Raw genomic sequence first — 50,487 nt, 5'->3', positions numbered from 1 at the left:
CGGCACGCCTGTCCTCAACGCCTCAGAGTTTGCCCGCGCCGGAGCCCGCCGTGACGGTCGACTTGACGGTGCCGACGTTCTCGGCGCTGTAGCCGTACGGGATGGCGGCCACGGTGCCGTTGGTCTCACACGGTCCGGAGCCGGTGAGCGAGTTGTTACGTGCCACCAGCCGTCCCGGGTCTGAGTCCGCGTACCCGCTCGCCGACCAGCACGCCTGCTGGACGTTCTCGAAGACGTTGCCCTCCACGAGCAGCCCCGCGTCCATCACGGAGGCGATGGCGTAGGAGCTGGAGTTGTTGTCGACGTTCGAGTAGTAGTTGTTGAACACGTGGACCGTCTCACCGAAGCGCACTCGTGGGCTGCGCTCGAAGGTGCGGTCGAACCAGTTGTGGTGGTAGGTGACCCGCAGGTGACCGCGATCCTCGCCCTCGTTGTCGTCGGAGTGGCCGACCAGTGAGGTCTTCCAGTGGTTGCGGATGACGTTCCACGACACCGTGATGTAGTCGGCGGCGTGGGTGATGTCCAGCATGCCGTCGTAGTAGTCGACATCGTCCTCGATGGTGCTCGACATCGTGTTGTGGTCGATCCAGATGTGCGTGGCGTTCTCGATCTGGATCGCGTCGTTGCCTGGCACCCCTCGGATGTTCATGTTCTGGATGATCACGTTGGCGGGGGCCATGTCCTCGATGTTGAGGGTGGTACCGGAGATGCCCGACCCGGACCCGGCACCGAGGATCGTCTTGTTGGCACTGATCTCGACGGTCCCCGAGCCACTCAGCATGCCGTTGACCATGATGGTCCTGGTGCCGGAGGCCTGCGCCTGCGTCCGGAAGTCGCTGAAGCTGCTCACGGTGACCGTTGCGCCGCCCGCGCCGCCGGTGGTGCCACCGGCCTGCGTGGCCCAGCCGACGAGCCCGCCGGTTGGTGGTGGGTCGGTGTCGCCGCTCTCCAGTTCGAGGTAGTCGATGTTGGGCAGGCCAGAGGAAGTGGTCGGGCTCAGCCGGATCGTGTTGCTGCCCGCGTTCACCGACACGGTCAACGTCGTGGTCGTCCAACTCGTCCAGGCTCCCGTGCCCGCGAACGACGGCGTCTGCACCGTGGTGCCGTTCACGACCACGTTGCCCGGCCGGGCCGTGGTGGTGCCGTTGGCGAACCGAACGCCGACCGTGGCCGTGCCCTCGGCCGACGCGGTCACCGTGAACTGGGCGTAGCCGCTCGTGGAGTTTGTGCCGTTGCAGAACCCGGAACCGGCGAATCCCGAGTGGTTGCTGTCGATCGTGCCCGCACACACCGCGGGCGAGTTCTCCGCCTCGTACCGGGTGGGCGCGGCCTGCGCGGCGGACGATGCCGCGACAACGAGTGCACCGGCCAGCAGGCTGATGCAAGAGAGCATGGTTCTCATACGCATGGTAGGTCTCCGTGGGATCAGCTCGTCGTGAGGCGAGGCAGAATCGGTGCCTGACGCAATGTGCCGAGACAGCGCCGACTGACCGGTTCACGTACGCGACGCGCACTGCCGGTTGCCGGAAAGCGCTTTCCTCCGCATGTTAGGAGCTTCGCGGCGCGGGGTCAACGATTTCATGGGAGCGCGCCCATGAACCTCGGTCAACCATTGACACGAGCGCCCGCGAGTACTTAACGTGCTGGGTAAGCGCTTTCCTATGCGTACTCACCACCATAGGAGAAGAACAATGAGGTTCCTTCCGCCCATCGCCTGCGCCGCCATGACGGTGGCTCTGCTGGCTCCCGCTTCGGCAGCCGCCGCGACCACGCGTCTCGAGGCCGAGACGTCACCATCGGTCTGCACCGGCACGATCGACAGCGACTGGGCCGGGTACTCCGGCTCCGGCTTCTGCAACGGCACCAACTCCACGAGCGGCTATGTCCAGTTCACCGTGAACGCGGCGGCGGGCACCGGGACGGTCGACGTCCGGTTCGCCAACGGCACCACCGGCAGCCGTGCCGCCAACCTGGTCGTCAACGGCACCACGGTCCAGTCGGTCTCGTTCGAGGGCACGGGTGCGTGGAACACCTGGGCCACCAAGACCCTGACGGTCAGCCTGACCGAGGGCAACAACACGATTCGGCTCAACCCCGTCACGAGCGGCGGACTGCCGAACCTCGACTACGTCGACGTCACCTCGGAGGGCACGCCGCCCGCGCCTGCCGACACGCTGTACGTGGCGCCGACCGGCAGCGACGGCGCGTCCGGTTCGCTGTCGGACCCGACGACCCTCACCTCCGCGCTCACCCGCGTCAGCCCGGGCGGGACGATCTACCTGCGCGGCGGCACCTACCGCTACTCGCAGACGATCACCATCCCGCAGGGCAACAACGGCACCGCCGGCGCGCGCACGAAGATGTTCGCCTACCAGGGCGAGACCCCGGTGCTGAACTTCTCGGCCCAGAGCGAGGACTCGGCGAACCGAGGGCTCGCCATCGGCGGGTCGTACTGGCACCTCAACGGCATCGTCGTCGAGCGCGCCGGGGACAACGGCATTCTCCTCGCGGGCAACAACAACATCATCGAGCGCACCGTGACGCGCTTCAACCGCGACTCGGGACTGCAGCTGTCCCGGCTGATCGCCAACGCGCCCCAGTCCCAGTGGCCGTCCAACAACCTCGTCGTGAGCTCGGTGTCGCACGACAACGCCGACTCCGACGGTGAGGACGCCGACGGATTCGCCCCGAAGCTCACCGTCGGGTCCGGCAACGTCTTCCGCTACACCGTGTCCCACAACAACATCGACGACGGCTACGACCTGTACACCAAGTCCGACACCGGCCCGATCGGCGCGGTGACCATTGAGGACTCACTCGCCTACGGGAACGGCACGCTGTCCGACGGCTCCCAGGCGGGCAACGGCGACCGCAACGGCTACAAGCTCGGCGGCGAGGACATCGGGGTCAACCACGTCATCCGGCGCAACATCGCCTACGACAACGGAAAACACGGCTTCACCTTCAACCGCAACACCGGCACGATGACGATCACGGACAACGTCGGCATCGGCAACACGGAACGCAACTTCAACTTCGACGGCGGTTCCTCGGTGTTCCGGGGCAACACCTCCTGCGACAGCGGATCGAACGACCGCATCATCGGCAACTCGGACAGCTCGAACCAGTTCTGGTCCGGCTCCAACGGATCCCGGTGCTCCGCCTACTCGGGCACCCTGCACTGGTCCTTCGCCTCGGACGGCCACCTGGTGGTGACCTTCGGCTAATTACGGCCTGTCCGATGGATCTTTGTGCGAGGGCTGGGCTTGACCAACAGTGACCTCAGGGGAACGTGACGGCACCCAGCCACCAACCGCCTGCGATCCGCGGCTGTCGCTGGGTCGGGACCAACACTTTCAAATTCCGGGGAGGCGGACGGGCTAGGACTGCTTGTTGCAACGGCCTTCGTCGGATCGCACTCTGACGAAGGCCGAGGCGACGAGGGCGACGGCGGGGTCGTGGTCGTTCGCAAGTCGGCGCAGGGTCTCCTTGGCGGTGGCCATCGGCAGTTCGACCAGAGCCTGGGTGAGGCGGATCCGGATCGCGGAGTCCGCGGTGGGCGCGGCGAGTTCGTCGACCAGTGCGGTCATGATCCGCTCCCCGCACCCCGGGTCATGGGACAGGGTGCCAAGCACCTCCGCCGCCTCGACGTCGTTGACGCCATCGACCACCATGCCGACGAGCGTCGGCACGGCCGAGGTGACGCCGCGTCTGCCCACCGCCAGGGCGGCCTGCCTGCGCACCGTGGTGTCGGGGTCCCCGAGTGCGTCCGTGAGCATCGCGGTCGTGCCAGGGGCGCCGGGCATCGCGGCGATCGCCAGCACCGCGCGCCGCCGGATGCCGGCGTCCGCCGAGCGCAGGCCGGTGGCCAGCGTCGCGACACCGTCGTCGCCCGTGCGGGTGAGCGCCCAGCGCAGGGCACCCGCGACGTTGGGGTCCGATTCGGTCAGGACCGCCCTGGCCAGCAGTTCGGCGGGCACCGGCGCGTTCTCCGGCCGGGCGAGGACGGTCTGCTGCCTGCGTGCGGCGCTGGTCGAGTTGAGGTCCTGCATGAGCTCGACGATGCGCAGGACGTCCTGCCAGCCGGTGGGCGCCGACGCGTCGATCGCGTTGAGCCGCTCCAGCAGTTCCCGTTCCCGCGCCATGCGGTCTTCCGTCCACCGGATGAGGTCGCTGACCAGGGCGGATGGCGTGAAGGCCTGGTCGTGAAGCGCGCGCCCGATCTGCTTGAGCGAGAGCCCGAGGGACCGCAGGCTCTCCACGTGGAAGATCCTGCGGATGTCCTCGGGGGAGTACTCGCGGTAGCCGCCGGTGGTGCGACCGGTGGGCCGCACCAGCCCGAGGGCGTCGTAGTGCCGGAGCATCCGGCTGCTCACCCCCGAGCGGCGGGCCACCTCACCGATCAGCAAGCCGCTGCCTCCGTGGTCCCGGGAGTCTCGGCGGCTCCCGACGCGGCCGCGGCAAGGGCGGCGGCCCGTTCCGGGCCGAGTGTGACGACTCGCCGCGCCTCGGCGATGGCCGCGTCGAAGCCGGTCTCCGGGTCCCGCAGGAGCAGCACGGTGGCACGGGCGTGTGCGGCCACCGCCGGGTCGGGGTTCACCGCGGCCTTCTCCATGGCTGGCTCGATCACGTCGCCCAGGCCGACGAGTGCCCGGCTCAGGCTCAGCCGCACGGTGCGGTCGCCGCGGCCGAGCCGCGTGGCCAGTTCGTCGGCCAGAGCCTTCTTCTCGTCCTCGGGGACAAGAGCGGCCGCGACGCGCCACGCGGTCCGCGCGACCTCCTCGTCGGCGTCGCGCAGCAGGTCGCGGGTGATCCAGGCCCACGCGCTCCGGTCGCCGATCTTGGAGAGCGTGTGCAAAGCCTGGCTGCGGGCCTGGGTGCGCTCCGCGTCGAGTTCCCGGCGAACCCGGGGCAGGGTGATCTCCGGCGCGAGCCGGGTCAGCGCCCAGGACAGCATGTCCCGCACGAAGAAGTCCGGCTCGACCGCGCACCGCTCGACGAGTGCGTCCAGGAGGGCGGGGTCGGGGTTCGAGCCCGCCGCCAGAGCCGCCCGCAGCCGGACCGACGAGTCCTCGGCGCGCAGGGCGTTGGCCACGGCACTGATCTGTGGGGTTCCGTTTGTGGTGTTGATCGGGACCACCTCCTGAACCCAGGAGACACGTTAACACCGTGTCAAGGTCAAGCCGCTCAGTCGTCGCGTAACGCCATGGTGACCCTGCGCGGGGCCGGCCCGAGGTGGTCTTCCAGTACCGACATGAGGCGTCGCAGAAGCCCGTCGAGTGCGTCAAGGTCCTCGGTTGCCAGCTCGGCGAAGATGGCCTTCTCCTCCTTGGCCTGCTCGGCGACGATGGTGCGGAACAGCTCGCGGCCCTCGTCGGTCAGTTCGGCCGTGAGCGCACGGCGGTCGCTGGGATCGGGCACCCGGCGCAGGAGGCCTCGTTTCTCCAGCCGGTCCAGCCGGCTGGTGATGGTGGTGGGCGGTGCCATGGTCCCCCTCGCCAGCTGTGTTGGCCGCAGCCGGTGTGGTGGGCCCACCCAGAACAGCCGCGCGAGGATCTCGTAGTCGGTCAGCTGGAGGCGGTGCGGCTCGGACAGGCGGGCGGCGAGCTGTTCCAGGTATTTCGCGTTGATCAGCAGCCGGTCGATCACGCGCTCGACCCGGGGGTCGATCTCCGGCACCGCCTCGGCCCACTCGAGCACCAGTTCGTCGGTGTCGTCCGGCTTCGGGTTCTCCACGTGCCTCCCCGCTCTCACGGCCCTCCTGCCATCGTAGAACCATACTGTTGCGACATGGGATAGTGCGATATCGTAGTAAATATCTTTCGGAACCCTGCACCGGAGGACCTTTGTCGTGACACGACCCGTTCGCGTCAGCATCCCGGTGACTCCGTCTCCCTGCCACGCGAAAGGAATCTCTGCCATGACCGGAAACGCGGCCGCACGGCCGGTCCCAGCCTGGGTGCCCGGCTTCTGGCTGATCGCGCTGGTGCTCACGTTCATCGTGGTGCCCGCCTCGCCCGCGCACGCGTCCGATATCAACCCCGATCCCCGCAGGCACGTCAACAACATGCACTTCGCCAGCGCCGGGTACGGGGAGGAGGACGAGCAGTTCTGTGTCGAGTCGCACGACACCGGCAAGCTGAGCAACAGCTCCGCCAAGGCGTTCCTGAACGAGACGCTCGTCGAGCTGGAGGACTACAAGATCTGGGACGGCACGGGGGACTGGCGCATCGACCTGCGTGCCGCGCAGTACAACTGCACCGCCTACGACCCCGACACCCGGAACAGCATCGAGATCGAGGTGCACTACGCCTGGGACTGGAGCTCGAAGTGCGGAGGCAGCACCGGCTACTACAACTGCGTGGTGTTCGACCAGCCGGTGTGGAACCCGGCCTTCGGGCACACCGACAGCAACTGGTCCTACGTCTACCTCGTGTTCAGCTCCGGCGGCGAGCTGAGCAGCAAGGGCCGTGCCTTCATCAACCACGAGTTCGGGCACGTGTTCGGCCTGCAGGACGCGGGTGACTGCAGCCCGCCAAGCCTCATGCACAGCGCACTGGTCGGCTACGCCTGCACGAACTGGATGAACCCCTACCCCAGCAGCGCGGACTTCGGCTCCGTCGTCACGGTGATGAACGGTGTCTAGCCGCAGGACGGCGTCGTGACCGGCAGGACGGCGTCGTGACCGGCAGGACGGTGCTCAGTGCCGTCACCCTGGTGGTGGCGGCACTGGTGGTCGGCCTCGTGCTCGTGTCGGTGACCGACTCGGACGCAGGCGGGCGCGACGTGCCCTCGCTGGACCTGGACAGCGGACTGCTCGTGTCGACCCGCACCGACTTCCGGGTGTGCGTCGAGGCCGGTCCTGGGACCGATCGGGACCTGGCGGACCGGTCGCTCCTCGCGGCACTGGACACGGTCCGGGGGCACCCGCACTGGGCGCAGGCGTTCCGGCGCGCGCACTACGACCCGGCGTCGGTGATCACCTGGGGCTGCCCATCGCCCCGGCTGCCGTCGCGGTACGACCGGCAGGCCGTCGCGGGGCCAGGGGTGACCGCCGACCCGAGCCCGTACCGGGTGTGGATCTACCTCGTCGACGAGCGGACCGCGGCGCGGCTGCTCGACCCTGCCGGCTCGCCGGTGGTGCTCACCGCGGAGGCGATGCGGGACGGCGCGAACACCGTCTTCCCGGTGAGCACGGCGTTGCTGATCGGCGCGGATCGCGTCTCGGACCTGCCGGCCGTGGCGGACAAGCTCCGCGAAGCGGCCGGTCTGGCAGCTGTGTGAACGGAGGTGTCGCCGTGAGCAGGACGGCGCGGTGGGTGGCGGTGTCGGTGATGATGTCGGCGGTCATGTCGGCGGTCACCGTGGCGGGTTTCTGGCCGGTGCCACCGGCCGCGGCGGAACCGGTCGATCTCGTCGGGCAGGTGACCGCCGCGGCGCGGGACCGGGTGGCGGGCGAGGCGGCGAGCCGCTGGCCGGACGCCGAGGTGCGCGTGCTCCGCTCGGACGACCGCCGGGCGTTCGGCACGGTGGTACTGGTCGCACCCGAGGACTCCGTGCCGAGGGACTGGCTGTTCGTCGCCGAACGCGACAACTCCGTGGCCGGCTGGCGGGTCGGTCTCGACGGGCAGCCCGCGTTCGCCGACCTCGCCGGGCGTTCCGGGCTGCTCACGGCGAAGGAACGCACCGCGTTCAGCGCCCACGACGGCCGGGCGACCCCGAGGGTGGACGGTGACTACCGGACCGGCATGCGCCTGCCGTGGGCGGTCGGCCAGTCGTGGACCGTGCTCGGTGGCCCGCACGCCCACGACGCGGGCGGCGGACCGTGGAGTTCTCTCGACCTGGCGGGCGGTGACCAGCGGGTGCTGGCCGTGCGTGACGGCCTGGCGTACACCCCGTGCGTCGGCATGATCAGGGTGCTTCATCCGGACGGCTATGCCAGCCGCTACTACCACCTGAGCAACCACCTGTGGGCCGACGGACTGGCGGTCTCGGCGGGCACCCACCTGGGCGACACCGGGACCGAGACCGGCTGCGGTGGCTCCGCCAAGGCGCGCCACGTGCACTTCTCCTTGATGTACAACGGGAACTTCATCGGCATCGCCAACCACATCATCGGCAAGTGGTTGTTCCGCAACGGCCCGGCCCAGTACGACGGCTCCGCCCTGCACGGCAGCCGGTCGGTCCCGGTCGGCGGCCAGTTGTACAACTACGGCACGCTTGGCGCCACCCAGGGCATCGTCGACGCCGACGGCGACACCTCGGTGAACCGCAGAACCGGCCCGGGCACCGGCTACGCACTCGCCGGAACGGCCGCCGACGGCGATACCGTGTCCGTCGCCTGCTCGGCCACCGGCACCACGCACACCGGGCGGTGGGGCACCACGGACCTGTGGAACCGCCTCATCGACGGCACGTGGGTCAGCGACGCCTATACCTACACGGGCGTCGCGGGCGCCGTGAACGGCAGGTGCTGAATCCCGTGCCGGCGAATCCGCGGTAAAACCCTGGGCGGGGGATTGTCCGGCACGATCGAGTGACATTGAATGCCGGAACGGTCACATTTCACGACCTTTTATCGATATCCAGGACATGAGTATCTGGGTGGCATTAGTTGTACTCGTGGTCGTGGTCCTCGTGGTGGTGCTGGTGGTGCGAGGCGGGAAGGAAGGCAGGGCGCTACGCAAGGAGCTGCGTGCGTTGCGGAAGGCCGAGAATCGCGGCCCTGACACGCACACGGCAGCGGAGCGCAGGCGGGACATGTACATGGATCCCATGCCGGGAAAGGACACCACTCCCTACGGTCCGTGAGGTGACGCGCCATGGCCACCGCATGCCTGGCGGCCAGGGCGCGGGCCCTCGGGTAGCCGACGCGGCACCGAACGGCGGACGGTGCCGTCGCCCGATGGAGGTTTGTATTCGAACGTCAGTTCGGTAGAATCGAGGTGGGCGGTACGCGTCGGCGTGGCCGGAAGGGTGGACCATGAAGGGTGACCGAGTCGAGATCGTGGTGGACACCGGTGACGCGACCCGCGCCTACGAGGTCGTGGCGACGCGGGCAGGCCGCCGGGTGGAGGTCAGCATCGGCCGCGGCGTGGTCGAGGTCGTGGAAGTCACGCGCACCGGCACCCCGGTACGCACGGCGCGTTTCATGGCGAGCAAGGTCCTCGCGCTCGTCGAACACCCGGCGGCTGATCGTTCCCTCGACGACGAACGAGTGGACGACGGCGCCTGAGCGTCGCACGGTGGGTACCGGCGGGGTTCAGTACTCGTCGCGGCCGGTGAACCGGTGTTCGAGCTGCTCCGCCGCGGAGGCGACGAGGTGCAGTGGGTCGGTGAACTCGTTGATGTCGAGGTTGATCAGCGGCAGGGAGTGGCGCAGCACGAGGTAGTCACCCATCGCCGCGACCCCGCCGACGACGATCGTGTTGCCGACCTCGGCGAGCACCTCGCGCAGATCGACCTGCTCGACCCGCGCGAACGGGGTGGCGATCTGGACCCAGTCCTCTTTCTGGTCGAGGATCTCGTGGGCGACCACCATGATCTGCCGTCGCCCGAGGATGTCGTCCTCTTCCTTGGCGAACGACACGCGGATGCGAACTTCGTCCGGTTCGTACCGGATCACGTCATAGCTGTGCCTGATGTATGCGACGAGATCGCCCCAGTCCGCCAACCGAGTCTCCGTTCCATCCACTCCGTGTCTCGGCGGGGAGTCTAGACCGGAACCGCCTCCCGTCGGCATTGTTTGATCACGTCATGCGATCTCGAGGTAGTCGAGCTCCGCCCACCGGCTCCGGAACTGGAGCCGGATGGTGTTGTTCCCGGCCGCCAGGTTCACCTCGGCGGACACCTGCGTCCAGTTGTCCCAGCCGCGGTTCGGGTAGGTGACCACCTGCGCGGCGCCGCCGTTCACCGTGAGCGTGTGCTGCGCGTCGCCGTAGCCCGCCGCGTATCCGATGTGGACGGTGTAGTTGCCGGCCACCGGTGCGAACACCGACGTGTCGGCCCAGCTGTCGGCGAAGTCGATCCCGGCGGCCACCGCACCCTGCGACGCGCCTGCCGCGCCGGTGCGGACGTAGGCGTGGTTCAGCGTGCCACGCTCGACCTCGTAGCGGACCCGGCTGCCGCGCACCACCGGGTAGTCGCCCGGCCAGCCGACCGGCGCGGTGTACATGCCGCGGCCGCCGCCGGACAGGTGACCGTGGAAGAAGATCCGGTCGCCGACGATGTCCGCTCCTCCCGGCCCGTTGACGGCCCCGTCCAGCGTCGCCGTGGTGAGCAGGGGCCGGTACGCGCGGGTGTACTGGCCGGTCAGCGAACCGGCGACCGCGTAGCTCGTGTGGTAGTTGCCGGTGGTGTACACGCCCGCGGAGTAGAACAGCACGTACTGCGACGGCCGGTGTACCAGCACCGGTGCCTCGATCACGCCCTCGTCCTCGGGGCGGTTGTTGCGCAGCAGCTCCACCCGGTTGCCGGTGAACGTCACGCCATCGGCCGCGGTGGGCTGGAGCCAGATGATCGTGGGCTGGCCGATCGCGTTCCCGTCGTTCTTGTACAGCAGGTACCGGGCGCCGTTTCCTTCGACGAAGCTCGACGGGTCGATGTCGCCGCCTTCCCCCGCGTTGCACACGAGCGGCTGACCGGACGTCGGCACGAACGGCCCTGCGGGGCCGTCCGCGAGCGCGGCGCCGATACACATCCGCCCCGTCGCGACGCTCGGGCCGGTGAAGTACATGAGGAACCGGCCGTCCGCGCGCCGCGACACGTCCGGCGCCCAGAACCCGCCGTTGCCCGCCCAGGCCGGCTTCTGCGGCAGCACATCGCCGCGGATGGTCCAGGGCCCGGTCGGCGCGGGCGCGGTCGCGTACGGCACGCGGCCGGGGGAGGAGCTCGTCGAGTAGCCGTAGTAGGTCCCGCCGACCAGGAGCACCTCCGGGTCGGGGAAGTCCCGGCTGATCACCGCCGAGGGCGGCACCGTCCTGACGTCGGCGGTGGCCGGCGCGGCGAGCCCGCACGCCACCGCGATCACCACTGGCAGGGAAACCATCCGTGACAGATTCACTTCTTCTCCTGCCAGTTGGCCAATTCCTCTCCTAACGAGACGTACCGGACCGTGCGAGAGAACACCAGTGATGTCCCGCGAACGGACCAGCGGCGCCGCGGCGGGCTGAGGTCGACCTCTTCGTGCCCGTGTCACGCACGCAGCGGGTCCAATACCCGAATGCGTACTTCCTTCACAGCGACCCCTGCGGAGAGGAACGTAATTAGCCGGGGCAGGCCCGCGACGACCAGGTGGTGGGTGCTCCAAACGGAGTTCAGGTTGCAATATCCACATCCCGAATTAATGGCCCTGGCTGCTTGCGTGAAAATCCTTCGTCCTATAGGCTGCCGATATTATTCTTCCGGCCGCCGGGACCACGCGGTCGTCGTGGCGTTTGGGGGAACGCCGATGGACATCATTCGTTGCAACGCTCGACGGGTTATTACCCCTCGTAGCGCTACCCTGTCGCGGTCTCAGGCGAGCCTGAGCAGGCTGACGTGGGGCGACGTTCGCGTTGCGGTCACACACAAGCCGATGCGCTCGATCATGAATCGACGCATGGGCAATTCAACAACGGCGGACTGGCCGCTGGTCGATGGTGTCGTAGCCGCACCCTGATCGCAAACCGGCGAGAACGGTAGCGGCTATTCGCTGTCGTGCTTTCTCCGCGCCGACGGAACCTTTTGATCTGGTGACGATTGAGCAGCGGTGAATGCCGGCCCGTACGTCGAGGAGGTAGAAATGCGAAGACGCAAGCTCGTCCTGGTGGTCGTAGCCGTCACCGTGTCGGCGATTGCCGTAGCGCCGACCGCGGGGGCGGCACCGAACGCGGTACCGGGAACGATGGTGCTACGCGGGCTGCCGGGTACCGAATGGACGTGGGCGGTTGACATCAACAACTCCTACGTGGTGATCGGGACCAATGACTTCATTCCGGTGCGGTGGGACTCGGTGGGCAGGGTCACCGAGTTGCCCGTCCCACCCGATCTCGTCGACACTGTCATGCGCGAGGTCACCGACAGCGGATTCATCATCGGTGACGCCCGTCGCTACGATCAGGGCGGCACCCTCACTACCGCGTTGCTGTGGGATCCACAGGGAAACCGTATCGACCTGCAATACCCGCCAGGAAGTTCGCAGACGCACGCCACGGACGTCAACAATGCCGGCGTCGTGGTCGGTACCGCGACCACCGCCGACGGTCAGGTGCACGCCGTCCGCTGGGACCCGCAGGGCCAGGTCACCGAGCTGCAGAAGCGTCCCGGCGGTGACTTCAGCCACGCCGCCGCCATCAACGATCGCGGCACCGTGGCCGGCTACTCCGACGTCGTCGTCGCTGGCACGCACTTCACCCATGCGGTGAAGTGGAGCAACGCGGGGCAGATCTCGGTCCTTGGTGGCTCGACCAGCGCCATGAACAGCCAAGCTCTCGCGATCAACAACTCGGAGACGGTCGCCGGCGTCCAGGGCGCCATGACGATCAGGTGGGACCAATTGGGGCGTGCCACCGTGCTTCAACCGCCTGCGCTGCCCACCGCGATGAACGAGGATGGCGTGGTCGTCGGTCAGGTTGGCGAGTGGGAGAACATGCAGCCGATCCGCTGGGACCAGCAGGGGCGAGGCATCCTACTCAGCCGCCTCGGCTACCCGACCCGGGCGAACTCGATCAACCGTGCGGGCACCATCGTCGGCACCTCGTCAGATCGCTCGTCACATCCCGGCTCCTGGGCGTTCTCCCGTGCCGCGCATTGGGACCCGGCCGGGAAGGTCACCGATCTCGGTGACCCCGTAGGCGTCCTGAACGCGGCGACCGGCATCAACGACAAAGGCGCGATCTGCGGCTCGTCAGGTGACCTCAACGGCCCGACCAACGCGGTCGTCTGGCACCGGTGGAGCCACACCAGCAACCCGAGATGATGCACCGAAGTCGCGTGTATCCCGGATTTACCAAGGGCGTATCGATGAACAGTCAGAGATTTGTTGTCATGGCGGCCGTCGCGGCCGCCCTGCTGGCCTGCGCGACCACCGCGGGGGCCGAGCCGAACCGCTCGAACGAGCAGCTCGTCACGGAGGAGCGCCAATCGGCGCAGCGTCTGACCGCGGCCGCGGAGGCGTCGAGGTTCGTCCCGGTGGCGCCGAGGCGGGTGCTGGACACGCGGAGCTCCGGAGTTCCCGTTGGCCACGGTGCCACGGTCACGGTCGACCTGTCGGGGCAGACACCCGCCACCGCGACCTCGGTGGTGCTGAACGTGACCGGGACCCAACCGACCGCCGCCACGTACGTGGCGGTCTATTCCTCGGACGAGTCCCTGCCCGAGTCGTCCAACCTGAACCTGCTGCGCGGCCAGACCCGAGCGAACGCGGCGACCGTCGCGTTGAGCCAGAACCGGACCGTGACCCTCTTCAACCGTGCGGGCAGCACGCACCTGGTCGTGGACCTCGCCGGGTTCTACGCGACCGACCAGGGCGCCGGATTCACCGCCCAGGCTCCTGCCAGGGCGCTGGACACCCGATCCCGCGCGCCGGTCGGCCCCCGAGGAGTGGTGAACGTCAACCTGAACCTGCCGTCGCCGGACCGTCCCTCGGCGGTGGTCCTCAACGTGACCGCGGTGCAGGCGACGACGAACACCTTCGTAACGGCCTACACGGCGGGCCAGCCGGTGCCGCTGGCGTCGAGCCTCAACCTCGGGCCCGGCGAAGCCGTGCCGAACCAGGTCACGGTGCCGCTCGACACCGGCCGGACGGTGACCCTGTTCAACGGGAACGGGACCGTGCACCTCATCGTGGACGTGGTCGGCTACTACCGCGACGGATCCGGCAGCGACTACGTCTCCGCCCTCCCGCTCAGGGTGATGGACACCCGCCCCGACCACTCTGGGCTGCACCCGGACAGCGCCGGAATCTCCCTCACCGGCTGGGGCGAGGACATTGACGCGGTGGCGGCCAACCTCACCGGCACCAACGCCACCGCTGCCCAGTACGTGGTGGCGTGGCCGGGCGGCAGTGCCCGACCGAACGCGTCGAACCTGAACCTCGTTCGGGGCCAGACCGTGGCCAACGCGGTCACCGTCGGGATCGGCTACGAAACCATGCACGATGACTACGCGGTGAACTTCGTCAACAACGCCGGTTACGTCGACCTGATCTTCGACGTCGCCGGATTCTTCATCACGACCACCTGACGACACGGAAGCGTGATGCCGGTTCGGTGTGCTCCGCCGGACCGGCCCGTCAGTCGGTCGAGGCGGTCGAGGCGGTCGAGGCGGTCGAGGCGGTCGACTGGACGGCGCCGAGCGTGGTCAGTGTGTTGACCAGGTCGGAGGTGGTGACGCCGCACAGTTCGGCGAGGCGTTCCACCGCGGGTGCCGCGAGGTGCACACCGGTGTCGCCGCCCATGGTGGTGGCGAGTCGTTGCTCGGCCCAGCGCCGGAAGGCGCGGAGCTTGCGGCTGTCGTCATCGATGACGGCACGCAGGTCGATGTGCAGTCCTCCGGCATGCGTGGCACTGTCCAGCCTCCGCATCGCGCGGGCGAGTAGTTCCGGTGCGGCGGTCTCCAGTGCCTCGCAGATCTCGACGAACCGGTTGACCGAGCACTGGCGGGTGCCGAGTTCGTAGCTGGCCAGGGCGGGGAGCGACACGTGGTGTTTGAGTCGTCCGCGAAGTTCCCTCCGGCTCCAGCGGCGGTGTCTGCGTGCCTGCCGGAGTTCGGCGCCGAGGATGTGCGTGAAGTCGGTGGCTTCGGCCTCTGAGGTCAGGTGAACGGTGGTCGAAGCACTCATCGTGCGTTCCTTGGGCTAGTGGCGGACGGCAGCGCCGGTGGTGGCGGCCGCGACTGTCTTGCGAGGCGGGGAAGGCAGGCAGCGCCGCGTGGAGCACGCGCCGTTGGGGGCATTGATCGGCGGACTCGTACACGCACCGCTGCCTGCCAGGTCGGTTCGCCAGCGCCCCAGACGTGATCAATTCCTCGTATCCGGACTTGCGCGATGTCTTTGCGAGACAGCCGAACCGATGGAATCGGCGGAATCGGGACGCAGGCGGGGTCTTGGCGCTGTGTCGACGGACTGGTCCCCGACCGTATTGCCAAACAGTGACCCGGGGCAATTGGAGCAATGAAGTGCACCCATAAGGGTTAGATTAGGACAGTCGAATGTGGACCCAGCGTGTCTTCGGGCCGCGGTCAGCTGTTGAGGAATCAACCTCGCTGGACGGTGATTGTTGCCGCTGGGTCTGGCCCGGTGTCCCGGTGTTGGTCAGCCGCCGGGCAGGACCGGCACCCGAGGCTGCGTGGTGCGCTCGACGAGCCATTCCCGCGTCTGCTCCGCGTCCGGGCTGGCGGCGTCGCTGATCGCGTGCGGCACGACCCTGCTGAAGTAGTCGGTGACCGGTCCGTCCGACTCGCGCACCAGCATGCCTGCGGCCTCGCCGTCGACGATCCAGGAGCCGAGCACCACGTGGTTGCCGTCGAGCACCGGCAGCGGGGTGTACGCCTGGTAGACCCAGCCCTCGGCGCCGTAGTCGCCGGGCATCTCGATCTCCCGCTGGTCGGACCGGTGGATGCGGATGTTGTCGCCTTCCCTGCCGTGCAACGGTTTCGCGACCCACTCGGTCAACTCGCCTGGCCCGTCGAAGTACGCGGGGAGCAGCAGCGGGTGCCCGGGGTTGCGTTCCCACAGCACCGGCAGGATCGCCTTGGTGGACAGCAGCGCCTTCCACGCGGGCTCGAACCAGTTCACCGGGCGGACCTCCGCACGGTCGAGCAGCATCCGCCCGAACCGCTCGCCGAGCATGGTCTCCCACGGGTACAGCTTGAAGGCGTTGCGGATCTCGTTGCCCGCGCGGTCCACGAACGCCGAGCGGTCCCGGTCCCAGCCGACGTCGTCGATGGGCTGCGCGACCGGCCGGAGCCCGGCCTGCAGAGCGCAGTCCAGCATGTAGTGGACGGTCATCTCCATCTCGCCGGCGTCGTCGGCGAGATCGGGGTGCAGGTACAGGAAGTGCACCCGGTCGCCGTCGAGCGCGCCGGACGTGGCGAGGTCGCGCCACCGCCGCACGAGCCGGTCGTGCACGCTGTTCCACTGGTCGGTGCCTGGCATGACCTCCTCGACCCAGCGCCACTGCGCGACCCCGGTCTCCACCAGGCCGGTCGGGGTGTCGCCGTTGATCTCCAGCATCCGCACGGGGCTGCCGGTCGCGAGATCCGTCCCGGTGGGAGCGAGGTCGAACCGCGCGTAGACGGCCTGGTCACCGCGCCGGATGGACTCCCGGATCAGGTCCAGAGACCCGGCGGGCAGGCCCAGCCTCTTGTCGGTCGCGGTGGCGGCCAGGTACCCGGCCGCGTCGAGGCACATCGCCCACAGTTCCTCGGTCGCCGCCTCGAGGACGAACACCTCGGTCATCGAGAACTCGTACCACGCCAACTCGTTCCAGTACGGAACCGTCGTGCCGTCGGGCATCGGCGTGACCGGGAAGATCAGGCCCTGCTCGGTGACGATCCGCTCCCACCCCGGGCGCGGGTCGGCGAGGTGGCGGCGCATCAGGCGATGCTCGCGCAGACGATCGCGGCCACTGAGAGCGAGGCGGCGGCGGCGAGCATGGCCAGCGGGCGCACCGGGCCGGGGACGCACACGATCTCACGCAGGCTGCCGGGGGTCAGCGCCTCGACGGCGAAGAACATCAGGATGTTCAGCACGATGCCGAGGGCGCCGAAGGCCAAGGTCCACACCAGCGCGGTGCCGAGGTCGGTCTGGCCGTTCGTCCAGATCGCGGTGAACAGCACCAGAGCGTTGGAGACCATCCAGGCGGCGGCGACGAGCCCGGCGGACTGGGACGGCGCCGCGCCATCACCGTCCTCGCCGGACCCACCGCGAAGCTGCCTGCCGAGGTGGCCGGGCGTGATCAGGTCCAGGACGTAGTACGCGGCGACGAGCAGCACCCCGGCAGTGGCCGCGTAGACGACGGCGTGCATCAGGGCGACAGGCAGGTTGTTCATTCGGATGCTTTCTCAGGATGCGGGGATGGATGGGGAGGGTGGGACGGCTCAGCTGGAGACGCCGCCGCTGCTGCCGCCGAAGCCGCCGTAGTCGGTCGACGAGCTGCCGGACTTGGATGACGAGCCGCCGGAGTCGGAGGACGAACTTCCGCTGCGCCCTGACGAACCGCTGGGCGCGGTGGTGCTCCCGCCGGAGACGCGGCTGCCAACGGACGGGACCCGCCTGCTGCTGCCGAGGTAGTACCAGATGTAGCCGCCGCCGCTGCCGTAGTTGTCGTCGTCGTCGCACTCGTAGTCGTCGACCCGCTCGTAGGTGTCCTCGTCGACGCACACGGTGTTGTAGTCCTCGGTCGCCGAGCACCCGCTCAGCGCCGCCGCGACGGCCGCGGTCACGCCGATGGCGACGCTCGCGGAGCGCATCCGGCGGCGTGGGAGGTCAGCCATGACGGTTCCCTTCTGTCGATGGTTGAGGCGAAACTGTAGGTGGCGCGGCACCCGCGTGTGGTCCGAATGCGAAAGTTCTTGTCCGTGGATGCACGGATGCCCCGTCACCTTCCGGTGGCGGGGCATCCCGTGCGCGTCTCCGATCAGTGACCGGCGGTCGGTCGACGATGTCGGCGCCGCGTCACGACGAAGGAGGTCACGCCCGCGACGATCAGCAGGATGCCTGCCGACACGGGTTCCAAGAGGCGGCTCGCGCCGGTCCCGGCCAGCGCGTCGACGTCCGTGGACGCGTCCCCGTCGGATGGCGGCTCCGCACCGCCCGGGTTCTCACCGCCCGGCTCCCCACCGCCTGGGCTCTCACCAGGCGGGTCAGTCGGCGGCGTACCGACGACGGCCCACTGCGCGTAGAGGGTGAGGTCGCTGGACAGCGCCGTGTCCTGGCCGATGTCGACCGCCTCGCCGGTGCCGTCGGGGCTGGTGTTCCATTCGAGGAAGGTGTGCCGGGCGCGGGTCGGTTCGGGGGGCAGGGGCCGTGCGCCGGCGGCGAACGAGGTCGCGAACACCCGTACCTCCGTGCTCGCGGCGCGGGCGACCGTGGCGATGTCGCCACCGTTGGCGTCGAAGGTGACCAGGAAGTTGTTCGGGAGCACGCCCAGTGTTGCCCAGTCCACGTTGGCCGTCGGCAGCTGGATCGCCCCGTTGTTGCCGACGATGCCCGGGGTGTCACCGCCTCGCAGGTAGCCGTCACCGGTGACGGTCCCCGCCGGAGGCACGCGGAGCGCGGCCGGGGCCGGGATCACCAGGACGCCGGGTGCGTCGACGGCGAGCGTGCCGAACGAGGTGCCCAGCGCGCCTGGTCCGACCGAGGAGGTCGACGACTGCGCCCCGTTGATCGCGGTGACGACGCCGCCGTCGATGGTGAGCGAGCCACCCGAACCGCGTAGGCCGCCGCCGATGCCCGCCCCGTAGTAGGCACCGGTCGCGGTCACCTTCGCGGTTCCCCCGACGGTGACGGTGCCGCCGTTGCCGCCGACCGAGGGCGTGTTCGTGGTGTTGGCCTGGCCGCCGCCGATGCCCGCGCCCCGGCCGGTGCTCGTGGCCGTCACTGTGGCGTTGCCGTCGATGGTGACGGTGCCGCCGCTGCCGCCGTAGTAGCCACCACCGATACCCGCACCGGAATCGCTGGTCGCGGTGACATTGGCATTGCCGGTGATGCGGGTGGTGCCGCCATCGGAATAGTCGCCGCCACCGATGCCCGCGCCGTCGTCGGCGTTCGCGGTCACGATGGCGTTGCCGCCGATGGTGATGTCACCACCGGTTCCGCTGTCGCCACCACCGATCGCCGAGCTGAACTGGCCCCCCAAGGCGAACACGGTCGCGTCGCCGCGAATCACGACCGTGCCGCCGGCCGTCCGCAGACCGCCGATCCCGGCCGCGGCCGGTCCCGTGGTTCTGGCGTCGACCTGCGCTTGGCCCTCGATGATCAGCGTCGCGCCGGTGGTGTTGATACCCGCGACGGTCGTGGCCGCCACGGTCAGCCGACCGGGCGTGCCGGTGCTGTCGGTGACGGTGAGCGCCGAACCGGCGGCCAGGACGATGCCACCCGTCGTCAGGTCGTTGCCGTTGAGATCGACGGCGAGCGTGCCACCGGCGGTCAGCGTGAGACCGGTCGCCACACCCTGGGAGATGTCGGCGGTGAGGGTCGCCAGGCCGGAAACGCTCGACGGGTTGGTGAACGCCGCCTGCAACGCCCCGTAGTTCGCGACCGGCGCGGCCGAGGCCGGCGTCGCCAGCACCAGCAGCGCCGTGGCCACCAACCCGGCCCCGCCGAGCGCCCTGCGCGCTTGAAGACCTTTCACCATGTCTCGCCAACCTCCAGGCCGTATCATTGTTTTCCGCGCCGCAATTCAACATCACAACTCTTCGTAAATGGCACCCGCATCGAACGGGTGAATGGTTATCGTTAATAGTGTGATGCGCCTTTTGGGATAAACGAATTGGCGCCACGGTTTCGCCATCCGGCACGCCCGCGCACGGCCGTCCGCGATGAGGCTGGGGACAGACGATCGAGAGGCATGCGATGACGGTGACGGCAGGTCCGACGGGGTGCGAGCCTTACTGGCCTCGCCGCCACGCTGCCAGAGGTGGCCGAGGTGGATCTCAACCTCGTGGTCGTGCGACATGACGGCTGCCTGGTGCTCGCCGCGCGGGTACGGCTCGCGGCCAGAGAACCGGCGAACCCGTATCCGCGCAGGCTCCGTGTCTGACCCGGGCGAACCCTTGGAGTGACGCCATGGCAACCATCCACGCCACCGTGCCCCCGGTGATCGAGGCCGCGTTGCGCGCGGCGACCAGGGCGCCGTCGGTGCACAACACCCAACCGTGGCGGTTCGTGGCCGGGCCGAACCACGTGGAGGTCCACCTCGACCGGACACGGGTCCTTGCAGTGGCCGACCACGACTCGCGCGAAGCACGGCTTTCCTGCGGCGCCGCCCTGTTCAACCTGTGGCTGGCGCTGCGCGACGGCGGGCGGGGCGCCGTGGTCGATCTGGTGCCGGACGCCGGTCGCCCCGACTTCCTCGCCAGTGTCCGGATCTCCGGTGAACGGGTGGCGGCCCCCGAGTTGCACGCGCTGGCCGCGGTGATCGACCGCAGGGTCACCAACCGGCGGCCGTTCGCGCAACGAGCCGTGACCGCACAGGACCGGTCGGAGCTGGTCCGGTCCGCCCGGTCCGAGGGCTGCCGGCTGGTCCTGCTCGACGATCCGCGCAGGCTGGGCGCGCTCGCCGTGCTGCTGCGTCGCGCCGACCATCTGCAGGAGGACGACCCGGCCTACCAGGTGGAGCTTCGCAAGTGGACGGACGATCGGGGGGACCGCGACGACGGCGTGCCTCCCTGGGCGGGCGGTCCACGGCCGCTCGGCGGCAACCTGCTGGCGCTCCGTCGCTATCACAGCGACGAGACCACGGTGGAGCGTTCGTTCGAGCAGGATCCGCTGGTGGCCGTCCTGGCGAGCGCCGATGACACCGTCCGTGACCAGGTGCGTGCCGGTCAGGCGCTGCAGCACGTGCTGCTCACCGCCACCGCCGCCGGTCTGAGCGCGTCGTTCCTGTCCCAGCCCATGGAGGTGCCCTACACCCGAAGTGCGCTGCGACAACTGATCGGCGGCCGGGACCACCCGCAGACCGTGTTGCGGCTGGGCTACGGGCAGCCGGTGGCCCAGACCCGGCGCCGGCCGGTGGCGGCGGTCAGCGAGGCGCCGATCTCTGATCCGGTGTAGTTCGACCTCCCGGCGGCTTTCCAGAATCCGGGTGGAGCCCGAGCGCGGAGAGCAGCATGGCGCAGTCCGTGGCGTCGGTCGACGCCGAAGCCACCACCCGCGCGGCCCTGTTCCGCTGGTCCGAACTCAGTGCGAAGGGGTCGGCGACACTCTCGCGGGACGTTGGACTGAACCTCACCGTGCACCTCCAGTGATGGTGATCCGTTCGAACCGCCGCAACAGCCGGGCGGTCACCGGAGAGGCTTTGGGGAGTCCATTGTCAGCGTACGCGCTCTGAAGGGTCGCGGCAGTGCTGGTCAGTGGCCGTACGTCACCCCACGAGGACGTTCTTGTAGAAGATGTTCGCGTACCTGTCGGCGCTCGACATGCTGCTCCGGGAGGCGAAGCCGAGGAACAGCCGCGTCTCGCCACCCGAGGTGCGGTAGACCGCCATGCCCTCCGGCTCGCGGTAGATCAGCGATTTGCCTGCCTTGGTCAGGAAACGACTCTTGACGGTGCCGGTGTTCATGTCGATGCGGGTCACGTACGAGTTGATGTCGGCGGGATCCGCGTGCCCGGTGCCGTCCAGTGTGTACAGGTGGTTCCCGTAGATGGTGTAGCCCTGGAACGTCACGGAGGAGCCGCTCAGCGCGGGTTGCGGGAAGTGCGCCAGTGGGGCGCTGAAGTCGCCCGCCGCGGCCGCGGCCAGTGAGTAGACGCTGTAGTGCAGCCGGCCGCCTTCGTTGCGGCGCACCGCGATCCGCTTGTGGACCGGGTCGGTCGCACAGGTGATCGTCTTGCTGCCGGTCAGGAACTTCCGCACCGACGGCGTCCCGCCGTTCACGAACTTGAAGCGGGCGAGCGCCGTGCCCCGGCCGTCGTCCCCCGTGCTGTTCGAGTCGCACTCCATCCAGATGTACGAGTCGGTACCGACCGCCTCGACCCCGATGGAGACGCCATGACCCGCACCAGGAAGGTGCATCGAACCGATCCGGTTGCCGGAGAAGTCGACCTGGTTGACGCACAGGTCGTCGCCGGAGGAGCCGTTCTGGATCTGCGCGATGAACAGCCGGTGGTTCACGTTGTCGAACGCGAACCCCTGCATCGCGTGGTGCGACTCGTGCAGCATCTTGCTGCGGAACAGGTCGTAGGACGGCTTGGTGATGTCGAAGTACTGGGAGGTCGGCACCGTGGCCGCCGCGGGCCCGGCGAGCAGGCCGCCGGTGCCAAGGAGCGCGGCCGTCGCCGCGCACCCACCTCCGGCACGCAGGATCGAGCGGCGGGACAGCATCGGGCGTGAGCGTGGTTCGGACATGTGATCGCCTTCCAGGACGTGGTCCGTACCGGCGCCAGGCTGCCCCACTGTCGTACAAGGGACATACAAAATGTGCTCGGTAACGCGTGTCCTGGTGATAGCGACGCTACGGGTAGGCGGCTTTGACGAATTGACGATCGCCCCTGTAAGTCCGAACTCAGTGCCGGCGCGATTGGTTGCCGGCCCACCTGGTCAGGAAGTTTCATGGCTGTTCTCACCGTTGCCGTCGCTGCCACGTTCACCGGCATGGCCGTCCTGGGGCTTGCCGCATGTGCACAACCGGCATCCGTGCCCGGATCCGCAGTTCCCGTAACGACATCCGAAGCGGGCATCCCGCCACCGACAACGACGGTCCCGCCGCCTGTGACCGTGTTCGTCACCCCGCCGGTGACCGTGACCGTGCCGGAACCAGCGCCGGTGCGGCCGAAACTGGCTCAGACACCGTGTCAGTGGTTGAAAGCGAACGGTTATTCCTACGAATTCGCCCTCCTGTCGTGGGCGGATGAGGGCTTTCCGGCTACTTGGGACGCGGATCGCGACGGCTACCCGTGCGAACAGTCCTACGGCAACCAGAACTGACCGACTGAGCCCCGAGACGTCAGAAGGGCATGGGGCGGACCGTTCCGGAATGTTCCTGCGTGGCCGTGTGCCGATGCCCCGATTCGAGCCGGTGCCGGGTGCGCCCGCCGAGGACCTGGCCGCGACATCGAGCCGAAACTGCCTTTGGTCGTCACGTGAACGGACTGCGACTCGGCATGGCTACTCAGAGTCGGTCCTTCGTGGACGGGCGGTGGCGTTTGGCGTGCCATCCCGGTGGTAACCACGGCTCAGCGTCAAACAGCCGGCGCTCGACACGAGCACGGTAGGTCCCACGTCAGTCCTCGGGGTCCCATCGGTCCTTCGCGGAGGTAGTGGGCATGTGGTTGTTTCGACCGTGCGGCGTCTATCGCCCGCAAGGGGATACCTGGCTGCTGGCCAGGGCGTTGGGCCAGGCCGGTATCCGGCCGGGTGCCGACATCCTGGACCTCGGCTGCGGTTCGGGTGCGCTCTCGATCCTGGCCGCGCGCAACAGGCCGAGAACACAGACCGCCGTGGACGTGTCCCGCCGCGCCGTGTTGGCGACGCGGTTCAACACCGCGGTGCGCGGAATCCGTGTCCGGGTGGAGCGCGGCGACGCCTTCGACCGTCTTGCCGGGCGCCGGTTCGACCTCATCCTCGCGAATCCGCCGTATGTGCCTGGCGAACCGGCGGTTCCTTCCCGGGGGCCGAGCAGGGCCTGGGATGCCGGCTTCGACGGAAGGGCGGTGCTCGACCGGTTGTGTGCGGACGCACCGCGTTTGCTGGCACCATCCGGCACGCTCCTGATCGTCCACTCCGCACTGTCCGGAGTGGATACGACGCTGCACCGGCTTCGTGAAGGTGGGCTCAAGGCGTCTGTCGTCGCACGGGCGGACGAAGCCCTCGGACCGGTGATGCGGAAGCGTGCGCCTGTCCTGCGCGACCACGGGATGCTCACCGAGGACCAGCACCACGAGGAGCTCGTGGTCATCCGCGCGGACCACGTGGTGCTCCCGGCAACGGACTGATACGTGTTTTAGCCGTATCGACATACCGATGACCGCGTTTGCGTGACTATACTCCTCATTATGCCGAAGCTGCGGATCAGCGAGGTGGCGGACCTGCTGGGTGTCAGCGATGACACCGTCCGCCGCTGGATCGACCTTGGGCGGTTGCCGGTCGTGCAGGGGGACAACAACCGCAAGGCCATCGAAGGGCACGAGCTCGCCACGTTCCTGCAGCGGCAGGCCGAGGCGCCGGACGCAGGCGTCACGGTCGCCAGGTCGGCGCGCAACCAGATGAAGGGGATCGTCACCCGCGTGGTCAAGGACGTGGTGATGGCGCAGGTCGAGATGCAGGCCGGGCCGTTCCGGATCGTGTCGCTGATGAGTCGCGAAGCCGCCGACGAACTCGGTCTGGAGGTCGGCAGCGTGGCTGTCGCCTCGATCAAGTCCACTCATGTCGTCGTCGAGATACCGGAGGCGTGAATGACCCGCACCCTGCGTACCGTTGCCCTGGTGGCGGCCGCTGCCATGGCCCTGGCCGGGTGCGGGTCCGAAGACGCGGGGGGCGATGGCCCGTCGTCCGAGATCACCGGGGACGTCACGGTGTTCGCCGCCGCGTCGCTGACGGAGTCGTTCACGAAGCTCGGCGAGGACTTCGAGGCGGCCAACCCGGGTGTGTCGGTCACGTTCAACTTCGCGGGCAGCTCCGCGCTGGCCCAGCAGCTCAACGATGGCGCACCGGCCGACGTGTTCGCCTCGGCGGCGCCGAAGAACATGACGCAGGTGACCGACACCGGTTCGGTCACCGCGAGCCCGGTCACCTTCGTCACGAACACCCTGGAGATCGCGGTCCCGGCCGGGAACCCGGCGGGAATCACCGGCCTGGCCGACTTCGCCAAGGCGGAGCTGAAGATCGCGTTGTGCGCCGAGCAGGTGCCCTGTGGCGCGGCGTCGGTGAAGGTGTTCGACGCGGCCGGCATCACGGCCGCGCCGGACACCCTCGAACAGGACGTGAAGGCCGTGCTGTCCAAGGTTTCCCTCGGCGAGGTCGACGCCGCGCTGGTGTACAGGACCGACGTCGAGGCCGCGGGCGACAGGGTCGATGGCATCGAGTTCCCCGAGGCGGACAAGGCCGTCAACGAGTACCCCATCGCCGTGTGCGCGGCGGCGCCCAACCCGGACGGCGCCAGGGCCTTCGTCGACTACGTCCTGTCCGACGATGGCAGGGCCGTGCTCACCGAGGCCGGATTCGGTCCGCCGTGACACCCACCGTGAGCAGGCGCAGGGTCAGGCGGCGCGGGCGGCTCCCGCTCATCCTCGTCCTGCCCGCGTTGCTCGGCCTGGCGTTCCTGGTCGTGCCGCTTGCCGGGCTGCTGGTGCGCGCGCCGTGGCCGACCCTGGCCGATCAGCTGTTCAGCGAAGCGGTCGGCCAGGCACTGCTCCTGTCGGTGGTCTGCGCCAGCGTGGCCACGCTCGTCTGCCTCGTGCTCGGCGTCCCGTTGGCGTGGCTCCTGGCGCGAAGCGACCTGCCGGGGCGCGGTGTGCTGCGTGCACTGGTCACCGTGCCGCTGGTGCTGCCACCCGTAGTGGGCGGGGTGGCGTTGCTGCTGGTGCTGGGCAGGAGGGGAGTCATCGGCCAGTACCTCGAGGCATGGTTCGGCATCTCGCTGCCGTTCACCACCGCGGGCGTCGTCATCGCCGAGGCGTTCGTGGCCATGCCGTTCCTGGTCATCGCCGTCGAAGGGGCCCTGCGTGGCGCCGACCCGCGCTACGAGGAGGCCGCCGCCACGCTCGGCGCGTCCCGCTGGCTTACCTTCCGCCGGGTCACCCTGCCCGCGATCGCGCCGGGAGTGGTGGCCGGCACGGTGCTGTGCTGGGCCCGCGCACTCGGCGAGTTCGGCGCGACGATCACCTTCGCGGGCAACTTCCCCGGCAAGACCACCACGATGCCGCTCGCCGTCTACCTGGCCCTGGAGACCGACCCCGGCGCGGCCATCGTCCTGTCCATCGTCCTGCTCGTCCTGTCCGTCACCGTCCTGGTCAGCCTTCGCGACCGGTGGATCTCCACCCCGGCATGACGCGATGACGACCCGATGACACTCCACGCGGACCTCGTCGTGGCCCGCGACTCCGGGTTCCGGCTCGCTGCCCACCTCACCCTCGAACCAGGCCAGGTCGTCGCCCTGCTCGGCCCCAACGGCGCGGGCAAGACCACCGCCCTGCGTGCTCTCGCCGGCCTGGTGCCGCTCACCGACGGTGTCATCCGACTCGACGACGAGCTCTGGGACCGGCCACCCGACGTGTTCGTCCCGGCCGAACGCAGGCCCGTCGGCGTCGTCTTCCAGGACTACCTGCTGTTCAACCACATGAGCGCCCTCGACAACGTCGCGTTCGGGCTCCGCGCGCGCGGCACGGCCCGTGCCGCCGCCCGCGACACCGCCCGGGCTTGGCTGGACAAGGTCGAGCTCACCGGCCACGCGCACACCCGGCCCCGTGCGCTGTCCGGGGGACAGGCCCAGCGCGTCGCGCTCGCCAGGGCGCTGGCCACCGACCCGCACCTGCTGCTGCTCGACGAACCACTCGCCGCGCTCGACGCCGGCACCCGCGTGCACATCCGCGCCGAGCTCGGCCGCCACCTCGCCGACTACCCCGGCCACACCCTGATGGTCACCCACGACGCGCTCGACGCCATGGTCCTCGCCGACCACCTGGTGATCATCGAGCACGGCGCGATCGTCCAGCAGGGACCACCCGCGCAGGTCGCACGGCAGCCCCGCACCGACTACGTCGCCCAGCTCGTCGGCCTCAACCTCTACCGGGGTGTCGCGGAGGGCACCGTCGTCCTCCTCGACCACGGCTCCGGCGGCGGTGAGCTGACCGTCGCCGAACCGGCCACTGGCCCGGTCCATGTTGCGTTCCCCCCGACCGCGGTCAGCCTGCACCCCGAGCCACCCACCGGAAGTCCCCGCAACAGCTGGCCGGTCACCGTCGCGCACCTCGAACAGCACGCCCACACCGTCCGGGTCCGGCTCGACGGCACGCCGCCGGTACTCGCCGACGTCACCCCCGCCACCGTCGCCGAACTCCACCTCAGCCCCGGCACCCCGTTGTGGGCGAGCGTCAAGGCCACCGAAACCACCACCTACCCCACCTGATTGACCAGCGGAACGCCAAATACCCACACATAGCTCACAAGAGATGCCGGGGCACCAGGCTCACCCAAGCCTGTTTTCCTTGGACCACGCGATGATCGCCCTGTGGTACTCCGGTGCGCGTGCGGAGAAGTTCAGCGAGTGCCCGTAGCCGGGGACGACGTGGGTGCGCAGCCGTGCCGAGGGCGCGTAGTACGGCGCCTCCCATCGCCGCAACGCCTCGTTCGACGAGCAGTCCGCACCGAGCGGCGGGCCGCAGAAGTTCGCGTCGCCGCCGCCCATGACGAGCATGACCGGCACGGTGATCCTTCGCGTCACCGGGATGAGGGTGCTGATCAGCACGGTGTCCAAGGTTTCCGACAGCGTGACGACATCCTTGGTGGCCTCGTCGAAGGCGATCGCGCCCGGCTCCGTCGCGCCCGGGGTGTGGAAGGACGAGTACCGCGTACCGGGTCTGGTCGTCAGGTAGCCGCCGTCGAGGCCGTACCTCCTGAACCGGGCGTCGAGCCCGGCCGGGATCAGGGTGGTGAACACGGGCAGGGCACCGAGGAGGTTGACATGGTGGGTGAGCCCGGTGATCACCACGCCGTCGACGTCGCGGTACGTGGCCGCCTCGGTCATGACCGACGCCGAGCCGATCGAGTGGCCGACGAGCACCACCTTGCCGAACCGCGGTCGCAGCGACTGGATCACCGCGTGCACCGCCGAGGCCTGCGTACGCGTACTGACCAACCCGCTCACGGGCCTGGAGCTGCGCCCGCCGCCGAGCCGGTCGACGGCGACAGTGGCGATCCCGGCCCTGTTCATGGCCAGCCGGTACGACCGGGTCGCCGGGGCGTAGCCGATGTCCCAGTACGCGCTGGTGTACGTGCCGCCGGGCACCAGCACCTGAATGGTCGTGGCGCCTCGTGGCACGCACAGCCTGCCGTACATCGACTGCATCGCCATGCCGGTCCGCACCGGCACGAACACGTCATCGCACGTGGTGGTCTGCGTCGCGTTCGCCGCGCCGGGCGCGAGACACACCCCGGCGACGAGCAGGGCGACGGTGCCCAACTGGTGGAAACGCGACCGCCTCACGAGGAACGACCGCCAACCCGGGTCCTCGCGGTGAGGCCAGCCGCCGCGTGCGCCATGTTCTCGCCGTAGCCCGCCATCCGGCGCCGGTGGAACGCACCGTTCGACGTGGCCAGGCCGCTACCGAAGAACGGTAGGAGTTTGTCGAACAACGCACCTCTTTTGAATGACGAGCCTTTTGTGATCAGCAATTCGTGCACGAGCCGGGTGGTGAACTCCTGCCACCTGCGCGGCATTGACAGGGTGTGGCCGAGCAGGGGAACTCTGCCCGGCGCCAGGGGGACGGACATGGTCCCTCCTCGCCGATTTGGGAAGGGCCAACGATAGAAGCTATTCGGTTGAGTACGACAGTGACCCGATCGAGTGATTTAAGGACCACTCTGATGGCTCAATGTAGGCGCGCTGAAGCGTGGCTAGGATATTGCCCTACTTAACCCAAAGGGGTGTACACGATGTCGGGCAGGAGTTGGATTCCGCAGAGTGTCGACGTTTCGGTGCCGAGCATGGCCCGCACGTACGACTATCTGCTTGGCGGCGCTCACAATCTCGCGGTGGACCGCGAACTGGCGGCGCACGTCGAGAGCGTCATGCCCGATGCGCGTGCCGCGGCACGCGTGAGCAGGTCGTTCCTCGCGCGGGTCGTCCGGTTCATGGTCGGACAGGGTATCCGGCAGTTCCTCGACATCGGCTCGGGCATCCCGACCGTGGCCAACGTGCACGAGGTCGCCCAGGGTGCCGATCCGGAATGCCGGGTGGTGTACGTGGACAGGGATCCGGTCGCGGTGGCGCACAGCGAGCTGATGCTGGCGAACAACGACCGCACGATCATCGTGCACGCGGACATGCGCGATCCCGGGGCGATCCTGGACCGCCCGGAGACCAGGGCGCTGCTCGACTTCGACCAGCCCGTCGGCCTGCTGATGCTGATGATGCTGCACTGGGTGCCGGACGAGACCGACCCGTGGCAGCTGATGAAGCAGTATCGCGACGTGCTGGCCCCCGGCAGCTATCTGGCGATCACCCACGTCACCGCGGACAACCAGGACGATGGCGTGGCGGAGGTGACGGGCCTGATCAAGGAAAGCCGCAGTGCCGACCAGCTCACCGAACGCTCGCACGATCAGGTGCAGGCGCTCTTCGGTGACTTCGAGCTGGTCGAGCCGGGTCTGGTCGGGTGCGCGGCGTGGCGGCCGACCGGACCGAGTGACATGTCGGAGGACCCGGAGACGAACCGGGTGATCTACGGCGGCGTCGCCAGAAAGCCTTGACCGCAGGGCGGAAACCGAACCGAAGCAGGACTGTTCCGATGCCACAGCCTGACTCTGGAAGCGATCCCCTGCCGACGTCCCAGGACGGCGCACGCGCCAGGGAACAACTCGTGCGCAAGTGGACCTACCTGTTGAGTGGTACCGCGGTGGTTCGGCAGGACCCCGACGAAGTGAGCCGGGAACTGCGCCGCCTGCTCGACATCCTGTGCGCGATCGCGTCCCGCGATCCGTTCGACACCTCGGCGGTCGAGCAGGTCGGCGAACAGGTCGTCGCGATGGGCTACGTCGGCGACGACGGTTTGCGCCGCACCGTCGAGGTCCTCGGCAAAGGACTCCCCGCGCTGCCGGAGTTCGGTCCCGTCGAAGCGCACGCGGAGCGGATCGCGCTCGTGATCGGCGCGCTGGCCACCGGTTTCCTCGCCGCGACCCGGCGGGCGGTGTTCGAGCAGCAGGAACAGATGAACCTGTCGATGCTCAAGGCCGTGCGTGACGCCAAGTGGAACCTCAGGGAGAGTGAGGCGCTGTTCGCCGAGGTCGTCACGTCATCGTCGAGCGGCATCATGATCGTGGCCCTGGATGGTCAGCTCGTACGGACCAACGGCGCGATCTGCGACATCCTCGGATACACCACCGACGAGCTGACCGGCATGAGCCTGTACGACCTCGTCCACGCCGACACCGCCGAGATGCTGCGCGAGGCGATCCGGGCCGTCGTCGACGGCGGGCAGGACCGGGTCCGGCAGTCGCAACGGTTGCTGCGCAAGGACGGTGACGTCGCACGGATCTCGCTGTCCGCGTCGCTGCTGCGCGACCCGGACGGCGCGCCGAGCCACTTCGTCTCGGTCATCGAGGACGGCACCGAGCTGATGCTGCTGCAGAGCGAGCTGAGCAGGCAGGCGCTGCACGACGTGCTCACCGGCCTGCCGAACCGCCAGTTCTTCGGCACCCACCTGGAGAGCGCGATACGGCGGGCCGACCGGGCGTACGGCGTGACCCTGCTGCATCTCGATCTCGACGCGTTCGGCATGGTGTGCAACAGCCTCGGGCAGAGCGCGGGCGAGCGGCTGCTGGTGCACGTGGCACAGCAACTGAAGGCGGTGCTGGCGCGGGAGAAGGCGATGGTCGCCCGGTTCGACGGCGACGAGTTCGCCGTCCTCGTGGAGAACACGGCGACCACGCCGGACATCACCACGATCGCCTCCGCCATCAACGGAATGCTCGCCGAACCCGTGTACGTCGACGGGCACGGCCTCGCGGTCTCCGCGTCGATCGGTGCGGTGCACGGGGTGTCGAGCGCTCAGGACCCGGCCGAGCTGCTGCGGGCGGCCGACCAGGCGTTGCGGCGGGCCAAGTCGAAGGGGCGCGGGCAGTGGGAACTGTTCGACCCGGGCCAGGACTCGGTGGAGAGGTCGGCGCAGGCACTGGCCGTCGTCATGCCGGGCGCCTGGGAGCAGGGGGAGATCACCGTCCGCTACCGGCCCGTCGTGCGGCTGGCGGACGGCGGCATCGCGGGCGTGGAGGCGGTACTGCACTGGGAGCGGGAGGAGGAGCCCGTTCCGCACGAGCGGTGCGTTGAACTGGCCGAGATGACGGGCCTCATCCTGCCGCTGGGGGAGTGGCTGCTCGGCACCGCGGGCGGCCAGGTCCAGTGGTGGGAGCGCCAGGGCTTCGCTTCGCCGTTGACCATCGCACTGACCGCGCACCAGGCGTCGGACGCGGACCTGGTGTCCAAGGTGGCGCAGGCCCTCGACCACACCGGCCTGCGGGCGACCCAGCTGGTCGTAGGCATGCCGGTGGACGTGGTGCGTGTGCCGGAGGCGGCGGACAACCTCGGCGTGCTGGCCGAGATGGGCGTGGCGACGGCGCTGGACAACCTTGACCTCGGGCCCGACGACCTGGCCGCCGTACAGGACAATCCGGTCGACTCCATCCGCGTGGCCCGACGTCTGGTGGACCGCCAGGCGAGGGCGGAGGCCGACTACGTCGCCGCCCTGATCCCCGTCCTGCGTGACACCGGCGCCATCGTGGTCGTCGACGGCATCGGCACGGCTGAGCAGGCGGCCTGGTGGCGGGCGGCGGGCGCGGACCTGGCCACCGGCCCGCACTTCGGGCCGGACCACTCGGCAGACACCTTCCAGGCCGCGTTCATCTCGTAGCCCGCGGCGCGGTTCCGGACAAAAGAAAGGCCGCCGACAGCGAGGGCAGCGTCGGCGGCCGGGCTCGGGTGTCGCGGCCCTGCATCCGCGTCACCGTCGCTCTGTACGGAGAGTTCCCGGCCAAGGCGGGGCCGCAAACCATACTTTCGTCGGGACCTGTTTCGTGACGGCTCAGTGTGGCCGTCCCACCGCGTCGTGAGCGGTCGCGATCCACTGGCGGCGCAGCAGCAGCGGGCTGGCGAGGATGAGCAGTCCCGCGACCGTGATGGCCGCGCGTGGGCTGGTGGCCGAGGCGAGCAGACCGCAGAGCGCGCTGAGGACGGCGATGGCGGCGCTGCTGCTGATCGACCAGGCCGACAGGGTCCTGGCGATGCGGTCGTGGGGAGTGTGCTCGATGCGGTAGGTGGCGAGTACCGGATTGTACAGGCTCATGCTGATGATGATCGCGAACTCGACGGCCATCACGGTCACGAGGCCGGTGACACCGGGACCGACGAAGGCCAGACCGATCAGCCAGACCGCACGCAGCGTGCCGACGACACGGAGGATCCGGTGCCGGCCGTACCGCGCCACGACACGGCGGGCAAGGCGTGAGCCGATGAGCCCGCCGATGCAGGGGGCGGCGAAGGCGAGGCCGTACTGCCAGGGTGGGAACCCGAGCTCGCTGAGCAGGAGCACCGCCAGCAGCGGCTCGGTGGCCATGATCAGTCCGCCGACGAGCAGGTTGTTGAGGTAGAGCGCCCGCAGGCCGGGATGGCAGCTACGACCTGCGGCGCATACCCGTGTGCGACCCGACCCCGGTCTACCCGATGTCCCTGATCTGGCGCGCCGACAACCCGCACCCCGCACTCGTCAAACTGCGCGACTACCTGGACTTCAGACGAGTGGACCGATCTGGCATCGAGATCTGGACGCCGAACTGGGGTTAGGGCTTCTTGCCGGGTCTTGTGCCCTCCGGAGGCTCCTCACCGGTTTGCCTCCGGCGGCTCCTCGCCGGAGGCAAAGGCCCGCCGACGGCAAACCGGTGAGGCAAAACGCGACCGGTGGATCCAGGCTCAGGACGTTGACGGGTCGCGGGCCGGTCGGCCGCCCTGGTCGCGGAGCCAGTGGATGAGGTCGTGGGCATCGGGGCTGGTGCGTTGGGCGGCGTCTAGCGGGGTGGCCGGTTCCCAGGGGGCGATCCAGTTGATGTCGGCGCCTCGGGCCGCGAGGTACCGGGCGGTGGGCAGGCGCCCGCCGTGGCAGGCGCCCCAGAACGCGGCGTTGATCTCGGTTGGACCGGGTGGTGCTGGCAGGGTGAAGCAGGCGGCGACCCGGTCCTGCAGGCCGAGTGTGGCCGCGGTGAAGATCGTGGTGGTCGCGCCTCGTTCGACCAGCCGGAACGCCGCGCGCCACTGGGCGAAGGCGGTGGCGTCGCACAGTGGGGTGCCGCCGTCGGTCACCGCGCCGGGGGCCTCGATGTCCGCGCCCGCGTCGAGCAGGGCGTCGATGACGTCGACGTCGTCGCTGCTCGCTGCCCAGTGCAGCGGGGTCTCGCGGTGGGCGCCTTCGAACCGGGCGTTGACGTCCGCGCCCGCTTCGACCAGGACGGCGACGGTGGCGGGACCGTGGGGGAAGTGGCCGGGCCAGTCGGTGGCCACGTGCAGGAGGGTTCGCGCGTTGTCGACGGTTCCGTTGGGGGTGTGCTCGCGAATCCTCGCCGTCGCGAGTTCTGGGTGGTCGGCCAGCAGCCGGTCGAGCGCGGCGAGGTCACCGGTGCGGATCGCGGTGGTGACCGCGACCGCCAACGGGTCGTCGGCGCCGATGGTCACGGGCATGGCCTGCGTGCGACGAGTCGCTCCACCAGTCCGCGCTTGAACCGTTCATGCTCCTGGATCTCCAGGTCACGAGCCTGGACCTGGTGGATGGGCCTGCGGAGGAAGTGCTCGCCGGCCAGCGGGACCGTGACCAGCTCCAGCAGCCGCTGGACGCCGCGAACCAGCATGGCGGAACCCGCGACGTGGTCGACCAGGATCAGGCGGCCACCCGGTCGCAGCACCCGCAGCATCTCGTCGACCGCGGCGTCGGTGTCGGGGATGGCGCACAGACCGAACGTGCAGACCGCGGTGTCGAAGGAGGCTTCGTCGAACGGCAGGGCGTGCGCGTCGCCCTGCCGCAGGGTGACGTCACGGTCGAGCTCGGCGGCGCGGGCGCGGGCGATCTCGAGCATCCGTTCGCTGAGGTCGATGCCGGTGACCGTGGCCTGGCGAGGGTAGAACGGCAGGTTCAGCCCGGTGCCGACGGCGACCTCGAGTACCTGGCCGACGGCCCGTGAGCAGGCCCATTCCCGCGAGTCGCCGAACAACCGGCGGTCCCAGGTGCTCATCTCCCGGTCATAGCTCACGGCCTTGCGGTCCCAGTACCGGTGCCATCGAGCCGTGCGTGCCCCGGCCTCTCCCATGCCGTTCACCCCGATCCGCACGCAGCTCAGTCGGCCTTGTTACCCGAGACCGTACCGGGGTCGGGCTGGTCCTTCACGCGGCGGAGAAGCCAGTCGGTGCCGGTGTCGATGAGGACGTAGCGCACGTGGTCGTGGCGGCCGTGGAGGGTGAAGATGAACCGTCGCGGTGTGCGGTCGTGCTCCTCCCACCACCCGGTGTCCGCGATGCTCTTGTCCTGGTCCTCGTAGCCGAGGTGGTCGAGGTCGTGGTCCGGCACGGCGATCGCGAGCCGGTTCTCGCCGGGCCTGCCCGGCAGTCCGCGCGGGACCGCCCACGACCGCAGGACGCCGTTCTCCTCCAGCCGCAGATCGAAATGGGGCCGCGGCTTGCGGTGGTCGTGCAGGACGAAGGCCGGCCGCCGATGCGGGTCGGGCGTCTCCAGGCTCACGGTGCCGCAACTCTCGATGTCACGGTCCTGGCGGTTGCCAGTCCGGGGTGTACTCGGTGATCTCCTCGGGCACGGCGATGGTTCCGTTCGACAGCACGAGCGGGGTGGTCTCGGTGTTCTCGTAGAAGCGGAGATGTCCGAGGTAGTGCTCGCCGGAGTCGCGGGTGGAGTGCCTGCCGAGCCAGTCCAGGATCGTGCGGAGCGAGTAGAACTCGTCGGGGTGGAGCTCCTGGCGGACGGTCAGCGACCGGCTCCTCGGTGTCTCGCGGTCGGCGAGCACGGCGACCAGCGCGCCGCCGATGTGGTGTGCGGGTCCGTGTCGTGCGAACAGGGGTTCCGGCTCCGCGGTCTCCCACTCGCAGCCGGGGTCCCCGGGATCCCCGAGGGGAAAGGCGGGCAGGTACTGATCGGTGCCGATCGGCAGGCGCTCCGGTAGCGGGCCCTGCCCAAGGTGCCACCGTAGTTCGGCGAGCTCGTCGTCGGTGAGGTCGGCGCGGATGTCCATCGCCAGCACGATCTCGTAGCTGTCTGCCACCGCGCCATCGTAGTCGCCGGGCCCCGCGATCTCACTCTTGTTGGTGACACCGGTGCTACCTCGGTGGGAAGCCGGGTCGCGGGGGGCGGACGGAGACTCGGCGCATGAACCACGCCGTGCTCTCACCCCGGCTTCTCACACACCCCCGCGACGGCAGGACACCGCCGCGCTGGGCGGTCGTCGCCGCGCACCTCGTCGCGCTCGTCACGCTGCCCTCCGGGCTCTGGCGCGTGGCACTCGTCGCGGACGTCCCGCTCGGACTGCGTGTCGACGGTGACACGGTCGCCGTGCACGGCTGGGAGGCCGTCTACATCGTCGGGTTGAGCGTCGTCTGCGAAGGACTCGCGCTGCTCACGCTCGGCCTGGTCCGGCCATGGGGCGAACGCGCGCCGTCCTGGCTGCCGTTCGTCGGGGGCAGGCGGGTGGCACCGTTCGCGGCCGTCGTCCCCTCGGCGGTCGGTGCGGTCGCGCTGGCCGTCATCTGGGCGTGGTCGTTCCGGGACTTCCCGGACGTGGGGTCGCTCGGTTTCACGAGCGGGGCCTGGCACGTGCTGATGGTGGCCTGCTATCTCCCGCTCCTGCTGTGGGCACCCCTGCTGGGTGCGGTCACCTATGCCTACTACCGGCGGCGCTGCCGGGACTGACCGTCCACCGTGGAGGCCGGTACGCCGACCTCCACGGCTCGGTGCGTTACGGGAGGACAGCCGAGGGCGGAGTCACTGGGGAGTGCCCGCGCGCAGCGGGGCACCCACCTGATGGAGGTAGCGCAGCGTCTGCACGTAGGAGTCGATCAGCCCGGTCTCGGTGTAGGACACGCCCAGCTCGGCGCAGTACTGCCGCACGATCGGCTGGGCCTTGCGCAGGTGCGGGGAGGGCATGCTCGGGAACAGGTGGTGCTCGATCTGGTAGTTCAGTCCACCGAGCGCGTTGTCGATGAACCAGTTGCCGTGCACGTTGCGTGAGGTGAGTACCTGGCGGCGCAGGAAGTCGGGGCGGTCCTTGCCGGTGAGCGTGGGCATGCCCTTGTGGTTGGGCGCGAAGATCGAGCCCATGTAGACGCCCCACAGCGCCTGGTGCACGACCAGGAACAGCACCGCCTTGCCAGGGGACAGCACCAGGAACAGCATCGCCAGGTAACCGGCGAAGTGTGCGAACAGGAGGGTCGCCTCCAGGGCGCGCCGCTTCAGCTTCGGGTCACCCAGTGCCCGGACCCCGGCCACGTGCAGGTTGAGTCCCTCGAGCGTGAGCAGGGGGAAGAACAGGTAGGCCTGCCTGCGCCCGATGAACCGGGGGATCCCTCGGCTGGCCCGTGCCTGGCCATCGGACCACACCAGGACGTCCGGGGTGACGTCCGGGTCCAGCTCCTCGTGGTTCGGGTTGGCGTGGTGGCGGGTGTGCTTGTCCATCCACCAGCCGTAGCTCATGCCGATGCCCAGGTTGCCCGCGATGAGCCCGGCGATCTCCGTCGGCCGCCTGGTGCGGAACACCTGCCGGTGGGCGAGATCGTGGGAGACCAGCGCGACCTGCCCGAACAGCACGGCGAACAGCACCGCGATGAGCAGCTGCCACCAGGTGTCACCGAGCGCGACGAACGCCGCCACCCCGCCCCCGTAGCACGCGGCGAGCAGGCTGATCCGGGCGAGGTAGTAACCCGGGCGGCGGCGTAGCAGTCCCGCCTCGCTCACGCGTCGGGACAGCTGGGCGAAGTCGCTGCCGGTCGATGACGCGACCGGGGGAGCGGCGGGAGATGTCATGCTGCGAACCTTGCCTTATGTTCTCGGGCTGTGGCAGCCGGGTGGCACCCGGCTGGACAGGGGGGTTGTCCCCATGCCGCCCCGGGAGTGTGTCGGAGTGTCCGTCCACATCGTCCGGTTCAACGGGCCGAGGTCGCGCGCAACACCTGTCGCGCCACTGTGCCATGTCCCGGCCGGTCGCCGTCGCCTGACCCGTCTCCAGGCTCGGTGTCCGGCGGCGCCGTGCGAAGCGGGCCAAAGCACGGTATAGGGCGTCCCACGATGCGATCGTCGTTGCCGTTGGTCGTCGACGACCGCATGCTCTGAATGGTGGCCCGGTCATCCAGAGCGGGAGGAACGATGAGCACGAACACCACGCAGTACGCGAACTCCGCGCGTTTCGCGCACCGGTGGCAGCAGTGGAAGGTGGCCAGGGAGCGGGAGCTGGCTCACCCGCACGGGTGGCTGGCGCTGGTGTCGCTGGACTGGCTGTCCCACAGCCCGCAGGAGTACCCGGGCGCGCCGGGTACCTGGTGGCAGGACCGCGACGCCGCCTACGTCGACCCGGGCGGCGCGGAGCTGACGGTCGGTGGGGAACCGGTGACGGGTGTGCGCCGGTTCGAGCTGGTGAACAGCGGGTCCGGGGTCCGGGTGGCGGCCGGTGAGGTGGAGATCGAGGTCGCCCGCCGGTCGGGCTACCTCATCCGGGTGCACGACCCGAGCGCACCGGCGTTGGCCGGCTTCGCGGGCGTGCCGACCTACGACCCCGAGCCGGCTTGGGTGATCCGCGGCCGGTTCGAGCCGTTCGAGCGGCCACGTCCGGTGACCGTCGGCGCGGTGGTCGAGGGGCTCAGCCACGTCTACCTCGCTCCGGGGCTCGTGCGGTTCGCGCACGACGGTGCCGAGCACACGCTCATCGCGTTCAACGGGCCACGCGGCGACGGGCTGAGCATCCTGTTCACCGACGCCACGAGCGGCGTGACCACCTACGCCGCGAACCGGGCACTGGAGCTGGAGAGTCCGGACGACGGCGTGGTGCTGCTCGACTTCAACCGCGCGAGGAACCTGCCCTGCGCGTTCACCGACTTCGCCACCTGCCCACTGCCGCCGCCAGGCAACAATCTGCCGTTCGCGGTGACCGCGGGTGAACTCCTGCCCTACGAACGCAGGCGCGACACCCCGGATCCCAGACACGCGTCGTGACGGAGACCGGAGTGACACTCGACCACGCCGTGGTGTCCATATTGGACAATCCGGTATGGACAGCGCTGACCGGCCCGCACGCACACTTCGCCGAGCGCGCGGGCCAGGCGGTGCGCTACCGCGCGGACGTCGCGCCCTTCACCGCCGTCGCAGAGCCCGCGGGTGAACAGGCGTGGGCGGACCTGCGCGCGCTCGCCGGTCCCGGTGCGGTGGTGGTGGTCGCCGGCGGGTCCGCCGCGCCGCCGGAGTGGGAAGTGGTGGAGGAGATCTCCGGTGTGCAGCTGGTCGACGCCGGGGTGGCGGGAGCACCCTCGCAGGCGGCGGAGCGGCTCGCCGCGGCCGACGTGCCGGCGATGACGGCGCTGGTCGAACGCACCCGTCCCGGCCCGTTCCTGCCGAGGACCATCGAGCTGGGCACCTACCTCGGCATCCGCCATGGGGGTGCGCTCGTCGCGATGGCGGGGGAGCGGCTGCGGCTGCCCGGCTGGACCGAGATCAGCGCCGTGTGCACCGACCCCGCCTTCCGCGGCGAGGGGCTGGCCACGGCGCTGGTTCGCGCGCTCGTCATGGGGATCCGCGGCCGCGACGAACGCCCCTTCATGCACGCGGCCGCGTCGAACACCGCCGCGATCCGCCTGTACGAGTCGCTGGGGTTCCGGATCAGGTCACGCCCGACGTTCACCGCTCTGCGGGTTCCGCCAGGTACCGCGTGAGGTGGTCGATCACCTCACGCGCGTCGTCCTCGATGCCGTGGATGAACGTGGACTTGCGCCGTCGCAGCACGGGCAGACCGAGTGCGTACAACCCGGGGCTGTCGACGATGCCGCCGTCATGGTTCAGGTGGCCCTTCTCGTCGACCACGGGAACGTCGAGCCAGGTGTAGTCCGGCCGGAAACCCGTTGCCCACACGACGGTCCGGATCTCACCGCCGCGCAGATCCAGCCGCAGCCGCGTCGACGCGGGCACGTGTGTGGACTCGAAGCGTTCCGCAGGTTTGACGTCGGTGTCGGTCCCGGAGGTCCTCGCCCACTCGTCGAAGGTGTTCAGCAGACGTTCCATCTTGAGGTCGGCCAGCGAGATCACCGCGCGGAGCCCGCCGGAGAACAGCATCTCGCCGTCCCGCACGGCGGCCGAACGGCCGACCAGCTCGACGCCCATCGCGGTGAGCGCGTTGATGTCGAGCGTCGCCCGCTCCGGGGTCCCACTGAGCTGCGGCGACGCCAGTCTCCTCGCGCGCGTGAGGTCGGGTACCTGGTCGTACCGGGTGTCCCACACACCGGCGGCGTCCATCCACCACAACACGTCGCGGCCGCGGTACGTGCGCGGCAGCCGCACGTGCTCACCGGCGGACAGGGTGACCTGCCTGCCCGATCGCTGGAGCTCGGCGGCCAGCTGCACGCCGGTCGCCGACGCGCCGACCACGAGGACACCGCCATCGGGCAGCCGATCGGGGCCGCGGTAGCCGAACGGGGTGACCTGCTCGACGTCCGACGGCACCGCCTCGCTGAGCCGCGGCACGGCCGGCTGGTTGCAGGCGCCGCTGGCGATGACGACGGTCCGGCAACCGATCTCGCCGCGATCGGTCGTCAGGTGGTAGCCGTCGTCGGTGCGCCGCACGGAGGTGACGGTCGTGCCGGTGCGGACGGGTGCACGCGAGAGCGCGGCGAAGCGGTCGATGAACTCGACCACCTCGCCCATCGTCATGTAGCCGTCGGGATCCGGACCACCGTAGTGGTGGCCAGGTAACCGGCTCTGCCAGTTGGGAGTGAGCAGCCGCAGCGAGTCCCAGCGTTCCCGTCGCCAGGAGTTCGCCACCTCGCCGCGTTCGAGCACGAGGTGGTCGATCGCCCGCTCGCTGAGGAAGTGGCTCGCGGCCAGGCCGGCGTGGCCCGCGCCGATGACGACCGTGGCGGTGCGTTCCATGGGCGGACCAGGACTCAGGCGACCTCGACGGTGACGTCCGTCGGGTTGGTGAGCGCGTCGAACACGGCGGAACGCTTCTGCGACTGGGCGACCAGCGCCTCGATGTCCTCTTTGGACGCGTCCGCGTCGATGTTGAACGTGACCTTGACGCCGTTGTAGCCGTTGCGCACATCGCTGTCGGCACCGAGGATCCCTCGGATGTCGTGCGCGCCCTCGACGGTCGCCTCGACCGAGCGCAGCTGGATGCCGCGGTTCTGAGCGACGGACGCGACGCCAGCAGTCAGGCAGCTCGCCAGGCCGACGAGCAGGTACTCGATCGGCGTGATGCCGTGGTCCTCGGCCGCGAAGACCTCCGGGTGGTCGGCGGTGAACGTCGACTCGGCCTTGTGGGTTTGTTCCGCACCGAGCCCGAAGAAGTTCTTGACCGTCGTGGTGCTGTGGACGCCGTTCTCCCACTTCGTGGTCGCGCGCCAGGTGAACTGGGCGGCCTCGGGGGATGCCTTCAGCGCCTCGCGGGCGTCGAGCAGAGCCTGGACGTTGACCCCGTTGTCGATGCTGTCGATCGTCGTCATGTCACGGACCGTACACCCGCTCTGACCTGCTTCTCAGACTCCGAGACGCACTATTACTCCGGGTCGCGGGACGTGCCGGTCTGGCTATGATGCGGCCATGGTGCCCGCGTCGACGCTAGCGGCCGGATCGGTCGGCAGTGTGGAGACGCGATACCTCGATCTGCCTGAGCCGGTTCGGCTCGACTGCGGTCGGGAACTGCATCCCGTGCGCGTCGCGTACGAGACCTACGGCACCCTCTCACCCAGGCGCGACAACGTGATCCTGGTGTGTCACGCGCTCAGCGGCGACGCCCACGCCGCGGGCTTCTCGGCGGTCCGGCCGGTAGCGAGCACGCGGGACGGGTTCGGGGCAGAGGACCGCGACGGCGCCGTCGGCGGGGGACTCGGCTGGTGGGACGGGATGATCGGCCCCGGCAAGGCGTTCGACACCGACCGGTTCTTCGTCATCTCCACGAACCTGCTCGGTGGCTGCCGTGGCACGACGGGACCGTCGTCGACCGACCCCGCGACCGGCAGGCCGTACGGGGCGGACTTCCCGGTGATCACCGTCGCGGACATGGTCCGGACCGAACGCGCGTTCCTCGACGCGCTGGGCATCGAGCGGCTCGCGGCGGTGGCGGGTGGCTCGCTCGGCGGGATGCAGGCCCTCGAATGGGCCATTCTGTACCCCGATCACGTCGACGCCATCGTGGTGATCGCCAGCACCCACGCCCTCCACCCGCAGGGCTTGGCGTGGAACGCGATCGCGCGCGAGGCGATCACGCGTGACCCCGCGTGGCAGGGCGGCCACTACTACGGCACGGGCCGGACCCCCGACGCCGGCATGGGCGTGGCGCGGATGGTCGGTCACGTCACCTACCTCTCGGCGCCTGCCCTGCACGACAAGTTCGGCCGCAGGCTGCAGTTCGCCGACGACATCCGGTACACCATCACCGAACCCGAGTTCGAGGTGGAGAACTACCTGCGCCACCAGGCCGACTCGTTCGTCAAGCGCTTCGACGCCAACACCTACCTCACGATGTCGCGTGCGCTGACCTACTTCGACCTGGCGCGGCAGTACGGCGGCGGGTCACTGACCAGGGCACTCGACGGTGTCGCGGCGCGCACGCTGCTGATCACGTTCAGCTCCGACTGGCTCTATCCGCCGTCGGCGTCGGAGGAGCTCGACGACGCGCTGCGCGCGCTCGGCAAACCCGCCGAGCTGCAGCTGATCGAGGCGCCGTACGGCCACGACTGTTTCCTGCTGGAAGAACGACGACAGACGCCGATCGTCCGCCGCTTCCTGGCCGGCGGATGACCGCGACAAACTGGTTGAGGAAGAGGTATCGGTGACCGACGATTCCCCCCGTGTAGAGCCGGACCACGACTTCGGGTTCGAGACCCGGCAGCTGCACGCCGGGCAACGGCCGGATCCGAACACGGGTGCACGTGCGGTGCCGATCTTCCAGACGACCAGCTACGTGTTCGAGGACCCGGAGTCCGCGGCCGCCTACTTCAACCTGCAGGAGTACGGGAACACCTACTCACGCATCATGAACCCGACCGTCGCCGTGTTCGAGGAGCGCGTCGCGAACCTGGAGGGCGCGGCGGGCGCGGTGGCGTTCGCCAGCGGCATCGCCGCGCAGGCGGCCGCGCTCTTCACCCTGCTACAGCCCGGCGACCACGTCGTCTCGTCGCAGGCGCTCTACGGCGGCACGGTGAACCAGCTCAAGCACCTGCTGCGCAAGATGAACGTCGAGCTGACCTGGGTCGACCCCGACGACCTCGACGCGTGGCGGCAGGCGGTGCGTGCCGACACGAAGGCGTTCTTCGCGGAGACCATCGGCAACCCCGGCGGCAACGTGCTCGACATCGAGGCGGTGGCGGCCATCGCGCACGAGCACGGCGTGCCGCTGGTCGTCGACAACACCTTCGCCACGCCCTACCTGTGCCGCCCGATCGAGTGGGGTGCCGACATCGTGGTCCACTCGGCCACCAAGTTCATCGGCGGTCACGGCACCAGCATCGGCGGGGTCGTCACCGAGGCGGGCACGTTCGACTGGTCCAACGGGCGTTTCCCCGTGGTCGCGGACCCGTCGCCCGCCTACCACGGACTGCGGTTCCACGAGACGTTCGGCACCTACGGCTACCTGATGAAGCTGCGGGCCGAGACCCTGCGCGACCTCGGCGGAGCACTCTCGCCGTTCAACGCCTTCCTGTTCCTGCAGGGACTGGAAACGCTGTCGCTGCGGATGGAACGCCACGTCGAGAACGCGCGGAGGATCGCAGGGTTCCTCTCCTCGCACGAGCTGGTGTCGAGGGTGACCTACCCCGACCTGCCTGGAAGCCCGTACCGGCCCCTCGTCGAGAAGTACCTGCCGCGCGGCGCGGGCGCGGTGTTCTCGTTCGACTGCGCAGGCGGCCGCGCCGGGGGACAGGCGCTCATCCGCAACGTGGCCCTCTGGTCCCACCTGGCGAACGTCGGCGACGCGAAGAGCCTGATCATCCACCCCGCCAGCACCACGCACCGCCAGCTCGGCGACGAGGAACTACGTGTGGCCGGTGTCGGCCCCGGGACGGTGCGGCTGTCGGTCGGCACCGAGTCGGTCGAGGACCTGATCTGGGACCTCGAGCAGGGCTTCGCACACGTCGCCGCCCTCGGCGGCGTGGAGAAGGAGGTCGCGACAGCATGACGGTTCCGGTGCGCTACCAGGATTCCCTGGCGATCCAGCGGGTGCTCAACGCCGCGAAGACGATCGCGGTCGTCGGCCTGTCGAACAACGAGCTGCGGGCCAGCTACTTCGTCGGCTACTACCTCAAGCGGCACGGCTACCGCGTGATCCCCGTGAACCCCCGCGCGAAGGAGATCCTCGGCGAGACCAGCTACGCGAGCCTGCTGGACGTCGGAGAACCGGTGGACATCGTGAACGTCTTCCGCGCTCCTGACGCACTGCCCGAGATCGCCCAGCAGGCGGTCCAGATCGGCGCCGGTGCCCTCTGGTGCCAGTTCGGCGTGATCAACGCGACCGGCGGGCAGACGGCGGAGGACGGCGGCGTGACAGTGATCATGGACCGCTGCATCAAGGTCGAGCACGCGCGTTACGTCGGCCGCATGCACTGGCTCGGCTTCAACACCCAGCGCATCACCTCGGTTCGGGCCGGACTGCAGTAACTGGTTAGCCGACGCGCCGTTCGAACGTGACGAGCATGCCGTCCACGCCGCCGGGGCCGATCCGGCCCTTGACCTCGGCGTTCGTGACGGCCTTCAGCTGCCAGCCTTGCGCGGCGTACTCGTTGAGCAGCTCCTCGAGCTTCGCGCCGGACATCTTGCCGCCGATCATCTTCTCCCGCAGCTCGACGACTTTGTACTCGAACCGTTCGGTCATGCCTTCATGGTGGGGGAGGCCGAGGTCCCGCGCCCGTTCTGGCATCAGGCAGGCGGGGTGATGAGGTTCTGCAGCGGGGGGCCAAAGGTCGCGACGATCGCCTCCGGGGAGAGCGTCGTGACCCCGGGGAGCTTCACGGCGAGGCGGACCGCGCCGAGGCCGGCCAGCTGCGCGCAGATCATGGCGGTGCGCAGCGGCACGTCGGCACCGGTGAGGCGTGCCGCCAGCGGCTCGGCGAAGTGCTGCTGGAACGTGCCGGAGAAGTGGGCGCCGTTCGGTCGGAAGGCGGCCATGACCGCACGCAGGAACGGGTCGGAGCTGGCGCGGTCGTGCAGGTCGAGCAGTGTCCTGACGAGGTGCTCGCCGAGGTGGTCGATGTCGCAGTCCAGCAGCGCCGTCGCCTCGGCCTCGAACGAGACCGCCTCGGCGAACAGCTTTTCCTTGCTCCCGAAGTACTTCACGATCAGCGCCGCGCTGAAGCCGCTGTCCTGTGCGATGTCGCGCAGCCCGACCTCGGCGAACGCGCCGTGCGTGAAGCGCTTCCGTGCGGCCCGGAGGATCGCCTGACGGGTGCCGCCCGCCGCGTCAGCGGGGGCGGGCGGTGTCGAGGCGTCCTGGCCCATGGCGGGAGCCTACTGAGCCATCATGCCGGTGCGGGCGGCGACGGTGCCGGTCACATCCGTCTGCTCCGCGGTGGTGCGTGCGCTGCGCCGGATCACCGCCGTCACCGCCAGCGCGAGGCCCGCCGCGGCGAGGCTCGCGGCGGCCGCCATCCAGAACGTCACCTGGAACCCGGTGGACGACGGCACGACAGCGCCGTCGACCCGCGTCGTGTACACGGCGAGGAGCGTGCCACCGATCGCCGCGCACGTGCTGGTGCCGATCGTCCGCAGCAGCGAGTTCAGGCTGTTCGCCGACGCCGTCTCGGTCACCGGCACCCAGGCCATGATCAGCGTCGGCATCGCCGAGAAGCAGAGCGCGGTCCCGATCGACAGCACCATCAGCACGACCATGAGCAGCGGGATGCTGCCCGGCAGGAGTGCCTGCGCCACGTTGCCGACGACCATCACGAGCGTGCCGACCAGCAGCGTCACGTGTGCGCCCCGCCGCGCGGACAGCTTCGCCGACAGCGGCGAGAAGAACAGCATGCCGAGACCCATCGGCACCATGCACAGCCCGGCGACCATCACGGACACGCCGTGGCCGTGCCCGGTCGCCGTCGACGCCTGCAGCATCAGTGGCGTCATCATGAAGCTCGCGAACATGCCGACGCCGACGAGCGTGGTCGCCGTGTTCGTCAGGAGCACCACCGGCCGCGCGGACGTCCGCAGGTCCACTAGCGGTTGCCGCACCCGCAGCTGGTGGACGGCCCACAGGGTCATCGCCACGGCGGCCCCGGCGAACAGCCCGACGATCGCCGGGCTGCCCCAGCCCCACGTGCCACCCCGTGACACGGCCATCAGCAGACTCACCAGCCCGGCGGCGAGTCCCAGGGCGCCGACCACGTCGAACCGGCCGCCGGACCGCACCGGTGACTCCGGCACGAACGCCACCACCAGCGCGAGCACCAGCAGCGACACCGCGGTCGCCGCCCAGAACACGGCGTGCCAGTTCATGAGCTGGGCGATCACCCCGGCCAGCGGCATGCCGATCGCGCCGCCGACACCGAGGGTGGAGCTCATCGTCGCGGTGCCTGCCATGACACGGTCGGCGGGCAGCTCGTCCTTGAGGATGCTGATGCCGAGCGGCAGCACCCCGAACGCGGCGCCCTGCAGCAGGCGGGCGCCCAGCAGCGACTCGAACGACCAGCTCAGAGCGCCGAGCAGCGAGCCGGCTGACATGATCGCCAGCGCGATCGCCAGCATTCTGCGCTTGCCGAGCATGTCGCCGAGACGACCACACACGGGCGCGCACACCGCGCCGGCGAGCATGGTCACGGTGAGCAGCCACGACGCCGCGTCCTGGGACAGGTGCATCGTGTGCGAGATCTCGGGCAGCAGCGGTGCCACCAGGGTGTGCATGAGGGACACGGTGATACCGCACCCGCAGAGCACGATCATGAGCCGACTGGAATGAGCCGTCCTGGACGGTGAACCGATGTTCACCTCCCGAGTAAACCGCTGTTCACTCCGCGAGGTCAATCGATTGTGACGCGGCTGCCGGGGCACTGTTAGGTCGGTCGCCCCGGGTGGCGTGGTGGAAGCTCCACGGACAGGCGGCGATCATGGCAAGCGCGTAACCTCGCGGGTAGGTGCCCGGGACCCCGGTATGGCGTCATCGACCGATGGGACCACATCCCATGGCTATCGATCCGATTCTGAGCACCGTGCCGGTCGCGATGATCGCCGGGCCCCACCAGAGCACGGTCATGGCCATCCTGCGCGCTGTCGAGCTGGGACTGTTCACCGCCGAGGAAGCCGACATGATGATCGACCGGATCCGCGCGCACCTGACCGCCCGTCCGGTCGTGTCGCCTGCCAACCCGCTCGGTCATCCGAACGGGGTCACCGGTGAGTAGGTAAGGACAGCGCGGGTACAGCCCTCTGGCAGGTTCTCACCCCAAGGAGGATGCAGTGGCCCCCAGAAAGCCGGGCAAGCTCGTCAAGGCGGCGCTCGAGAAGGCGGTGGAGAAGGTCGCCGAGCTGGTGAACCCGCCGATACCCGGTGCCCCGAACAGCGAGCCGCCCTCCTTCGAAGAGCCGACCGAGCCGCGTGGGCCGCTGACCCCCAAGGCGGACCAGGACGGACCGGAGACGGTGACGCCGACGGGTGCGCGGACCGGTGCGCCGAAGTCGTCGAAGGGGCAGCAGGGCGAATACCTGACCACGTCGGCCGGCCTGCGGCTCCCCGACACCGACCACTCGCTGAAGGCGGGGGAGCGGGGCCCGACCCTGCTGCAGGACCACCACCTGCGCGAGAAGGTCATGCACTTCGACCACGAGCGCATCCCGGAGCGGGTCGTGCACGCACGTGGGTACGGCGCGCACGGCGTGTTCGTCGGCTACGGCACGGCGGAGAAGGTCTGCCGGGCCGCCTTCCTCGGCAACGGCGTGGAAACGCCGGTGTTCGTGCGGTTCTCCACGGTTGTCGGGTCGCGCGGGTCGGCGGACACGGTCCGCGACACCCGAGGGTTCGCGACGAAGTTCTACACCAAGGAAGGCAACTTCGACCTGGTCGGCAACAACATCCCGGTCTTCTTCATCCAGGACGGGATCAAGTTCCCCGACATCATCCACGCGGCCAAGCCGCACCCGGACCGGGAGATCCCGCAGGCGCAGAGCGCGCACGACACGTTCTGGGACTTCGTGTCCACCCACACCGAGGCCACCCACCACGTGCTGTGGCAGATGTCCGACCGCGCGATCCCCCGCTCCTACCGCACGATGGAGGGCTTCGGGGTCCACACGTTCCGCCTCGTCAACGCCGATGGCTCCTCCGCCCTCGCGAAGTTCCACTGGAAGCCGAAGCTGGGCGTGCACTCCCTGGTGTGGGAGGAGGCGCAGATGATCAGCGGTGTCGACCCGGACTTCCACCGCCGCGACCTCGCCGACGCCATCGAGTCCGGTGCGTACCCGCAGTGGGAGCTCGGCCTGCAGGTCTTCCCGGACTCGCCGAGACAGACGTTCGAGGGTATCGACCTGCTGGATCCGACGAAGCTCGTGCCGGAGGAGTTCGCCCCGGTGCAGCCGGTCGGGATGCTGACGCTCAACCGCAACCCGATGAACTACTTCGCCGAGACCGAGCAGGTCGCGTTCCACCTCGGGAACCTGGTGCCAGGGATCGACGTCACCGACGATCCCCTGTTCCAGGCGCGCCTGTTCTCCTACCTGGACACCCAGCTCACCAGGCTGGCGGGCCCGAACTTCAACCAGATCCCCGTCAACCGCCCGCACGCGCCGGTCAACGACATGTTCCGGGACGGCTTCCACCAGCACGCGGTGCACGCCGGTGTCGCACCGTACAAGCCGAACACCCTCGACGGCGGCAACCCGTTCGAGGCGGGCGTCGACGAGCGGCCGTTCGTCGAGGTGGCGCTGCCGCTGCAGAAGGCGGTGAAGGTCCGGCAGGCGCCCACGTCGTTCTCCGACCACTACACGCAGCCGAGGTTGTTCTGGCAGAGCCTTTCGCCGGTCGAGAAGGAGCACGTCGTGCGTGCGTTCACCTTCGAGCTCGGCAAGTGCTACGAACAGGTGATCAAGGAACGCGAGCTGCTGGTGCTGGCCAACGTCGACCGCGTGCTGTGCCAGGAGGTGGCCAGGGGACTCGGGCTGCCCGCGCCGGCCGCGACCGGGCGGCCGAAGAAGGTCACGCCGAGCTCCGCCCTGTCCCAGATCGGGCAGACGTGGCCGACCGAGGGGCGCGTGATCGGGATCGTGGTCGACCCCGCCGACCTCGACGGCGTGCGGGCCGTCCGCGAGACCATCCTGTCCGGTGGCATGGTGCCGCTGCTGATCGCGGCGACCGGCGGGCCACTCGACGCCGACAGCGGCCTCGTCGCCCAGCGCACCTTCCTCACCACCCGGTCCGTCGAGTTCGACGCACTGATCCTGGCGGGCAGCCCGCCACCCGGAGCGGACGCGGTGCCTGCCGCGGACGCGAAGGCAGGCGCGCCGGGTGGGGCCGTCGACCCGCGCGTGATCCTCATGATCCAGGAGTGCTACCGCCACGCGAAGGCCATCGGCGCGTGGGGGAGCGGGCGCACCGCGCTCGAGGCCGCCGGTTGTGCCACCGGGCCGGGCATCGTGCTCGACGACGACCCGGCGAAGCTGCTCACCAGCATGACGAAGCTGCTCGGCGCCCACCGCGTGTGGGAACGGTTCCCCGCGACCATCTCCTGAAAGGACCCGGTCGTGACCGAAGCGCTCACCGAGGAGGAACTCTCCTTCCTCCGCTCGATGTTCGACCTCGCCCGCGCCGGTGACACCGAGCGGCTGGTCGAGGTGGTCGACGCCGGGGTGCCGGTGAACCTCACCAACGAGGGCGGTGACTCCCTGCTCATGCTGGCCGCGTACCACGACCACCCGGACACGGTGCGCGCCCTGCTCGACCGGGACGCCGACACGGCACGCGTCAACGACCGGGGACAGACCGCGCTGGGGGCGGCGGTGTTCCGTCGCTCCCAGCGCAGCGTCACCCAACTGCTGGCCGCGGGTGCCGACCCTGCTCTCGGCGCCCGCTCAGCGTTCGACATCGCGCACTTCTTCGACCTGCCGGAGATGCTGGCACTCCTGCACGAACGGGCTGACGCTCGTTCGCAGCGGTGACCCCTGCTCCGTGCTGGCCTACGGGATGGCAGGCTCAACGTCCGCTAGGTGCTCCGTCCACGTAGGACGGTGTCGAGTTCGTCGAGTCCTTCTGCCGTGCGGAGATTCGCGGGTGCCAGGTGACCGATGCGGTGGTCGTCCTCGCGTAGTGCGGTGACGAACCGGGCGACGTGCTCGGGTGGCGGGACGATGGTGCCGTTGGAGTCGCCGAGGTAGCGGATGACGATGAGGTCGTGGGCCCGGTGGGGCTCGATCGCGGCCGACCAGCCGCGGACTTCGTCCCACAGCAGGGCGACGTCGCGGTCGGGGTAGCCGGGGAAGCGTTCGTCGAGGGCGATGTAGGCCGAGACGGGTGTGTCGTGGTCGACTGTGCAGGACTCGAGGCCGACGCCGAGTGCGGTCGTGACGTCGGCGAGGTAGGTCCGCAGCGCGGTGAGAGCGGGGTGGGGGTGGCCCGTCGGGAGGTCGAGCGATGCGGTCACGGGACGTACAGCCTTTCTCGTGCACGGCAACGCGGGGGGCGGACCGGCCGCTCGCCGGTCCGCCCACCTCACGGGGCTCAGGCCTGGATTTCTTTCCGGTCCTGCTGGGCGCCGTTGACCTCGATGCGCCGCGGCTTGGCCTTCTCGGCGATCGGGATGCGCAGGGTCAGCACGCCGGTCTCGTAGTCGGCGGCGATCCGCTCGGCGTCGAGGGTGTCGCCGAGGAACAGCTGGCGGGAGAACACGCCGAGCGGGCGCTCGGAGACCTGCATCTGCACGTCGTCGCTGCTGGGGCGCGGGCGGCGCTCGGCCCGGACGGTGAGGACGTTGCGTTCGACGTCGACCTCGATGGCGCTGGGGTCGACACCGGGCAGGTCGAAGCTGACCACGAACTCGTTGCCCGCGCGATAGGCGTCCATCGGCATGGCGGCCGGCTTCGACCAGGTTCCGGGGGTCGCGGCACCCAGCACCTGCTGAGCGAACCGGTCCAGCTCACGGAACGGGTCAGTGCGCATCAACATGGAAGTCCACCTCCTGGATTTGACATGTGCTGTCGTCAACACGCATGACTGTTCTATCATGTCATCGAAACGATGACAACTCTCAAGTCGTCGATGGGATGACAAATGGATGCGGATCCGGCTCGAGCGATGCGGAACGTGCACGAGGTGGTGCTGGCGGCCCGGAGTCACACCGTGGCGGCCGACCAACTGCTCGCCGCACTGACAGCGCTGCGCTTCTTACGCGACGAACTCGGTAACTGGGAACCGGAACTGATCGCGGCGGCCAGAGCGGGCGGGGCCAGCTGGGCCGCGCTCGCGCCCGCGCTTGGCGTGGCGAGCAGGCAGGCGGCGGAACGGCGGTTCCTTCGACTGCGACCCTCCGTCACCGGTGAGCAGACGGGGGAGGCACGGGTCGACGCGGAGCGTGACCGTCGGGCGGGAGACCGCGCGGTGGCGGACTGGGCCCGGCGCAACTCCGCGGTACTGCGTCAGGTGGCCGGTCAGGTCAGCGGCCTGGACGGGCTGGGCACCGCGGCCCAGCACACCGCCGACCGCGTCGGGGCGGCACTCGGCGATGACGACGTCACCACACTGCTGCCGAACCTGGCCACGCTCCGCGGCCAGCTGACCGCGGCGCACTCCGGTCTGGCCGACCGCCTCGGCTCGCTCAGTGATGACGCGGACCAGGTGCGCAGGGAGGCCACCGAGAAACGGCGCGACCGCACCACATGACTGGCGGCCGTCAACGGTCGTGGACATGGGAGAAGCGCTACCC

57 protein-coding genes are annotated in these 50,487 nt (G+C 69.4%); 30 read left to right on the top strand and 27 right to left on the bottom strand.

Annotated elements, in window-relative coordinates:
• Window positions 1-22 precede the first annotated feature (22 nt).
• The gene (locus WBA97_RS36160; protein WP_424235518.1) at window positions 23-1,408 is read right to left on the bottom strand and encodes a CBM35 domain-containing protein; all 1,386 of its coding nucleotides are present in this window, start codon (window positions 1,406-1,408) and stop codon (window positions 23-25) included.
• A 283-nt stretch (window positions 1,409-1,691) separates the two neighbouring features.
• On the opposite strand from WBA97_RS36160, the gene WBA97_RS36155 reads away from it, so the two are divergent.
• Entirely contained in the window at window positions 1,692-3,227 is a 1,536-nt protein-coding gene (locus tag WBA97_RS36155) for a carbohydrate-binding protein (protein ID WP_424235517.1), read from the top strand.
• Window positions 3,228-3,380: 153 nt separating this feature from the next.
• Here WBA97_RS36155 and WBA97_RS36150 read toward each other — a convergent pair whose 3' ends face one another.
• Genes WBA97_RS36150 through WBA97_RS36140 form a run of 3 tightly spaced genes read right to left on the bottom strand, consistent with a single transcriptional unit; the run spans window position 3,381 to window position 5,736 of the window.
• Window positions 3,381-4,409: a MerR family transcriptional regulator gene (locus WBA97_RS36150; protein WP_424235516.1), complete on the bottom strand. Its 1,029-nt coding sequence runs from the start codon at window positions 4,407-4,409 to the stop codon at window positions 3,381-3,383.
• Window positions 4,403-5,140, bottom strand: a complete 738-nt coding sequence (locus WBA97_RS36145) for a HEAT repeat domain-containing protein (RefSeq protein WP_424235515.1) — start codon at window positions 5,138-5,140, stop codon at window positions 4,403-4,405. Before WBA97_RS36145 ends, WBA97_RS36150 begins: the two co-directional genes overlap by 7 nt.
• A 47-nt stretch (window positions 5,141-5,187) precedes the next feature.
• Window positions 5,188-5,736: a MarR family winged helix-turn-helix transcriptional regulator gene (locus WBA97_RS36140; protein ID WP_424235514.1), complete on the bottom strand. Its 549-nt coding sequence runs from the start codon at window positions 5,734-5,736 to the stop codon at window positions 5,188-5,190.
• A gap of 184 nt (window positions 5,737-5,920) precedes the next feature.
• Here WBA97_RS36140 and WBA97_RS36135 point away from each other — a divergent pair, with 184 nt between their 5' ends.
• The 5 genes from WBA97_RS36135 to WBA97_RS36115 all read left to right on the top strand — a co-directional run bounded on the left by WBA97_RS36135 (window position 5,921) and on the right by WBA97_RS36115 (window position 9,235).
• Complete coding sequence (locus WBA97_RS36135) at window positions 5,921-6,646, top strand: hypothetical protein (protein ID WP_424235513.1); 726 nt, start codon at window positions 5,921-5,923, stop codon at window positions 6,644-6,646.
• A gap of 35 nt (window positions 6,647-6,681) precedes the next feature.
• A complete protein-coding gene (locus WBA97_RS36130) occupies window positions 6,682-7,284 on the top strand; it encodes a hypothetical protein (RefSeq protein ID WP_424235512.1) in 603 nt (200 codons plus the stop codon).
• 14 nt (window positions 7,285-7,298) lie between these two features.
• Window positions 7,299-8,477 carry a peptidoglycan DD-metalloendopeptidase family protein gene (locus tag WBA97_RS36125; protein ID WP_424235511.1) on the top strand — a complete coding sequence of 393 codons (1,179 nt, stop codon included), beginning with the start codon at window positions 7,299-7,301 and terminating at the stop codon, window positions 8,475-8,477.
• Between the two features lie 115 nt (window positions 8,478-8,592).
• A complete protein-coding gene (locus WBA97_RS36120; protein WP_424235510.1) occupies window positions 8,593-8,811 on the top strand; it encodes a hypothetical protein in 219 nt (72 codons plus the stop codon).
• 172 nt (window positions 8,812-8,983) lie between these two features.
• The gene (locus tag WBA97_RS36115) at window positions 8,984-9,235 is read left to right on the top strand and encodes a hypothetical protein (protein WP_424235509.1); all 252 of its coding nucleotides are present in this window, start codon (window positions 8,984-8,986) and stop codon (window positions 9,233-9,235) included.
• Between the two features lie 27 nt (window positions 9,236-9,262).
• On the opposite strand, the gene WBA97_RS36110 is transcribed toward WBA97_RS36115, so the two are convergent.
• Both WBA97_RS36110 and WBA97_RS36105 read right to left on the bottom strand, forming a co-directional pair.
• Complete coding sequence (locus tag WBA97_RS36110) at window positions 9,263-9,673, bottom strand: hypothetical protein (protein WP_424235508.1); 411 nt, start codon at window positions 9,671-9,673, stop codon at window positions 9,263-9,265.
• Between the two features lie 81 nt (window positions 9,674-9,754).
• Window positions 9,755-11,047, bottom strand: a complete 1,293-nt coding sequence (locus WBA97_RS36105; protein WP_424235507.1) for a family 43 glycosylhydrolase — start codon at window positions 11,045-11,047, stop codon at window positions 9,755-9,757.
• Between the two features lie 735 nt (window positions 11,048-11,782).
• Here WBA97_RS36105 and WBA97_RS36100 point away from each other — a divergent pair.
• A complete protein-coding gene (locus tag WBA97_RS36100; RefSeq protein WP_424235506.1) occupies window positions 11,783-12,958 on the top strand; it encodes a hypothetical protein in 1,176 nt (391 codons plus the stop codon).
• A 68-nt stretch (window positions 12,959-13,026) separates the two neighbouring features.
• Window positions 13,027-14,223 carry a hypothetical protein gene (locus tag WBA97_RS36095; protein WP_424235505.1) on the top strand — a complete coding sequence of 399 codons (1,197 nt, stop codon included), beginning with the start codon at window positions 13,027-13,029 and terminating at the stop codon, window positions 14,221-14,223.
• Between the two features lie 49 nt (window positions 14,224-14,272).
• Here WBA97_RS36095 and WBA97_RS36090 read toward each other — a convergent pair whose 3' ends face one another.
• From WBA97_RS36090 to WBA97_RS36070, 5 genes are all read right to left on the bottom strand, one after another.
• On the bottom strand, window positions 14,273-14,821 hold the full coding sequence (locus WBA97_RS36090) for a helix-turn-helix domain-containing protein (protein ID WP_424235504.1): 549 nt from the start codon (window positions 14,819-14,821) through the stop codon (window positions 14,273-14,275).
• A 471-nt stretch (window positions 14,822-15,292) separates the two neighbouring features.
• On the bottom strand, window positions 15,293-16,576 hold the full coding sequence (locus WBA97_RS36085) for a glutathionylspermidine synthase family protein (protein ID WP_424235503.1): 1,284 nt from the start codon (window positions 16,574-16,576) through the stop codon (window positions 15,293-15,295).
• Window positions 16,576-17,031, bottom strand: coding sequence for a DUF350 domain-containing protein (locus WBA97_RS36080; RefSeq protein ID WP_424235502.1), 456 nt, complete (start codon window positions 17,029-17,031; stop codon window positions 16,576-16,578). The genes WBA97_RS36085 and WBA97_RS36080 overlap by 1 nt, the downstream gene beginning before the upstream one ends.
• 48 nt (window positions 17,032-17,079) lie before the next feature.
• On the bottom strand, window positions 17,080-17,475 hold the full coding sequence (locus WBA97_RS36075) for a hypothetical protein (RefSeq protein WP_424235501.1): 396 nt from the start codon (window positions 17,473-17,475) through the stop codon (window positions 17,080-17,082).
• A 143-nt stretch (window positions 17,476-17,618) separates the two neighbouring features.
• Complete coding sequence (locus tag WBA97_RS36070) at window positions 17,619-19,337, bottom strand: InlB B-repeat-containing protein (protein ID WP_424235500.1); 1,719 nt, start codon at window positions 19,335-19,337, stop codon at window positions 17,619-17,621.
• Between the two features lie 282 nt (window positions 19,338-19,619).
• Here WBA97_RS36070 and WBA97_RS36065 point away from each other — a divergent pair, with 282 nt between their 5' ends.
• From WBA97_RS36065 to WBA97_RS36055, 3 genes are read left to right on the top strand one after another with little or no spacing between them, the layout of a single operon-like run.
• Window positions 19,620-19,742 carry a hypothetical protein gene (locus WBA97_RS36065; protein WP_424235499.1) on the top strand — a complete coding sequence of 41 codons (123 nt, stop codon included), beginning with the start codon at window positions 19,620-19,622 and terminating at the stop codon, window positions 19,740-19,742.
• Between the two features lie 26 nt (window positions 19,743-19,768).
• Window positions 19,769-20,755, top strand: a complete 987-nt coding sequence (locus WBA97_RS36060) for an Acg family FMN-binding oxidoreductase (RefSeq protein WP_424235498.1) — start codon at window positions 19,769-19,771, stop codon at window positions 20,753-20,755.
• Between the two features lie 56 nt (window positions 20,756-20,811).
• On the top strand, window positions 20,812-20,949 hold the full coding sequence (locus WBA97_RS36055; protein ID WP_424235497.1) for a hypothetical protein: 138 nt from the start codon (window positions 20,812-20,814) through the stop codon (window positions 20,947-20,949).
• 116 nt (window positions 20,950-21,065) lie between these two features.
• Here WBA97_RS36055 and WBA97_RS36050 read toward each other — a convergent pair whose 3' ends face one another.
• Complete coding sequence (locus tag WBA97_RS36050) at window positions 21,066-22,049, bottom strand: teichoic acid biosynthesis protein C (protein ID WP_424235496.1); 984 nt, start codon at window positions 22,047-22,049, stop codon at window positions 21,066-21,068.
• Between the two features lie 204 nt (window positions 22,050-22,253).
• On the opposite strand from WBA97_RS36050, the gene WBA97_RS36045 reads away from it, so the two are divergent.
• The 6 genes from WBA97_RS36045 (at window position 22,254) to WBA97_RS36020 (ending at window position 26,766) form a co-directional block, all read left to right on the top strand.
• Complete coding sequence (locus tag WBA97_RS36045) at window positions 22,254-22,628, top strand: hypothetical protein (protein WP_424235495.1); 375 nt, start codon at window positions 22,254-22,256, stop codon at window positions 22,626-22,628.
• A gap of 338 nt (window positions 22,629-22,966) precedes the next feature.
• On the top strand, window positions 22,967-23,635 hold the full coding sequence (locus tag WBA97_RS36040; protein WP_424235494.1) for a HemK2/MTQ2 family protein methyltransferase: 669 nt from the start codon (window positions 22,967-22,969) through the stop codon (window positions 23,633-23,635).
• Window positions 23,636-23,695: 60 nt separating this feature from the next.
• Window positions 23,696-24,094, top strand: coding sequence for a TOBE domain-containing protein (locus WBA97_RS36035; protein ID WP_424235493.1), 399 nt, complete (start codon window positions 23,696-23,698; stop codon window positions 24,092-24,094).
• On the top strand, window positions 24,095-24,874 hold the full coding sequence (modA, locus tag WBA97_RS36030; RefSeq protein WP_424235492.1) for a molybdate ABC transporter substrate-binding protein: 780 nt from the start codon (window positions 24,095-24,097) through the stop codon (window positions 24,872-24,874).
• Window positions 24,871-25,689 (top strand): molybdate ABC transporter permease subunit, encoded by an 819-nt coding sequence (gene modB / locus WBA97_RS36025; RefSeq protein ID WP_424235491.1) that lies wholly within the window; start codon window positions 24,871-24,873, stop codon window positions 25,687-25,689. Before modA ends, modB begins: the two co-directional genes overlap by 4 nt.
• A gap of 15 nt (window positions 25,690-25,704) precedes the next feature.
• Window positions 25,705-26,766 carry an ABC transporter ATP-binding protein gene (locus WBA97_RS36020; protein WP_424235490.1) on the top strand — a complete coding sequence of 354 codons (1,062 nt, stop codon included), beginning with the start codon at window positions 25,705-25,707 and terminating at the stop codon, window positions 26,764-26,766.
• A gap of 60 nt (window positions 26,767-26,826) precedes the next feature.
• On the opposite strand, the gene WBA97_RS36015 is transcribed toward WBA97_RS36020, so the two are convergent.
• Both WBA97_RS36015 and WBA97_RS36010 read right to left on the bottom strand, forming a co-directional pair.
• Window positions 26,827-27,843, bottom strand: coding sequence for an alpha/beta hydrolase (locus tag WBA97_RS36015; protein ID WP_424235489.1), 1,017 nt, complete (start codon window positions 27,841-27,843; stop codon window positions 26,827-26,829).
• Entirely contained in the window at window positions 27,840-28,130 is a 291-nt protein-coding gene (locus tag WBA97_RS36010; RefSeq protein WP_424235488.1) for a hypothetical protein, read from the bottom strand. The genes WBA97_RS36015 and WBA97_RS36010 overlap by 4 nt, the downstream gene beginning before the upstream one ends.
• Before the next feature lie 162 nt (window positions 28,131-28,292).
• Here WBA97_RS36010 and WBA97_RS36005 point away from each other — a divergent pair, with 162 nt between their 5' ends.
• A complete protein-coding gene (locus tag WBA97_RS36005; protein ID WP_424235487.1) occupies window positions 28,293-29,108 on the top strand; it encodes an SAM-dependent methyltransferase in 816 nt (271 codons plus the stop codon).
• A gap of 38 nt (window positions 29,109-29,146) precedes the next feature.
• The gene (locus tag WBA97_RS36000) at window positions 29,147-31,264 is read left to right on the top strand and encodes a putative bifunctional diguanylate cyclase/phosphodiesterase (RefSeq protein WP_424235486.1); all 2,118 of its coding nucleotides are present in this window, start codon (window positions 29,147-29,149) and stop codon (window positions 31,262-31,264) included.
• A gap of 171 nt (window positions 31,265-31,435) precedes the next feature.
• Here the strand turns inward: WBA97_RS36000 and WBA97_RS35995 are convergent, their stop codons facing one another.
• On the bottom strand, window positions 31,436-32,113 hold the full coding sequence (locus WBA97_RS35995; RefSeq protein WP_424235485.1) for an MFS transporter: 678 nt from the start codon (window positions 32,111-32,113) through the stop codon (window positions 31,436-31,438).
• Here WBA97_RS35995 and WBA97_RS35990 point away from each other — a divergent pair.
• Complete coding sequence (locus tag WBA97_RS35990; RefSeq protein WP_424235521.1) at window positions 32,047-32,193, top strand: hypothetical protein; 147 nt, start codon at window positions 32,047-32,049, stop codon at window positions 32,191-32,193. The two genes, WBA97_RS35995 and WBA97_RS35990, sit on opposite strands and share 67 nt — an antisense overlap.
• 126 nt (window positions 32,194-32,319) lie before the next feature.
• Here WBA97_RS35990 and WBA97_RS35985 read toward each other — a convergent pair whose 3' ends face one another.
• From WBA97_RS35985 to WBA97_RS35970, 4 genes are read right to left on the bottom strand one after another with little or no spacing between them, the layout of a single operon-like run.
• The gene (locus WBA97_RS35985) at window positions 32,320-33,081 is read right to left on the bottom strand and encodes an ankyrin repeat domain-containing protein (protein WP_424235484.1); all 762 of its coding nucleotides are present in this window, start codon (window positions 33,079-33,081) and stop codon (window positions 32,320-32,322) included.
• Window positions 33,072-33,704 carry a class I SAM-dependent methyltransferase gene (locus tag WBA97_RS35980; RefSeq protein ID WP_424235520.1) on the bottom strand — a complete coding sequence of 211 codons (633 nt, stop codon included), beginning with the start codon at window positions 33,702-33,704 and terminating at the stop codon, window positions 33,072-33,074. The genes WBA97_RS35985 and WBA97_RS35980 overlap by 10 nt, the downstream gene beginning before the upstream one ends.
• A 26-nt stretch (window positions 33,705-33,730) precedes the next feature.
• Complete coding sequence (locus tag WBA97_RS35975; RefSeq protein WP_424235483.1) at window positions 33,731-34,132, bottom strand: DNA polymerase ligase N-terminal domain-containing protein; 402 nt, start codon at window positions 34,130-34,132, stop codon at window positions 33,731-33,733.
• A 19-nt stretch (window positions 34,133-34,151) separates the two neighbouring features.
• Window positions 34,152-34,667 (bottom strand): hypothetical protein, encoded by a 516-nt coding sequence (locus WBA97_RS35970; RefSeq protein WP_424235482.1) that lies wholly within the window; start codon window positions 34,665-34,667, stop codon window positions 34,152-34,154.
• 104 nt (window positions 34,668-34,771) lie between these two features.
• On the opposite strand from WBA97_RS35970, the gene WBA97_RS35965 reads away from it, so the two are divergent.
• Window positions 34,772-35,311 (top strand): hypothetical protein, encoded by a 540-nt coding sequence (locus WBA97_RS35965; protein WP_424235481.1) that lies wholly within the window; start codon window positions 34,772-34,774, stop codon window positions 35,309-35,311.
• Between the two features lie 72 nt (window positions 35,312-35,383).
• Here WBA97_RS35965 and WBA97_RS35960 read toward each other — a convergent pair whose 3' ends face one another.
• The gene (locus tag WBA97_RS35960) at window positions 35,384-36,421 is read right to left on the bottom strand and encodes a fatty acid desaturase family protein (protein WP_424235480.1); all 1,038 of its coding nucleotides are present in this window, start codon (window positions 36,419-36,421) and stop codon (window positions 35,384-35,386) included.
• 339 nt (window positions 36,422-36,760) lie between these two features.
• Between WBA97_RS35960 and WBA97_RS35955 the strand changes: the two genes are divergently transcribed.
• The gene (locus WBA97_RS35955) at window positions 36,761-37,603 is read left to right on the top strand and encodes a DUF1684 domain-containing protein (RefSeq protein ID WP_424235479.1); all 843 of its coding nucleotides are present in this window, start codon (window positions 36,761-36,763) and stop codon (window positions 37,601-37,603) included.
• Window positions 37,604-37,632: 29 nt separating this feature from the next.
• Window positions 37,633-38,316 carry a GNAT family N-acetyltransferase gene (locus WBA97_RS35950; RefSeq protein WP_424235519.1) on the top strand — a complete coding sequence of 228 codons (684 nt, stop codon included), beginning with the start codon at window positions 37,633-37,635 and terminating at the stop codon, window positions 38,314-38,316.
• Here WBA97_RS35950 and WBA97_RS35945 read toward each other — a convergent pair.
• Entirely contained in the window at window positions 38,282-39,526 is a 1,245-nt protein-coding gene (locus WBA97_RS35945) for an NAD(P)-binding domain-containing protein (protein WP_424235478.1), read from the bottom strand. The genes WBA97_RS35950 and WBA97_RS35945 overlap by 35 nt on opposite strands.
• 14 nt (window positions 39,527-39,540) lie before the next feature.
• Complete coding sequence (locus WBA97_RS35940; RefSeq protein ID WP_424235477.1) at window positions 39,541-40,098, bottom strand: OsmC family protein; 558 nt, start codon at window positions 40,096-40,098, stop codon at window positions 39,541-39,543.
• 97 nt (window positions 40,099-40,195) lie between these two features.
• Between WBA97_RS35940 and metX the strand changes: the two genes are divergently transcribed.
• Genes metX through WBA97_RS35925 form a run of 3 tightly spaced genes read left to right on the top strand, consistent with a single transcriptional unit; the run spans window position 40,196 to window position 43,249 of the window.
• Window positions 40,196-41,395: a homoserine O-acetyltransferase MetX gene (gene metX, locus WBA97_RS35935; protein WP_424235476.1), complete on the top strand. Its 1,200-nt coding sequence runs from the start codon at window positions 40,196-40,198 to the stop codon at window positions 41,393-41,395.
• 31 nt (window positions 41,396-41,426) lie between these two features.
• Entirely contained in the window at window positions 41,427-42,770 is a 1,344-nt protein-coding gene (locus tag WBA97_RS35930; protein WP_424235475.1) for an O-acetylhomoserine aminocarboxypropyltransferase/cysteine synthase family protein, read from the top strand.
• Window positions 42,767-43,249 (top strand): CoA-binding protein, encoded by a 483-nt coding sequence (locus tag WBA97_RS35925; protein ID WP_424235474.1) that lies wholly within the window; start codon window positions 42,767-42,769, stop codon window positions 43,247-43,249. The genes WBA97_RS35930 and WBA97_RS35925 overlap by 4 nt, the downstream gene beginning before the upstream one ends.
• Before the next feature lie 4 nt (window positions 43,250-43,253).
• Here the strand turns inward: WBA97_RS35925 and WBA97_RS35920 are convergent, their stop codons facing one another.
• The 3 genes from WBA97_RS35920 to WBA97_RS35910 are packed head-to-tail and all read right to left on the bottom strand — an operon-like array spanning window position 43,254 to window position 45,523.
• Window positions 43,254-43,463 carry a DUF4177 domain-containing protein gene (locus WBA97_RS35920; protein WP_424235473.1) on the bottom strand — a complete coding sequence of 70 codons (210 nt, stop codon included), beginning with the start codon at window positions 43,461-43,463 and terminating at the stop codon, window positions 43,254-43,256.
• Window positions 43,464-43,507: 44 nt separating this feature from the next.
• Window positions 43,508-44,086 carry a TetR/AcrR family transcriptional regulator gene (locus tag WBA97_RS35915; RefSeq protein WP_424235472.1) on the bottom strand — a complete coding sequence of 193 codons (579 nt, stop codon included), beginning with the start codon at window positions 44,084-44,086 and terminating at the stop codon, window positions 43,508-43,510.
• A gap of 9 nt (window positions 44,087-44,095) precedes the next feature.
• Complete coding sequence (locus tag WBA97_RS35910) at window positions 44,096-45,523, bottom strand: MFS transporter (protein WP_424235471.1); 1,428 nt, start codon at window positions 45,521-45,523, stop codon at window positions 44,096-44,098.
• A gap of 239 nt (window positions 45,524-45,762) precedes the next feature.
• On the opposite strand from WBA97_RS35910, the gene WBA97_RS35905 reads away from it, so the two are divergent.
• Genes WBA97_RS35905 through WBA97_RS35895 form a run of 3 tightly spaced genes read left to right on the top strand, consistent with a single transcriptional unit; the run spans window position 45,763 to window position 48,727 of the window.
• A complete protein-coding gene (locus WBA97_RS35905; RefSeq protein ID WP_424235470.1) occupies window positions 45,763-45,981 on the top strand; it encodes a hypothetical protein in 219 nt (72 codons plus the stop codon).
• Window positions 45,982-46,036: 55 nt separating this feature from the next.
• Entirely contained in the window at window positions 46,037-48,301 is a 2,265-nt protein-coding gene (locus tag WBA97_RS35900; protein WP_424235469.1) for a catalase, read from the top strand.
• A 12-nt stretch (window positions 48,302-48,313) separates the two neighbouring features.
• Window positions 48,314-48,727 carry an ankyrin repeat domain-containing protein gene (locus WBA97_RS35895; protein WP_424235468.1) on the top strand — a complete coding sequence of 138 codons (414 nt, stop codon included), beginning with the start codon at window positions 48,314-48,316 and terminating at the stop codon, window positions 48,725-48,727.
• Between the two features lie 44 nt (window positions 48,728-48,771).
• Here WBA97_RS35895 and WBA97_RS35890 read toward each other — a convergent pair whose 3' ends face one another.
• Window positions 48,772-49,209 (bottom strand): DUF6292 family protein, encoded by a 438-nt coding sequence (locus tag WBA97_RS35890; RefSeq protein ID WP_424235467.1) that lies wholly within the window; start codon window positions 49,207-49,209, stop codon window positions 48,772-48,774.
• Window positions 49,210-49,286: 77 nt separating this feature from the next.
• A complete protein-coding gene (locus tag WBA97_RS35885; protein ID WP_424235466.1) occupies window positions 49,287-49,730 on the bottom strand; it encodes an Hsp20/alpha crystallin family protein in 444 nt (147 codons plus the stop codon).
• Window positions 49,731-49,835: 105 nt separating this feature from the next.
• Here WBA97_RS35885 and WBA97_RS35880 point away from each other — a divergent pair, with 105 nt between their 5' ends.
• Entirely contained in the window at window positions 49,836-50,444 is a 609-nt protein-coding gene (locus WBA97_RS35880; protein WP_424235465.1) for an HSP18 transcriptional regulator, read from the top strand.
• Window positions 50,445-50,487: the final 43 nt, after the last annotated feature.

This window comes from Actinophytocola sp. (assembly GCF_049647105.1).
GTDB lineage: Bacteria > Actinomycetota > Actinomycetes > Mycobacteriales > Pseudonocardiaceae > Actinophytocola.
Note: the sequence above shows the minus strand (reverse complement) of the source record. Positions and strands in the feature narration are given on the sequence as shown.

Coding starts and splice junctions, on each gene's coding strand:
- WBA97_RS36160 (WP_424235518.1), bottom strand. CDS start 1,408: ATGCGTATGAGAACCATGCTCTCTTGCATCAGCCTGCTGGCCGGTGCA.
- WBA97_RS36155 (WP_424235517.1), top strand. CDS start 1,692: ATGAGGTTCCTTCCGCCCATCGCCTGCGCCGCCATGACGGTGGCTCTG.
- WBA97_RS36135 (WP_424235513.1), top strand. CDS start 5,921: ATGACCGGAAACGCGGCCGCACGGCCGGTCCCAGCCTGGGTGCCCGGC.
- WBA97_RS36120 (WP_424235510.1), top strand. CDS start 8,593: ATGAGTATCTGGGTGGCATTAGTTGTACTCGTGGTCGTGGTCCTCGTG.
- WBA97_RS36115 (WP_424235509.1), top strand. CDS start 8,984: ATGAAGGGTGACCGAGTCGAGATCGTGGTGGACACCGGTGACGCGACC.
- WBA97_RS36105 (WP_424235507.1), bottom strand. CDS start 11,047: ATGGTTTCCCTGCCAGTGGTGATCGCGGTGGCGTGCGGGCTCGCCGCG.
- WBA97_RS36100 (WP_424235506.1), top strand. CDS start 11,783: ATGCGAAGACGCAAGCTCGTCCTGGTGGTCGTAGCCGTCACCGTGTCG.
- WBA97_RS36095 (WP_424235505.1), top strand. CDS start 13,027: ATGGCGGCCGTCGCGGCCGCCCTGCTGGCCTGCGCGACCACCGCGGGG.
- WBA97_RS36090 (WP_424235504.1), bottom strand. CDS start 14,821: ATGAGTGCTTCGACCACCGTTCACCTGACCTCAGAGGCCGAAGCCACC.
- WBA97_RS36085 (WP_424235503.1), bottom strand. CDS start 16,576: ATGCGCCGCCACCTCGCCGACCCGCGCCCGGGGTGGGAGCGGATCGTC.
- WBA97_RS36080 (WP_424235502.1), bottom strand. CDS start 17,031: ATGAACAACCTGCCTGTCGCCCTGATGCACGCCGTCGTCTACGCGGCC.
- WBA97_RS36075 (WP_424235501.1), bottom strand. CDS start 17,475: ATGGCTGACCTCCCACGCCGCCGGATGCGCTCCGCGAGCGTCGCCATC.
- WBA97_RS36070 (WP_424235500.1), bottom strand. CDS start 19,337: ATGGTGAAAGGTCTTCAAGCGCGCAGGGCGCTCGGCGGGGCCGGGTTG.
- WBA97_RS36060 (WP_424235498.1), top strand. CDS start 19,769: ATGGCAACCATCCACGCCACCGTGCCCCCGGTGATCGAGGCCGCGTTG.
- WBA97_RS36055 (WP_424235497.1), top strand. CDS start 20,812: ATGGCGCAGTCCGTGGCGTCGGTCGACGCCGAAGCCACCACCCGCGCG.
- WBA97_RS36050 (WP_424235496.1), bottom strand. CDS start 22,049: ATGTCCGAACCACGCTCACGCCCGATGCTGTCCCGCCGCTCGATCCTG.
- WBA97_RS36045 (WP_424235495.1), top strand. CDS start 22,254: ATGGCTGTTCTCACCGTTGCCGTCGCTGCCACGTTCACCGGCATGGCC.
- WBA97_RS36040 (WP_424235494.1), top strand. CDS start 22,967: ATGTGGTTGTTTCGACCGTGCGGCGTCTATCGCCCGCAAGGGGATACC.
- WBA97_RS36035 (WP_424235493.1), top strand. CDS start 23,696: ATGCCGAAGCTGCGGATCAGCGAGGTGGCGGACCTGCTGGGTGTCAGC.
- modA (WP_424235492.1), top strand. CDS start 24,095: ATGACCCGCACCCTGCGTACCGTTGCCCTGGTGGCGGCCGCTGCCATG.
- WBA97_RS36020 (WP_424235490.1), top strand. CDS start 25,705: ATGACACTCCACGCGGACCTCGTCGTGGCCCGCGACTCCGGGTTCCGG.
- WBA97_RS36010 (WP_424235488.1), bottom strand. CDS start 28,130: ATGTCCGTCCCCCTGGCGCCGGGCAGAGTTCCCCTGCTCGGCCACACC.
- WBA97_RS36005 (WP_424235487.1), top strand. CDS start 28,293: ATGTCGGGCAGGAGTTGGATTCCGCAGAGTGTCGACGTTTCGGTGCCG.
- WBA97_RS36000 (WP_424235486.1), top strand. CDS start 29,147: ATGCCACAGCCTGACTCTGGAAGCGATCCCCTGCCGACGTCCCAGGAC.
- WBA97_RS35985 (WP_424235484.1), bottom strand. CDS start 33,081: ATGCCCGTGACCATCGGCGCCGACGACCCGTTGGCGGTCGCGGTCACC.
- WBA97_RS35980 (WP_424235520.1), bottom strand. CDS start 33,704: ATGGGAGAGGCCGGGGCACGCACGGCTCGATGGCACCGGTACTGGGAC.
- WBA97_RS35965 (WP_424235481.1), top strand. CDS start 34,772: ATGAACCACGCCGTGCTCTCACCCCGGCTTCTCACACACCCCCGCGAC.
- WBA97_RS35960 (WP_424235480.1), bottom strand. CDS start 36,421: ATGACATCTCCCGCCGCTCCCCCGGTCGCGTCATCGACCGGCAGCGAC.
- WBA97_RS35955 (WP_424235479.1), top strand. CDS start 36,761: ATGAGCACGAACACCACGCAGTACGCGAACTCCGCGCGTTTCGCGCAC.
- WBA97_RS35945 (WP_424235478.1), bottom strand. CDS start 39,526: ATGGAACGCACCGCCACGGTCGTCATCGGCGCGGGCCACGCCGGCCTG.
- WBA97_RS35940 (WP_424235477.1), bottom strand. CDS start 40,098: ATGACGACGATCGACAGCATCGACAACGGGGTCAACGTCCAGGCTCTG.
- metX (WP_424235476.1), top strand. CDS start 40,196: ATGGTGCCCGCGTCGACGCTAGCGGCCGGATCGGTCGGCAGTGTGGAG.
- WBA97_RS35925 (WP_424235474.1), top strand. CDS start 42,767: ATGACGGTTCCGGTGCGCTACCAGGATTCCCTGGCGATCCAGCGGGTG.
- WBA97_RS35920 (WP_424235473.1), bottom strand. CDS start 43,463: ATGACCGAACGGTTCGAGTACAAAGTCGTCGAGCTGCGGGAGAAGATG.
- WBA97_RS35915 (WP_424235472.1), bottom strand. CDS start 44,086: ATGGGCCAGGACGCCTCGACACCGCCCGCCCCCGCTGACGCGGCGGGC.
- WBA97_RS35910 (WP_424235471.1), bottom strand. CDS start 45,523: ATGATCGTGCTCTGCGGGTGCGGTATCACCGTGTCCCTCATGCACACC.
- WBA97_RS35905 (WP_424235470.1), top strand. CDS start 45,763: ATGGCTATCGATCCGATTCTGAGCACCGTGCCGGTCGCGATGATCGCC.
- WBA97_RS35885 (WP_424235466.1), bottom strand. CDS start 49,730: ATGTTGATGCGCACTGACCCGTTCCGTGAGCTGGACCGGTTCGCTCAG.
- WBA97_RS35880 (WP_424235465.1), top strand. CDS start 49,836: ATGGATGCGGATCCGGCTCGAGCGATGCGGAACGTGCACGAGGTGGTG.